Consider the following 57671-nt stretch of genomic DNA (forward strand, 5'->3'; position numbering starts at 1 on the left):
CGTCCTGGCGGCTACACTCGCATTATTAAGCTCAGCGAAAACCGTTTGGGTGACAATGCTGAGTTGTGCATCATCGAGTTGGTTGATTACAACGAGACGTTGCTGGAAGCTAAAAATGCTGGCGAAGCCAAGACGACAACTCGTCGCTCACGCGGCCGCAAGAAGTCGGCTACGGCCGGTGAAGGCGGTTCTTCGGCTGAAGTAGTATCTGAGCCTACAGCCGCTGCTCCGGTAGTAGCTACTGCTGCTCCTGAAGACACGCCTACGACGACCGTGAAGGAAGACGAGACGCGTGATGAAGCGAAAGCCAAAGACGAAGAAGCTGCTTCATAGTCTTAAGATAACTAAGTGAAAAAGGGCGTACCATTTGGTATGCCCTTTTTTCGTTTGGGGGTTCTGGGGGGCAAATATTAGCTTATGACGTATAGGCCGCTTTCCTCTACGGCTAATTCCTTACCTTGCCAGCACCTTTTAGCAGTTCCAAACTCTAACTTAGCTTTAAGCAAAGCGGCTTTTCGCTTCATTTTCAACCTTTATTATTTCATCATGAGCATTATCTCCGCCATTCACGCCCGGCAGATTTTTGATTCACGCGGCAATCCTACAGTTGAAGTAGATGTGACGACAGACAACGGGGTAGTAGGTCGTGCGGCCGTTCCGTCAGGGGCTTCCACTGGTAAGCATGAGGCTGTGGAGCTACGCGACGATGATAAGTCGATGTACATGGGCAAGGGAGTGCTCAAAGCCGTGGAGAACGTCAATAGCACGATAGCTGAAGAGCTGATTGGCTTCTCGGTGTATGAGCAAGGCTTGCTCGACCGGATTATGCTGGAACTGGATGGTACGCCCAATAAGGCTAATCTCGGTGCTAACGCTATCCTGGGTGTGTCGCTGGCAATTGCTCGCGCGGCGGCTCAGGAAGCAGGCATGCCGCTTTACCGCTACGTGGGCGGGGTAGGCGCCTCAACGCTGCCAGTGCCCATGATGAACATCTTGAATGGCGGCTCCCACGCCGATAACTCTATCGACTTCCAGGAGTTCATGATTATGCCCGTAGGAGCCGAGTCATTCTCGGAAGGCTTGCGCTGGGGCACTGAGATATTTCACCACTTGAAAAATGTGTTGAAGAAGCAGGGCCTGAGCACCAACGTGGGTGACGAAGGTGGCTTTGCTCCGAACATAAAGTCCAACGAGGACGCTATCAAGGTGGTGTTGCAAGCTATTGAAACGGCTGGATACCGTCCAGGCGAGGACGTGATGATTGCCATGGACGCAGCCAGCTCAGAGTTCTACGAGAATGGTATGTACCATTTTAAGAAAAGCTCCGGCGATAAGCTGACTTCATCCGAGATGGCCAACTACTGGGCTGACTGGGTTAACAAGTATCCTATCCTGAGCATCGAAGATGGTATGGATGAGGATGACTGGGCCGGTTGGAAGCAGCACACGGAAAGTCTGGGGGGCAAAATTCAGCTCGTAGGCGACGACTTGTTTGTTACTAATGTAGACCGTTTGCAGCGCGGTATTGATGAAAACATTGCCAATGCGATTCTGATTAAGGTAAACCAGATTGGTACGCTTACGGAGACAATTGCTGCCATTAACCTTGGCCGTCGCAATGGGTATAAGAGCGTAATGTCGCACCGCTCGGGTGAAACTGAAGACAATACTATTGCTGACTTGGCAGTAGCTCTGAACACGGGCCAGATCAAAACGGGCTCCGCGTCGCGCTCCGACCGGATGGCCAAGTACAATCAGTTGCTTCGTATCGAGGAGGAATTAGGTGAAATAGCCTACTATCCTGGCCGCAAAATGTAGTTATTCAGATTGCGCTAATTCTTTCCTGATTAGCTAATACCAGCAAAACGGCACCATAGCTCCATAGGCTGTGGTGCCGTTTTTAGTATATTTGAGCCTATGAGCTTTTCCGTTTTTCTTGCTTCCGCAGCGCGCGTTGTACGCAGCTTTTACTTTCTGACTGGGGTAAGCTTCTTAGTGTGGATGTTCGTTTTCGACGCCAACGACCTGCTTAAGCAGTATGATATGTATAAAAAATGGCGTGAGCTGCAAACGGAGAAGGAGTACTACCTGACCAACATTGAGACGGTGAAGAAGGAGCGAGCGGAACTGCTCAGCAGTCCAGAGCTATTGGAGAAGTTTGCTCGTGAGCGGTATATTATGAAGCGTCCCGGTGAGGATGTGTTCATATTAGTACCGCAGGAAGAGGAATAATGCAGACGCCGATTATGGACAACTGCCACCCGCAAATGCGTCCTTGGCGCCTAGGGGGCAAATTAGTAGTATTAGCGCTACTGCTGCTACTGAGCCTGCCGGCAGCCGCTCAATCCTCTCAAATTCAGGTAGCCAGAGAGTTTCTGATTGCAGTGCTGCGCGGCGACAACTCCGCGGCATATAAGCTTCTGGCACCTGAAGTGAGTAATACTGTCTCAAAGAAGCAGTTTCGGGCAGCGGTGCGGCCCTTGTATGAGCAGGGGCGAGAGCTAGGTCGCCCAATCGCATTGTATAAGCTGGGCTTACGGCTAGGCGAAGAGGCACAACCTCGCTACTTCTATGCTTTCTCGTTCAAAAGCGACACGCTGCAGCCCACGCCGCGCGTCATGCTCGACGTTACATTTCGGGATACTACGGCCATGCGTATTCTGAGCTTTGGTATGATTCCGGCCCCGCAGAGCAAGCGCAAGTAGGGCTACTCGATTTTCTTGCCCGTCATGGCCTGCTTAATGGAGATGTTCATTACGCGCTCGGCAAAAGGGCTGGTGAGGCCTTCCAGCTCATCTACGGCTTTTAGAATTGTGTCCTTATCCTGGGTAGTAAGGGCGTCTTTCAGATTCTGAACCGAGGCGGCGGTCAGCGTGATTTCGTCTTCGGTTAAGTACTGAGAGTTCTTATCGACAAAGCGTTCCACCTGATAAATCATCTGCTCGGCTACGGTGCGCGCTTCGATTACCATGCGCGCAGTCACATCCTCACGTGCGTGGGTGAGGGAGTCCATGAGCATCTTTTCTACCTGCTCATCGGTGAGGCCGTACTGAGGCTTTATTTCGACAGCCTGATGGGTATTTGAGCGAAGCTCCAGAGCCTCTACTTTCAGAATGCCGTCGGCATTCAGAATAAAGTTAACGTCGACTTTGGGCAAACCCGCGGGCATAGCCGGGATGCCGCGAAGATCAAACTCGGCCAGCTTACGATTTTCCTTTACTAAGTCGCGCTCACCCTGGTACACAGAAATTTTCAGATTCACTTGCCCATCGACGCTGGTCGTGTACTGGCGCCCAGCTTTGGTCGGAATCTTGGAGTTTCGGGGGATGATGGGGTCCATGAGCCCGCCCAAGGTTTCGATACCCAGCGTGAGTGGTGTCACATCGAGCAGCAGAACATCCCGACGATTGCCACCCAATATGTCGGCCTGAATAGCAGCTCCCAGGGCTACCACTTCGTCGGGGTTGAGTGAGCTGTTGGCCGGTTGCTGGAAGAATTCGGACACCGTATCATATACCAAGGGCACCCGCGTCGAGCCTCCTACCAACAGTACCGCGTCGAGGGCGCTGGGGGGCAATTTTGCGTCCGTTAGGGCCTGCTGGCAGGCGTTGATGGTACGAGCCACCAAGGGACGTATCAGCTCATTAAACTCCGCTTTGGTAAGATGCACCTGACCCACACCCGGTAGATCGGCCGTGAATTCGTCGTGTTGGCTTAAGTGCTTTTTGGCTTGTTCGGCGGTTAGCCGGAGCTGTTGCTGAAGCTGCCCATCGGTGGCAGTAGCGAGCTGATCAGATAAGTTGTGCTGCTGAATCCAATGCTCACTTACCAGGCGGTCGAAGTCGTCGCCGCCAAGGTACGTGTCGCCGTTGGTGCTGAGTACCTCGAATATTCCCTGCTGAATGCGCAGAATGCTGATGTCGAAGGTGCCGCCGCCGAGGTCGTACACGGCGACGGTTTTCTCCTCATCGGGCGATAAGCCAATGCCGTAGGCCAGCGCAGCGGCGGTGGGTTCATTCACGATGCGTAGCACTTCCAAACCAGCTAAGCGGCCGGCGTCGCGGGTGGCCTGGCGCTGCGAGTCGTTGAAGTAAGCCGGGACCGTGATTACAGCCTTATTAACGGGCGTTTTGAGCGCGTGCTCCGCGCGGGCCCGCAGCTCTTTCAGAATCTCAGCGGAGAGCTCGATAGGGGAATAAAAATGCCCCCCAACGCGGATTTTGACTAAGCCTTCCGAGTTATCATCAATGATTTTATAGCCCAGCTGTCCGGCGTGCTCCCCCAGGTCGCGGTACGATTTGCCCAGCAGACGCTTTACGGAGTAAATCGTGTTCTGCGGATCGGTGAGGAGATATTGCTTGGCGTCGGTGCCAACGATGGGATCATCATCGGCAGGGAAGTGAACTACGCTGGGCACAATGGTGCCGCGGCCCTGATCGTTGATGGCCACCGGCTGCCGGCCTTCGGGGTGAATGTAGGCCACTAAGCTGTTCGTGGTGCCCAGATCAATGCCAACGATGATTTCTTCCTGCTGAATACTCCCGGTAGAGAGGTTTATTGCGACTTTAGCCATGAATGCGAAGGACAACGCGCCGAAGCGGTAGATGAGCAAAGCGAATTTGCAGCTAGCAACTAACTAGAACCGCTTTGGAGCAACAAAAGTAGATAAGAAATGTGGGCAGCCTTTGTTTACGCCTTCAGCGAAGAAGTGATAGTAAGATTGAGAAGGAAATAAAATCCTTTCATGAAAACGGCCGCGCAACCCCAAACGGCTGAAATATGCGCTCTACATCGTCCAGACATTGTTTTTTACGGTAAGCCGCTTAACTTGTATAGAGTTACAGAGTGAGGCTGACCCATGAAAAGAGCTGGCTCGACGGTGGCATCCGAAGGTCGGAAAAACGTCTGATGATCGGCTAGTCAGGTAGGGATGAAAGGCCTTAAGGGAATCAAAAAGGCCTTCGGGATGTTAAAACAACTCCTAATACTCTTAAATAAATAGCTATATCTTAAGGCTTTGCGTATAATAGCCTTTGTGTGAAGAAGGTAAGCTCTGCTTAGCTAAGTTACTCATCCTAAAGAACCAAGCAGATGGAAAAGACCAGTGTAGTACATCGTCAGCGTTTGAAGCGCCGTGCCCGTCGGGTAGTAAGGCGCATGCTGCCCTTTATGGCTTCGCTGTTTATGGCCACCCCGCTGGCCACGCCCATCAAAAGCACTATGGCTAATGCGAAGGGCGTAGAGGTTAAAATGCCGACGGAAAAGGAAATGGAAGCTGCCTTTTTCGATCAGCGCATGCACGATCTTTACCGCGACCTGAACGTGGAGCAGCAGGGCTTACGCTTTGAAGTGTTTGAGAAAGCCATGACCGGCTACCTCAATCTTCGGAATGAAGACAAGCTCGGTGATAAGCAGCTTCTAACGGTTGTTGACTTCGAAATGCCTTCTACCGAGAAGCGGTTGTGGGTACTGGATCTTGATAAGAAAGAAGTAAAGTTTAACACGCTTGTGGCTCATGGTCGCAACTCGGGCGAAAACCTGACCAGCACTTTCTCCAATGAGAACGAGTCGAACATGAGCAGCCTGGGCTTTTATGTAACTCAGGACGAGTATATCGGCAAGCATGGCCGCTCACTCAAGCTGGAGGGCGTAGATGAAGGCTACAACAACAATGCTCTGGCCCGCTCCGTCGTAATGCACGGCGCCGATTACGTGAGTGAGGAGTTTGTTCGTCAGTATGGTCGTTTGGGCCGCAGCCTTGGTTGCCCAGCTTTGCCCATGGACCAATACGCTCAGATTATTGATGAGGTAGGCGGCAAAACCTGCTTGTTCCTCAATGGTCCGGATGAGAACTACTCTTCTAAATACCTAAACCACGATGTGGCCTTATCCGCTCTGGTTAGTGCCAACCAAATGATATAAGGCTAGTCGCTCGATAAAAAAGCCCCCAGAATTAGTTCTGGGGGGCTTTTTTGTGCTGCATGTTGCGTCAGAGACTAGAGATGCACGCCAAACTTGCGGCCAACCGTTTCCAGATCCTGCACTACAGTTTCGAGTAAAGGAATGCCCCCCAGCAGGCGTTCCGCAGCCATTTCGCGCTCCGGGTCGCCGGGAATAAGGACTTGCTGTCCGTCCACGGCACGGGCCTGGCGGAAAGTGGAAATCCAGTTATCCATATGCGCTTTGAATTCCGTAGCCGGGCGGAAAGCATCGACGCGCATGGCTCCAAAAAAATGGCCGATGCCCTGGCCCACCGGGTCGGCGGGCGGCTGGAGAAAGGCAACAAAAGGCGGCACCCACGGTCCATAGTTAGCGCCCGACAGCACCGCCGAGAAAATATCGACCACACTGCCTAAGCAGTAGCCTTTGTGCGACCCGGTTTCGCCGCCCAGCGGCAATAAAGCGCCGCCGTCTTTCAGCTCATTCGGGTTAGTAGAAGATTGCCCCTGCGCATCCTGAATCCAGCCGGTAGGCGCAGGCTGCTGCTTACGCTGCAAAATCTCAAGCTTACCATTAGCGGCCGTCGTGGTGGCAAAGTCAGCCACAAAATCGGGCTGCTCGCCGGCCGGGATGGCCACGGCAATGGGATTGGTGCCCAAAAGCCGATCGAGCGAGTGAGTAGGCGCTACCAAAGGGCTGGCATTGGTCATGGCAATCCCAATCATATCGTGGGCCAGCGATTTCATGGCATGGTAGCCCGCAATACCAAAGTGGTTGGAGTTTTTCACCGAAACCCAGCCTGTGCCCGCAATACGCGCTTTTTCCAAAGCCACCTGCATCGCCTTGGGTGCCACCACCAAGCCTAGGCCACCATCGCCATCTACTACAGCCGTGCTGGGCGTTTCATACACTACACCCACCCGCGGTGTCGGATTGATACGACCTGCTTCCCAAAGACGCACGTAGCCAATAAGCCGCGCCACGCCATGCGAGTCGATACCGCGTAGGTCGGCTGCCAGCAGCGCTTCCGTGGCCGTAGTAGCGTCGGCTTCGGGGCAGCCAATACTGCGAAAGACGGCCTCGGTAAACGTGAACAGGTGATTATAGGAAAAGATCATAGCAGGAAAATAGCAGCAAGCTCTGCCGTGTAGTCAGGAATTAAACAGGAAACTGCGAAGCTGTAGGCGCAGAATAGGGGAGAGGGCGGCTGGGGGGCAAATTTCGCCTATCAACCCAAATAGAGTGCTGGCGCTGAATTGCTTGGACTTAGGCGCTCAGAATCTCTGCCAGTAAACCTTCCTTCAGGGCATAAGTTGAGGCCCTTATGTTGGAATCGGTGAGTTGGTAGGTTGTCAGGATGAAATCAACCAGCACGCAGGCCACCACAATCATATCGGCGCGCATGGGCGTCATGCCGGGCATAACCAGGCGCTGGGCATGGGTGGTGGTGAGCAGCAGGTCGTAGCTTTGATAGAAGCTCTGAAGCGTAATTTCGGTAACGGGCGGCGGCATTTCGGGGCGAAACTCGTTGCGCTGAGCTGCCTGCAAATCCCCCAGCGTATCAAATGTGCCGGAAGCGCCCACCAAGCCAACCGGGCGGAACTGATGCACGGCCGCTGTCAGCGGCGCGAGCTGCTCGGCCAGATAAGCCTGCTCAGCGCGTACATCATCGGCCGTGAGCGGATCGTGCTTGAAAAACAAGTCAAGCAGCCGCTGCGCCCCGATTTCAAAGCTTTGTTTCCAGAAAATGGTGTCCTCGTTGGCAATAATGAACTCGACGCTCCCGCCGCCAATATCTACCAGCAGGTGCGGCGTGTGGCCGAGCGCCACGGCTTGCCGCATGCCTTTGCAGATCAGCTCCGCTTCCCGGTCACCCGGAATAATATCGACTTTTATGCCTGTCTGCTCGAAAATATCCTCGGTCAGCTCCACGCCGTTGCGGGCGCTGCGCACGGCGCTGGTAGCAGTAGCATGTACATCCGTAACCTGATGCAGCTCTATTTCCTCCTGAAAAGCCGTCAGCGTGTGCAACGCCCGCGCATACGCCTCCGGCGCGATTTCGCCGCTGCTGATACCGCCTTCGCCCAGTTTTACGCCCACTTTGGTACGCAGCAGTATGGTGGCCTCGGCATCGGAGCCCGTGGGGGGCATTTCTACGATGAGCAGGTGAAACGTGTTGGTGCCCATGTCAATCAGGGCCAGACGCGGCGTTTTGGTCATTGTCATGGGGTATGAATTCAGTGAAAGGCCCACCTTCCGCAAAGTGTGAGCTTAGGAGCTAAACCGGCAAAATGTGCCGAGCGGCAGCTTGCGCTGGCCTTGGTCGTGCAGATAAATCTCGCCGATTTCGCGGGTACCTCGAATAGCCGGAAAAATATCGGCCACCAGATTATCCAGAATAAGCGCCGAGAAGCCCAGCGAGTACAAGTTGATCAGAAAAAAATGATCCTGCGGGTCTAGCAGCTCTTTGCAGAGCTTAAGTAGCTCGTTCAGCTCATCTTCCAGTTGCCACTTCTCTCCATTCGGGCCACGGCCGTAGGCGGGCGGATCGAGGATGAGGCCCTGGTATTTGCTGCCGCGCTTTACTTCGCGCCGTACATACTTCATGGCATCTTCCACCAGCCAGCGCACGCCATCGAGCTGACTGGCTTCCATGTTGTCGCGGGCCCAGAAGTTTACTTGCTTCACCGAGTCGAGGTGAGTGACATCGGCGCCGGCGGCCCGGGCAGCCAGGGTGGCCGCGCCGGTATAGGCAAAAAGGTTAAGTACCCGTGGCTGCGCGGCCTTGCGCTGTTTGGTTTGCTCAAAAATGAAGCGCCAGTTAGGGTCCTGCTCCGGAAACAGGCCCACGTGCTTAAAGGCCGACAAGCCCAGGCGAAAGCGCAAATGCAGGTCGCCTTGGTCATAATTAATGACCCATTGCTCGGGCATACCGGGCTTCAGCTGCCACTGCCCGCGCTCCTGGCTGCCTTTTTCGCGGCGAAACGTGGCGTGGGCGCGTTCCCATTCGCTGGGGGGCAAATGCTGGTCCCAGATGGCCTGGGGCTCGGGTCGGGCCAGCACGTAGCGCCCGAAGCGTTCGAGCTTTTCGAAGTTGCCCGCGTCGAGCAGTTCATAATCGGGCCAGGTGCCGGTAGTGAGGAAGGAATACATAAGGCGTCGTGAAGCTGCCGCTGGGCAGGCAGCCAAAGGTAAGGCAGTCGCGTAAGCTTTGTGTTGATCGTGTTATTTTAGGAGCTGCGGCTACAGTATAGCGTTTACTCTGAACCTCTATTACGTTGCCTACTATGACTACTTCGCAAGCTAACGTGAATGAAACCGCGCGCATTGTTGACCAGCTTCAACGTGCCTTCGATGGATATGCCTGGTCGGGCCCGTCGTTGCTGACTACTCTGCAGGGCTTGAATGCTACGCAAGCAGCAACTCGGCTACTGCCTCAGGCGCACTGTATTTGGGAAATCGTATTGCACCTAACAGCCTGGATAGAAACGGTGCAGCAGCGCACACAGCAAGATAAACTGATAGAACTATCAGCGGCTGCCGATTGGCCTCCCATTCCATCCAGCGCTGATGAGGCCACGTGGCAACAAGCGCTAACTGGTTTGCGCCAAGCTCATACCCACTTGATCAACACGGTAACTCAATTAACCGATACCGACCTTGAGCGGCAGCTAGGCGGGTCCCGCGACCATGAGCAGGGTGGTGGAGTGAGCTACTATGTAACACTCCACTATGTAACACTCCACGGGCTCGTACAGCATAATTTGTATCATGCTGGTCAGATTGCCTTATTACGAAAGGGACTTGTTCCGTAATACCAGTTGATAACCCAGAAGTAGAGTTTACCACCCATAAATGCGACCTTTGCCCTATGACACTTCGTTTCTTTAAATACCAGGGCACCGGCAACGACTTTGTGATGGTGGATGACCGTGAGCGGCAGTTTGATGAGAGCAATCATCAGCTGGTGCGGCGCCTCTGTGACCGGCGGCTTGGAATTGGAGCCGATGGCCTGATTCTGCTGCGTCTGCACCCCGACTACGATTTCGAGATGGTGTATTTCAATGCTGACGGGTATCTGGGTTCGATGTGTGGCAATGGCGGGCGCTGTACAGTAGCTTTCGCCCACCACTTAGGAGTTATTGAAAATGAAACCCGCTTCATTGCCGCAGACGGTGCGCACGAAGCACACATAGAAACTGATGGTACCGTAAACCTGCGCATGCAGGATGTGCTGGGCCAGCAGGAGATAAGTGAAGACGGCGTCTTTCTGAATACGGGCTCGCCCCATATTGTGCGGTTTCTGGATCCAAGCCGTTTGGCCGAGCTAAATGTGGTGAGTGAGGGCCGGGCCATTCGCTACAACGAGCGGTTTCGGGAACGCGGCACGAACGTAAACTTTGCAGAAATGCCCCCCACACCCGATTTGCCTTGGCAGGTGCGTACCTACGAGCGGGGCGTGGAAGACGAAACCCTTTCCTGTGGAACCGGCGTGACAGCCGTTGCGCTGGCTGCGTCCCGGCGCGGAGCCGTGAGCCCCGTGAACTTGCGTACCCCCGGCGGCGACCTACGGGTAGCATTCGAAGCGCTGCCTGATGGCTCCTTCACCAATATTTACCTCAGCGGTCCGGCCCTACGCGTATTTGAGGGCAGCATAGATGTATAGTCGCCAGATATTTTGCCCCAGTCGATTGGTAACGGCTGCTGAGCTTATCGATTTTAGGTCAATGGCATCTACCCCGATTTTTCTGCGCGCCCTTGAGGATTCCGATCTGGAGTTTCTGTACGCATTGGAGAATGACCGCGATATATGGGGGGTGTCAGATACCATGGCGCCCGTGTCGCGCTATGCGTTGCGTGATTACTTAGCTCATGCCGCCGCCGATTTCTACGAAGTGCGCCAGCTACGGCTAGTTATCTGCGCTCAGACGGATGGGCGAGCCGTGGGCATCCTCGATATATTCGACTTTCAGCCGTTACACCTGCGGGCTGGGCTGGGCATTACGGTGCTGAGCACTGAAAGGCGGCGTGGTTTTGCTTTGGCCGCACTAGCCGCAGGTTTAGATTACGCTCGTCTCACCTTGCGCCTGCATCAACTATATTGTACAGTAGCGGCTACCAACCAAGCCAGTTTGCGTCTGTTCCAGAAAGCTGGTTTTCGGCGGGTTGGCGTTCGGAAGGATTGGCTACGGACTGCTGGTGGGTGGGATGATGCTGTTGAGCTTCAAAAGGTATTATAATAACTACTGTATAAGGCAATTAGTAGCGGGTTAAGTACTTACAGATTTTATAACCAAGTAGGATAAGAACTAGTGTTGAGGTTGTTTTTTGCTAATTAAAATAGCATTAAAGTAGAGGTATCCTTTTTAGCAAATAGCCGTATAGATCAAGTGTTGTAGCACCGGAGAATTATACTGTTGAGTTAGCGCTTCCGGTTTACCACGATACTTTCTAGCCATTTGTCTATGCCGATTCCTACCTCGGCGGGAACGCCTACGCGCGCTTCAGCCTCAGTGTCAACCCAAACTCCTGCTTCTTCCCAAACGATTACCCATACTCCTTCCTCTTACACCTTACCAGATCTGGTTTGCTTTGCGCACCTGCATTGGGATTTTGTATGGCAGCGTCCTCAGCATTTACTGTCGCGTTTTGCGCAGTACGGCCGGGTTTTCTATGTAGAAGAGCCATTTGTGCACGGCGATGACGCGTCTCTTGAAGCACACTTCGAAATAAAAGAGCGTCAGAATGGAGTGAAAGTGCTGGTAGCTCACCTGCCAGCCGGCCTTAGTGAGGAAGCTACTGATCAGGCTCAAGCGAAGCTGCTGACGCAGTATTTTGCTGAAAATAGCATCGATCAGTTCGTGTCGTGGTATTATACCCCGATGGCGTTGAGTAAGTCACGTCATTTGCAGGCGGCCCTCACCGTGTACGACTGCATGGACGAGTTGGCAAACTTCAAATTTGCCCCCCGCGGCTTCGTGAGTTGGAGCAGGAGCTTTTTGAGCGCGCCAGCCTAGTATTCACCGGAGGTCAAAGCCTGTACGAGGCCAAAAGCCTGCAGCACGCTGATGCGCACGCCTTCCCGAGCAGCATTGATAAAGCCCATTTTGGCCAAGCCCGTGAAGCCGGCGTTGACCCTGCAGATCAGGCCATAATTGCACATCCTCGTGTCGGGTTCTTTGGCGTAGTCGATGAGCGCCTGGATATTGAGTTGCTAGGCCAACTTGCTGAGGCGCATCCGGAGTGGCAGTTTGTCATTATCGGGCCGGTGGTGAAGATTGAGCAGGCCGCGCTGCCGCGTACTTCCAACATCCATTATCTGGGGGGCAAAGACTATAAGGAACTCCCTATGTATTTGCGGGGTTGGGATGTAGCTACGTTGCTTTTCGCTGATAATGAGAGCACAAAATTTATTTCGCCTACCAAAACGCCCGAATACCTAGCTGCGGGCAAACCGGTTGTCAGCACGCCTATTCGGGATGTAGTGCGGCCTTACGGAGAGTTGAACCTGGTACAGATCGCGGCGGCTGCCGACGAATTTGGACAAGCAATCGGGCGAGCATTAAAGCAAAAAGACGATGCCGAGTGGCTCGCTCGCACGGATGAGTATCTGGCAACCATTTCTTGGGACCGTACCTGGCAGGATATGGTAAACCTGATGCAGCAGCGCCTCGCCGACAAGAAATAATTAGGACAAAACCGAATAAACGGTGGTCCTCGTAACTGATTAAACTTTAAATAGCCTCACCGCCCCTTATTCCTCACCAAAACACAAACTTAGCTATGTTCGATTATCTGATCGTTGGGGCCGGCTTCGCTGGCAGCGTACTAGCCGAACGGCTCGCTACCCGCTCTAACAAAAAAGTTTTGATTATTGATAAGCGCAACCACATTGCTGGTAACGCCTACGATCATTACAATGAGGACGGGGTGCTGGTGCACAAATATGGCCCCCACATCTTCCACACCAACTCCAAAGACGTATTCGAATACCTCTCCAATTTCACCGATTGGCGTCCGTATGAGCACCGCGTATTAGCCTCCGTCGATGGGCAGATGGTGCCCATGCCTATTAACCTGGACACCATTAATAAGCTGTATGGCCTTAGCCTGAATAGCTTTGAAGTAGAGCAGTTTCTGGAGTCGTTAGCCGAAACCATTCCGGTTATCAAAACGTCGGAAGACGTGGTAGTAAGCAAGGTTGGCCGCGAGCTGTATGAGAAGTTCTTCAAGAACTACACGCGCAAGCAGTGGGGCATGGACCCTTCGGAGCTGGATAAGTCGGTGACCTCGCGCGTGCCTACCCGCACCAACCGCGACGACCGCTACTTCACCGATACCTACCAGGCGATGCCTCTGCACGGCTACACCCGGATGTTTGATAAGATGCTTGATCACCCGAACATCAAGGTGATGCTCAACACGGATTATCACGAAATTATCGACTTTGTGCCCTTCAAAGAAATCATCTTTACGGGTCCGGTTGATGAGTATTTCGACTTCAAGTTTGGTAAGCTGCCTTATCGCTCCTTGGAGTTCAAGCACGAGACGCTGAACATAGAGAAGTTCTTGGCTGCGCCGGTAGTTAATTATCCTAACGAGCACCTGTACACGCGCATTACCGAGTTCAAGGCTCTCACCGGCCAGCAGCACCCCAAGACCAGCGTAGTGTATGAGTACCCGAAAGCTGAGGGAGACCCTTACTACCCAATTCCGCGCCTCGAAAACGCCGAATTATACAATAAGTACAAGAAGCTGGCCGACGAAACCCCCAATGTTCACTTTGTAGGTCGCTTGGCTACTTATAAGTACTACAACATGGACCAGGTGGTAGCGCAGGCGCTCACCTTGTATAAAAAGCTGACCGAGAAAACGGAAGAAGCTCAAAAAGTGAAAAAACCAGCCATTTCTGGCTCAACTTCGTTAGTAGAAAAACTGGTTTCCCGCGCTCCGGCGAAGGAGTAGCGTTTTTAGTACAAACGGCTGTCAGACGTCTGTCACCCTGCGTGGGCAACGAGTGGTTTATAAGTCAAAAAAGCCCCCGGCTCCTGACTTTTAACCTCCTCGCTCCGTGCAGGGTGACAGAGCTGTTTTCGGATGGTGCCAACTCAACAATTGTGTTGCAGGTGTAGGCAGCCATAAACCGATAGAAGGATGGAAAAAGTAGACATGTGGGGGGCGTTGAGTGCACCATACGACGAATTGGCGACGGATATTCCGACCAGCTTGTGAGTAGTGGTCACCGCACCCGAATGGAAGACTTGGACCAATTCGCTGAGTTAGGAATTAGTAAGCTGCGCTATCCCATACTCTGGGAGCAGGTAGCCCCGGAAAGTCTGGATAATCCGGACTGGACCTGGACCGACGAGCGCATGGCTCGTCTGCGTGAGCTGGGCATCGACCCTATCGTTACCTTACTACACCACGGCAGCGGCCCGCGCTACACGGCCCTGCACGAGGATAGCTTTGCGCCTGGCTTGGCGCGCTTTGCTCGTATGGTGGCCGAGCGCTATCCGTGGATAAAGCACTATACGCCCGTAAACGAGCCCCTGACCACGGCCCGCTTCAGTGGCCTCTACGGCATCTGGTATCCGCATGCTTTCGATGATCACACCTTCGTCCGGATTCAGCTGAATCATATTAGGGGCGTGAGAGATGCGATGAAAGCTATTCGGGAGGTAAATCCGGAGGCTCAACTCGTACAGACCGAGGATCTGGGCAAAACGCATTGCACCCCGGGCCTGGCCTGGCAAGCCGAATTCGAGAACAACCGGCGCTGGCTCACGTTCGACCTGCTCTGCGGCTACATTGATCGGCACCATCCCTTCTGGGGCTACCTGCGTGAGAATGGCGCGTCGGAGGCCGAACTGCTGGAACTTGCCAACGACCCGTTTCCGCCCGATATCTTGGGCATCAACTACTACATCACCAGTGAGCGGTTCCTGGACGAGAACCATCATCACTTTGACGAGCACCACTTGCGCCGCCGCCACGGCCGCACCGATTATGTAGATGTAGAAGCCGTACGGGTGCGCTTGGTAGAGTTGGCCGGCCCTCACGACCTTTTGCTGGAGGCCTGGGAGCGGTATCATTTACCCATTGCCATCACGGAGGTTCACCTCGACTGTACCCGCGAAGAGCAGATGCGCTGGCTGCAATATGCCTGGGACGCGGCCAATCAGCTGAAGGAAGAAGGCATCGACATGCGCGCCATCACCGTATGGTCCTTATTGGGCGCCTACGATTGGAACTCGCTGCTCACCCAGGAGGGCGCATTTTACGAAAGCGGCGTTTTTGATTTGCGGGGGGCACACCTCGCCCCACGGCGCTGTTCAAAATGGTGAAGGGCCTTGCTACGGAAGGCCACTATGATCATCCGCTACTACAATCTAAAGGCTGGTGGGAGCGCGAGGAGCGCTTTATCTATCACCATCATTGCCCTGTCGCTAAAGCATCTTGACCTATGAAAGTACTTGATATGAACGATCTGACCGCAGACTTGCAGAAGCCGGCGGTTCAACCCTTACTTATTACGGGCGCCCACGGAACGCTGGGCCGAGCTTTTCAGCGCGTTTGCGCCATTCGGGGCATCGAAACGGTGTCCTTGGGTCGTGAAGAGATGGATATCACCGATCCGATTTCGGTGGAAAAAGCAATAGCTCAGCACAACCCGTGGGCGGTCGTAAATACGGCAGGCTACGTGCGCGTTGATGAAGCTGAAGCCGACTTTGAGCGGTGCTACCGCGAAAACACGACTGGACCAGCCATTGTAGCCGCCGCCTGTGCCTACCGCGAAATCCCCTTCCTAACGTTTTCCTCTGACCTCGTATTCGACGGTAATAAGTCGGCTGCCTATGTAGAAACGGATACTCCAAGCCCACTAAATGTGTATGGCAACAGCAAGCGCCTCGCCGAGCGTGATGTGCTGGCTTGCATGCCAAATGCATTGGTGGTGCGTACCAGTGCCTTTTTTAGCCCCTGGGATGAGTACAACTTCGTATACTTTGCCTTGCGGGCGGGGCATCACAAGCAAGCTTTCGAGGCTGCCGATGATGTCTTGATTTCACCTACTTATGTTCCGGATCTGGTAAATGAGTCGCTAAACCTGCTCATTGACGAGGAGAAAGGCGTGTGGCACTTAGCTAATCAGGGTTCCTATACCTGGGCCGATCTGGCGCGTCTGGCCGCCGACATGGCTAATCTGGATACCTCCTTTGTGGTGCCCCGCTCTATGCAGGCGTTTGGCCTGGCTGCGGCGCGACCGATGTATAGCGTTCTGAGCAGCGAGCAGGGCAATATGATGTCCTCAGTGGAAGAGCGGCTGGGGCGGTGCGTATCCGAAATGATGCATAATATCAGTAACTTATCTGAGGAGCCTATTGCCGTAGCGTCCTGATATTTTTAGCAATTGAGAAGTCTAAAATATTTCAATTAAACAACTAATTCATAAATACTTAACTGTCTTATTGGGTTATTGGCAAAGTCAGATTACGCCAAATTCTGGTTCAGTAGCTGATCTGCTAGCTGGTTAGCTTGCCAATGTTTTAAACCCATATATGATGATAAAGTCTTTACGCAATTTGTGTATTGCGGCAACTCTGAGTAGCCTGTTCGGTGCCTGCCAGAAATATGAAGGCCCTACGCTGGCAGAGGGTCTGGTGGTAGAAATGCGAACAGAGAAACCAGTGCCATATGCCTGGATAGAAGTGTATGCCCAAGCAGGTAGTGGCCTGCATTCGGGTTATAGCTCTTTCGCAGAACCACATCAAGCAGATGCTAATGGCCGCTTCAGTTTCAGCTTTGATGCGGACAAGGAAACTACATACATTTTGAAAGCATACTCCGATAAGGGGCATCGTTCGCACTGGGGTAGAGAACCGTATATAGAAAATGGGCATAATAATAAAGGGTTGCAGATTCCAGTAGCGGCTCCAGCTTGGGTTAAGATTCGAGTAGCACAGCAGCCTGATCGCCTACCTGATGCTATTACAGTGTCTGGCCCTTGGTTCGATCAAGGGTATATTTCGACTCTTGATCTGCGTAAAACTGATTATGGTAAGGTGAGCTATCACACGATTGACTCCAGTATGCCAAATGATAATATGTGGGTACATTGGGAAGTAAACTTTGGTGGACAGCTTACTCCTTACCGGCAGACTTTCTCTGTCCAGCCCTTTGATACAGCTGAAGTGGTTGTTCGCTATTAATGTGATACTACCAGGCTGAGATGTTGAAAAAGCCCCCCAGAACCTGACAACTTTTCTATCCCGAAAACCCCGCACACTCTTTGAGGTGACGGGGTTTCGCCGTTTTGGAGGCTGGGGGGCATTTTGGCCGGTACTTTCCCAAAAACGCCGTAAATTTGGAGTGCGCCTTGGCGTTTTAAGCTAAATAATATCAGCATGTTTGATTTCCTAGGGAAAACCGTCGCCAAGATTTTCGGCTCCAAATCGGAGCGGGACTTGAAGGAGATTATCCCATACGTGGCGCTTATCAACGCCGAATCTGCCAAACTGGCATCGCTCTCCGACGACCAGCTGCGCGAGCAGACCCAGGAAGTCCGCGCCCGTATCGATGCTCATCTAAAGGCTACCGACGACCAGATAGCCAGCCTGCATCAGCGCATCACTGACCAGCCTAACCTCGATATTACGCAGAAAGAGCAGCTCTTCGAGCAGATCGACGCGCTCGAAAAGCAGCGTAACAAGGAGCTGGAAGTGGTACTGCTGCAAGTGCTGCCCGCCTCTTTTGCCATCGTGAAAGAAACGGCGCGCCGCTACAAAGAAAACGGCCAGTTAGCGGTTACTGCCACCGACTACGACCGTGAGTACGCCTCGCGCAAAGGCAACGTCACCATTCAGGGCGACCAGGCCGTGTGGGCCAACAAGTGGATTGCCGGTGGCGCCGAAATCACCTGGGACATGGTGCATTACGATGTACAGCTGATTGGCGGCGTGGTGCTGCACCAAGGCAAGATTTCCGAGATGGCCACTGGTGAGGGTAAAACACTTGTTTCGACTCTACCAGCTTTCCTCAATGCCCTGGCTAAGCGCGGTGTTCACCTGGTAACGGTGAACGACTACCTGGCCAAGCGTGACTCGGAGTGGAATGCGCCGCTCTTCGAGTTCCACGGCATCACCGTCGACTGCATCGACAAGCACCAGCCCAACACCGATGCGCGCCGCCGCGCTTACGCCGCCGACATTACTTACGGCACCAACAACGAGTTTGGCTTCGACTACCTGCGCGACAACATGGCGCGCGAAACCGAGGAGCTAGTGCAGCGCAAGCATCACTACGCCATGGTCGACGAAGTTGACTCCGTACTGATTGACGATGCCCGGACGCCGCTGATTATCTCCGGCCCCGTACCCCGCGGCGACGTGCACGAATTCTACCAGTTGAAGCCCCGCATTCAGATGCTGGTGGATGCTCAGAAAAAGATAGTGCAGGACTATTTGGTGCAGGCTCGTAAGCTCATCAAGGAAGGCAAAGACGGGGCGGAAGCTGGTGGTAAGGACGGTGAGGGTGGCCTGATGCTGTTCCGCGCTTACCGCGGTCTGCCCAAGAGCAAGCCGCTGATCAAGTTCTTGTCGGAGACGGGCATGCGCGCCGTGCTGCAGAAGACGGAGAACTTCTATCTGGCTGATAATTCGCGGCAGATGCCCAAAGCCGATGAGCCGCTGTACTTCACCATCGACGAGAAAAATAACCAGATTGAGCTAACCGAAAAAGGCATTGACCTGATTACGGCCCAAGGCGAAGATCCGCAGTTATTCATCATGCCCGATATCGGGATGGAAATCGCGGCCATCGAGAACAGCAAGACCATTGGCGACGAGGACAAGCTGCACCAGAAGGAAAAGCTGATGCAGGACTACCAGGAGAAGTCGGAGCGGGTGCACACCGTAAACCAGCTGCTAAAGGCCTACACGCTGTTTGAGCGCGACGACCAGTATATCCTGACCGACGACGGCAAGGTGAAAATCGTGGATGAGCAGACCGGCCGCGTGATGGAAGGCCGCCGCTACTCCGACGGCTTGCACCAAGCTATTGAAGCTAAGGAAAATGTGCGCGTAGAAGACGCTACGCAGACCTACGCTACGGTTACGCTTCAGAACTACTTCCGCATGTACCACAAGCTGGCTGGCATGACCGGCACGGCCGAAACGGAAGCGGGTGAATTCTGGCAGATCTACAAGCTCGACGTGGTTGTTATTCCGACCAACCGTCAGATTTCGCGCAAAGACGAGCACGACAAGGTGTACAAAACCGTGCGCGAGAAGTACAACGCCGTAGCCGAAGAAATCCAGACCTTGGTACAAGCTGGCCGCCCCGTGCTGGTAGGTACTACGTCGGTGGAAATTTCGGAGCTGGTAAGCCGCATGCTGAAGCTGCGCGGCATTCAGCACCAGGTGTTGAACGCCAAGCAAAACCAGCGCGAGGCTGAGATTGTAGCTGGAGCCGGTTTCCCCGGCACAGTGACTATTGCCACCAACATGGCAGGTCGTGGTACCGACATTAAGCTAAAAGAAACTTCGCGTGAATCGGGTGGTCTGGCCATCATTGGTACGGAACGCCACGAAAGCCGCCGCGTAGACAGGCAGCTGCGTGGTCGGGCCGGTCGTCAGGGCGATCCAGGTTCTTCGCAATTCTTCGTGTCGTTGGAAGACAACCTGATGCGCTTGTTCGGCTCGGACCGCATTGCCAAGCTCATGGACCGCATGGGTCTGGAGGAAGGCGAAGTGATTCAGCATTCCATGATTACGAGCAGCATTGAGCGCGCTCAGAAGAAAGTGGAAGAGAACAACTTCGGCACGCGGAAGCGCCTGCTGGAGTACGACGACGTGATGAACGCCCAGCGCGAAGTAGTGTACAAGCGCCGCCGCAACGCCCTGTTTGGGGAGCGTCTGGAACTGGATATCTGGAACATGATTTACGACGTCTGCGACGACATCGTGAACGTGCACAAGATCAGCAACGACTTCGAAGACTTCAAGCTGGCTGTTATTCGGGTGTTTGGCTATGATACCCACCTGACCGCTCAAGACCTGACCAGCCAGCAGGCGCCCGCTTTGGCGCAGAAGCTGTACGATGAGGCGCTAGGCTATTACCAGAGCAAGAATGACCACATCGCGGCCAATACTTTGCCGCTGGTCAATGATCTGATCAGTCAGAACGCACCCTTCGAGAATATCGCCATTCCGTTTACCGATGGCCGCAAGCAGATTACGGTAGTTACCAACCTGCGTCGCAATCAAGCTACCGGCGGCCACGAAACGATTCGGGGCATGGAGAAAATCGTGGTTCTCTCTACCATCGATACGGCCTGGACGCAGCATTTGCGTCAGATGGATGACCTGAAGCAAGTGGTGCAAAACGCGGTGTACGAGCAGAAAGACCCGCTGTTGGTGTACAAGTTTGAGTCGTTTGAGCTGTTCAAGCAGATGATTGGCAAAGTGAACGAGGAAACGGTTTCCTTCCTTTTCCGCGCCGACATCCCAATGCAGCAGGAAAACGGCCACACCCAGGAGCCCGAGTTCTTTGTGGAGGCCGATTTGCCCCCCGCACCGAAAGCTCCCAAGCTGAAAGCGCAGAAAGAGGTTTCGTCCGTTTCGCTGGGTGCCGGACCGGAAGACTTAGGCCCCGAGTCAGCGCCGGTGCTGGAAAAGCAACAACCCGTGCGTGCGCACAAAGTGGCTAACCGCAACGAAAAAGTAAGCGTGCAGTACATGGACGGCCGCATCGTACGCGACGTGAAGTACAAAACCGTAGAGGACGATTTGCTGAACAACCGCTGCGTATTGGTTGACTAACAGCAGCCCCGCGGTTTGCAATTGAAGTAAGTGGCAGGTGGCTTTTCAGGAAGCTGCCTGCCACTTGTTCTTTGGCAATGTTTCTGTGTAGGCCAGGCATCGGAAGCCCTGATCATTAGCTTGCTAGAGCAAACAATAGTGACTGTGCGAATCCGATTTAGCGCTACCTTACCTTTGCCTTCCTGTTGATTCGGTTTATGAGCCTTCCTATTACCCAGCTTGCCGCCTCCATTGATCATACTTTATTGCGCCCCGATGCCACGCCCGATGAAATAGCCCAGTTGTGCGCCGAGGCAGTGCAGTTCAAATTCGCAACGGTCTGTGTGCCGCCATGCTACGTGCGTTTTGCCGCCGAGCAGCTGCGGGGGCAATTCCGGTGTGTACTGTGGTCGGCTTTCCGCTGGGGTATCAAATCACTAAAGTCAAGTTTTTTGAGGCCCATCAGGCGCTAAATGATGGAGCTACGGAGATTGATATGGTTATCAATATCGGTGCCTTCAAGTCGGGGCGGGTAGAGGAAGTAGAGGACGAAATTGGCCAGTTGGTAGAGCTGTGTCACTTCAAAAACGCAATTTTGAAAGTGATTATCGAAACGGCTCTGCTTACGGAAGAAGAAATAATAACCGCCTGCCGGATCTGCGCGGCCGTGGGGGCCGATTTTGTGAAAACCTCGACTGGTTTTGCTGCCCGCGGGGCTTCCGTGGCCGATATTACATTGATGCGTGACCATTTGCCCCCAGAGTCCGCATAAAAGCTGCCGGGGGCATTCGGACTCGGGTGGCGGCGCTAGCTTTGCTGGCTGCTGGTGCCCACCGGATAGGCTCCTCCAATAGTCTGGTTCTGTTAAAAGAAGATGAAATTCCTGCTGCGTAACGTGTTTTTATTTTCCGCCTTACTTTCACTGGCGTCATGTGCGGCCTCAGGAGTAGGTAAGACCTCTACCCCTGATACTACCCGAAGGCGCGAGTCGGCTCCGGCCGAAGACCTGAGCCGCTACCGGCCCGTGTTTACGTCGCCGGCATCCACTACTCAGCCAGTTGGTCCGAAGCCCGCCGTGACGCCGACAAATCACGTGAACAGCCAGATTGACCAGCGACTCCGCGATCAGGCCGTCACGAACATGAACGTAAAATATGCTCAGGGCTACCGCATTCTGGCTTACGTAGGCTTGGAGCGCGACCAGGCCATGGCAATCCGCCGCGCCGTAATCAGTCGCTACCCTGAGGAAACGGACTACATAACATTCAAGCAGCCAACGTATCGTCTGCTTATTGGTGATTATCTAACGCGTCTGGAAGCCGAGCAAGCCATGCTGCGTATCAAGCCGCTGGCTCCGAAAGCCCAACTGCAGCCGGCACAAGTGGTGCTGAACAAAACCCGTTTTTAGTCTGCCGAGGCTACCCCTCAGTTTGTCCGCTAAGCGCTAGCACGCATCCATCGACAAAAGTCGAATTACCTGCTCCCAGAAACACTACATCTTTCCTATGAGCCAGAGCCTTATTTCCCGTATCCGAGAGCTAGCTGCCGCCACTGCTGCCGAAACTGTTGCTTTGCGCGAGCATCTGCACGCGCATCCGGAGCTTTCTTTTCAGGAAGTAAACACGGCCGCTTTTGTGACGGCAGCGCTGAAAAAGCTTGGCCTGGCTCCGCAGCCCTTGGCAAATACGGGTGTGGTAGCGCTTATCGAAGGCAAAAACCCTGGTAGCCGCACCGTAGCCCTGCGCGCCGACATGGATGCGCTGCCTATTCAGGAAACCAACGACGTGCCATACCGCTCCACCAATCCGGGCGTGATGCATGCCTGCGGCCACGATGTGCACACCTCTTCTTTGCTGGGAACTGCCCGTATTCTAACCCAGTTGCGCACTGAATTTGAGGGAACGGTGAAGCTGATTTTTCAGCCTGGCGAGGAAATACTGCCTGGTGGTGCATCGCTCATGATAAAGGAAGGCGTGCTGGAAAACCCAACTCCGGCCAGCGTATTTGGGCAGCACGTGTTTCCCATGCTGCCGGCGGGTATGGTTGGGCTGCGGCCCGGACGCTACATGGCCAGCACCGACGAGCTGTACATGACCGTGCGCGGCAAAGGTGGTCATGGCGCTATGCCTGAGCAAAATATTGATCCGGTACTAGTTACTGCCCATATTATTGTCGCGGCCCAACAGATTGTGAGCCGCCGCGCCAATCCTAAACTGCCCTCGGTGCTGTCATTCGGTAAAGTCATTGCCAATGGAGCTACCAACGTGATTCCCAATGAAGTGTACGTGGAAGGTACTTTCCGTACTCTGAATGAAGAATGGCGCAATGACGCTCACGTTCATCTGCGTAAGCTGGTGGAAGGGATTGCCGAATCGATGGGGGCCACCTGTGAACTGGAGATTCGCCGGGGCTATCCTTACCTCGAAAATGAACCCCAGCTGACCGCCCGCACCCGCGCCGCGGCTGAGGAGTATCTGGGCGCCGAAAACGTAGTTGAGCTGGACCAATGGATGGCAGCGGAGGATTTTGCCTACTTCTCCCAGCAAGCTGATGCCTGTTTCTACCGCCTCGGCACCAGCGCTCCCGACGGTCGTCACAGATCCTCCGTACATACGCCCACCTTCGACATCGACCCTAAGGCCCTCGAAACGGGTCCTGGCCTTATGGCCTGGCTTACCTTGCACGAGCTGGGTATCACTGCTCACTCTGTTGCTGCCGACACTTCGGTTACTATCAATGCGTAAAGGTTCCTTCGAAAAAATGCCCCCCAGCGCCTGGGGGGCATTTTTGGTTGTTCTATTGGCTGGGCTGCTGAGCGGATCCGTTGTACATGGTCAAAGCCGGCGGGTGGTAAATGGCCTGGGCTTGGCGCCTTCACTGCAAGCTGAATACGCCTTGTCCGGCGACGATTACGTGTTTACAGGAACCAACACGCCATTCTCCACGGGTGGCTTCGATGGCCTTGACCTAGATCGGGCGGGGCTTAATGCGGGTTATGAGCGTTTTTGGGACACCCGCTGGAGCGGGGGTGCAACGTTAGGACTAAGCGCCTACAGTGTTAACCGTAACGGGGGTGAAGTTTCACCCCTTGAAGTTGATATAGCCCCGGAGCTGTTTTTGCGGCATTGGAACACCCTAGGCAGCTTCAATTTTCGTCAGCGGTTGGGCGTCGAATACCTGATTGCGGGAGGTGAGGGCAATGAAAGCCGGGCCCGCACAAGGCTTCGCTTCGATCTTGATCGGCTGCTTCCGGTGGGCCGGGTGGTGTTGCGGCCGCGCCTTTCGTATGAGGCATTTGCCTACCTGCGCTTCCAGCGCGACGAAAACGAGCCCAAAGAGCGCACGATTGACTTCACGGCGCTGCGGGCCGAAGTCGGGTTGCGCCTATCTGACCACTTCGACTTTACGCCTTGGTTTGCTTACCAAAGCGCCTATAGCAATGTGCTCCAACAAACCGACATCGACGGCAACGTCGTGATTCCGGGCGGCCGCCGCAACTTTGTGACTCCTGTGCTGGGGCTGGATCTGCGCTACACTATTTTCAAGGGCAAGCAGGTATTTGACCGTCGTCAGCTACCAACACAGCATTAGTACTAACTGTGTATTTCTGGCTTTGGTAAAAGTGGTTTGGGGGGCTTTTTTTCAATGCAGGCCCAAGCTAAACCACAAGAAATTATATTTTAGGTGACATTAAGTCATCATGCTGCTTGAGCACAATAGTGTATATGAGTTACAGAAAGGCAGATTATGTTCCGGGTTATAGAGTGTTCTAATCCGCTAGCATAATAGAATAAGACTTTTTGGCAGAAGTAATTCGCTAAAATTGATTGGTACAGAATTTATAGAATGGGAGTGTCGCCGCTTCAAAACGGCCTTCATTCTGACTTCTAAAAACATCTGTTATCATGGCTACCATTCTGTATAACAACCGTCCTGCTACTCGTCCTGCCCGCGCTTTCAACACTGTATTAAGTGAACTTTTGCGCGACACGCTGCCAACCGCTACTGAGCCCGTTAAATCCTTCATCCCTCAGGCCGACATCCTTGAGTCGGAGGCTGGGTTTGAGTTGCACTTAGCCCTGCCCGGCGTAGCGAAAGAAGCTGTACAAATTGATTTTCAGGAGGGCAAACTCGTTGTCAGCGGTGAGCGCAAAGCGCCTGAAGCCGTTGAAGCTAAAGAGGGTGAACCGCAAAATGCCCCCCGGTTCCGCCGCGTCGAAACCAATTTCGGTAGCTTCACCCGCACCTTCCGCCTCCCCGACACAGTGGATGTAACGGCCATCGAAGCCGAAATGGCGGATGGTATCCTGCGTGTTCGTTTGCCTTTTGACGGTAAGAAAGTGACCAAGCACCACATTGAGGTGCGTTAAGAATATGATTTAAAAAAAGGCTCCGTATTTGGAGCCTTTTTTTAAATCTCTCCTGTTGTACATATAAGCAACCTCGCTACGTTAGGTTGCATCTTATAGTCGAAGCGAGGATCGTATTTGAACCTTGCCTTTTTTGCTTTAAATTCAACTTCTTCTCATATCCAATCCTCGTTTCTTACCCATGCAAGCAAAACAAATGATGCTCGGCCTGCTCGGTTCTGCCATTCTGGGCGGGGGCGTGGCCGTGGGCGGGTATAAGCTATTAGAGCCTACCAACTCCAACGCACCGCAGGTAGTAGCCGCCGATCCGAATGTGCGCTATACCAGTGAGTTGCGCAACAGTGACTATGTAGTGCCGGAAGGTCTGAACTTTGTGGCGGCCGCCTCATCGGTGACGCCGGCCGTGGTGCACGTCATGACGGAGTACGCTCCCAAAATGCGCAGCAACGCCGGTTCTCAGCGCATGGACCCGCTATTGCGTCAGTTCTTTGGTGAGGATTTCGATCAATACCACCAGTCGCCGCAAGCGGGTCCTCAGATGGGCTCGGGCTCGGGTGTTATTATCGCGGCCAATGGCTATATCGTCACCAATAACCACGTGATTGATAAGGCCGATAAGATTGAAGTGGTACTAGACGATAAGCGCAAGTACAAGGCTGAGCTGGTGGGCACCGACCCGACCACCGACCTTGCTCTCCTGAAAGTGCAGGCCGACAATCTGCCCTTCGTGCGCTACGGCAACTCCGACAATGTGAAAGTAGGAGAGTGGGTGCTGGCTATCGGTAACCCTTTCAACCTGAACTCGACCGTTACGGCTGGTATTATTTCCGCTAAAGGCCGCAACATTGGTATTCTGCAGCGTGAAGACCGCATGGGCCTGGAGTCGTTCCTGCAGACTGACGCGGTTGTAAACCGTGGTAACTCGGGTGGCGCCTTAGTCAATTTGAATGGCGATTTGGTCGGTATTAACTCGGCCATTGCTTCTCAAAGCGGCAATTTTGAAGGCTACTCTTTCGCCGTGCCCAGCAGCATTGTGAGCAAAGTAGTAGATGATCTGCTGAAGTATAAAGTAGTGCAGCGGGCCTTGCTCGGCGTCCAGATTCGGGAAGTAGATGCCCGGTTGGCTTCCGAGAAAAAGCTGAAGAACCTGAACGGCGTGTACGTGGAGGAGCTGAGCGAAAACAGCGCTGCTGAGGCTGCCGGCCTGGAAAAAGGTGACGTGATTACCGAAATCAACGGCGCCAAGGTGAACACTTCATCGCAGCTGCAGGAGCAGGTAGCCCGCTACCGCCCCGGCGACAAGATTAAAGTAGCTTTCCTGCGTGGTGGCAACGAGCGTACCGCTACTACTACGCTTCGCAACGCCACCGGCACCACGGATGTGGTGCGGGCCGAGGTAGCCAAGGCTGTGAAGTACGAAGGCGCGACGCTGGAGCCTGTTAGCAGCCAGGAGTTGAGCAAGCTCGGCATTGAAGGCGGCGCTAAGATCAAAGGCATCCGCGACAGCAACTTCCGCCAGACGGGTATTGCCGATGGCTTCATCATCACGCGCATCGACAAGAATAAGGTTGCCAAGCCCCAGGATGTGCAGCGCTATTTAGAGATTGCCAAAAACGGTGATGGTGCCTTGGTTGAAGGGATTTACCCTGATGGCCGCAAAGCATACTACCCCATTGGTCAGGCTGAATAAGCGAGTTGGATAGAACCCAAAAAAGCCCCCAGAAAACTGGGGGCTTTTTTGTTAGTTTTGTTTCTCTTACTACCCACCCCTTCCCAGCGTCTATTTCCCTTTTCATTATGAAACAAGCACTCGAAGAAGCCACCGCCACGGGCACTGATGTACAAGAGCATGATCCGCACGGTATCAAGTCAGTATTGCGTGAATTGGGCGTTGAAGCCCGCAATCCAGCCTTTAGCACCGGCCTGAAATGGGGTGGCGCCACTAATACCAAGACCCGCGCCATTCACTCGCCCGCCGATGGGCAATTGATTGGCGAAGTAAGCTTTGCCACCGCCGCCGACTACGAACAAGTAGTGCAGACGGCTCAGGAAGCATTCCAAACCTGGCGGCTGGTGCCTGCGCCCAAGCGCGGCGAAATCGTGCGCCAGATCGGCAACAAGCTGCGCGACTACAAGGAGCCGCTCGGCAAGCTGGTGAGCTACGAGATGGGCAAAATACTACAGGAAGGCTTGGGCGAAGTGCAGGAAATGATTGATATCTGCGACTTTGCCGTGGGTCTTTCGCGCCAGCTGCACGGCTTCACCATGCACTCCGAGCGCCCCGCCCACCGCATGTACGACCAGTATCATCCGCTGGGCGTGGTCGGCATTATTTCGGCCTTCAATTTCCCGGTGGCCGTCTGGAGCTGGAACGCCATGCTGGCCGCCGTCTGTGGCGACGTGAGCATCTGGAAGCCTTCCGAGAAAACGCCGCTGGTCGCGGTGGCCGTGCAGCACATTATCCGGGATGTACTGAAGGAAAACGAGTTGCCGGAGGGTATTTTCAACCTCATCATTGGCGACGCCGAGATTGGCCAGTTGATGGCCGCCGATGGCCGCGTGCCGCTGGTGTCGGCTACCGGCTCCACCCGGATGGGCAAGAAAGTGGGCGAAGTAGTGGGCGCACGCCTGGGCCGCGCGCTGCTGGAGCTGGGGGGCAATAATGCCATTATCCTCACCGAACACGCCGATCTGGACATTGCCATGCGGGCCGTCGTGTTTGGGGCCGTGGGCACAGCCGGCCAGCGCTGCACCACGACGCGCCGCCTCATCATTCACGATTCTATTTTTGAAGACGTAAAGCAGCGTCTGCTCACCATCTACCCCAAGCTGCCCATCGGTAATCCGCTGACGGAAGGCACGTTGGTAGGTCCGCTGATCGATGAAGCTGCCGTGCGCGGATTCAGCGAAGCGCTGGCAGCCGTGCAGCAGGAGGGAGGCAAATTGCTGATTGGGGGGCAAATTCTGACCGGCGACCAGTATCCGGGGGGCAATTATGTGCAGCCCGCTTTGGTCGAAGCCGAAAATTATTACCACACGGTGCAGGAAGAAACGTTCGCGCCCATCCTGTATCTGATCAAATACAGCGGTGATGTGGAAGCTGCCATTGCCCTGCAAAATGGCGTGCGCCAAGGCTTATCGTCGTCCATCTTTACCCTGAATATGCGCGAAGCCGAAGCATTCCTGTCGCAGGCGGGCTCCGACTGTGGCATTGCCAACGTGAACATCGGTACTTCCGGCGCCGAGATCGGGGGCGCATTCGGCGGCGAAAAGGAAACCGGCGGCGGCCGCGAATCCGGCTCCGACGCCTGGAAAATCTATATGCGCCGCCAGACGAATACCATCAACTACTCGCGGGAGCTACCGCTGGCCCAGGGAATTAAGTTTGATATATAAAGTAGCTTAGTCAAACTCGTCTTTCTGTCGAGCACCCTGCCTGAGTTCACTGCAAAGAAGACCCGCGTAGTTTCTACACGGGTCTTCTTTATACATGCCGGGGAAAGATCATTTGCCCTAACTTGGATTATCCGGATTCCAATTGTTTGTCGGGTATATAATGGCGGAAGCGAGCCCGAGTAATAAGCTTGAAACCGCCAGCCAGTTCACTCAAACTAGTGTCGCCTTCTTTTGGCGTTCACTGCCCAACGCTGTACCACCTCAGAAAACCAAAAGCTGCATCCTATGTCTATCACTTCTCACGCAGACTTAGCCGGCCTTCAGCGCATCAGCGAAGCCGTTGGCATTACCCTCAAACAGATGCGCGAGTATGCTGAGCCGGGCATGACGACCAAAGAGCTGGACGAATACGGCGGACGTATGCTGGCCGCCATGGGGGCCAAATCGGCCCCCCGGCTTACCTATGGCTTTCCGGGCTGGACGTGCATCAGCGTGAATAACGAAGTGGCGCACGGAATTCCTTCGGCCCGTAAGGTGCTGCAAGAAGGCGACCTAGTGAATATCGACGTATCGGCGGAGTTGGGCGGCTACTGGGCCGATAATGGTGGCTCCTTCGTGCTCGGGGCGGATATTCACCAGCACCAGCCTCTGGTTGATGCCTCCCGTCAAATCCTGCGTACCGCCCTCAGCGGCATTCGCGGCGGTGTCCGCATTGCTGATATTGGGGGGCTGATTGAAGCAGAAGCGCGAAAATTAGGGTATCGGGTGATCAAGAACTTGGTGGGGCATGGAATTGGACGCAGCCTGCACGAAGAACCGACGGAAATCCCTTGCTACTACGACCGCTACAACCGCAAGCGCTTTAAAATGAACTCGGTGGTAGCAGTAGAAACGTTTATTTCTACTCGCGCCACGTTCGCCCATCCGCTCAGCGACGGCTGGACGCTGACTACCAAAGACGGCAGCTTCGTAGCCCAGCACGAGCATACCATTGTGATTACGGATGACGAGCCTCTCATTCTTACGGCGGCGAACCGGATCTGGGAATAGTTGTAACCTGTTGCGGAACGCGCCTTGGCTCCTAACTTGACCCTGCCCCGCAACCTGGGTTATTTAGTCTGAGACCCCGTGCAACCCGCCTTATCGTTTATTGTCTTTCTCTTGCTTATCCATCAGAACGAGCAGTTTAGCGAAGAAATTCGGATATTCACGGGCTGTTATTTCTGACCTTGCACAACCCAAATATCGCACATGGAGGCTTTTGCGTATACTGATATCAACGCCCCGTTGGTGGAGCGTTGCCGCTTGGGCGACCGCCGTGCCCAGGCTGAAATCTATAAGCGCTACGCGAAGGCAATGTTCAATGCCTCCCTGCGCATTACCGGCGACTTTGCCGAGGCCGAAGACGTGTTGCAGGAGTCGTTCCTGAGCGCGTTTCGTGAGCTGCATAGCTACAAGGGCGACTCGTCGTTCGGTAGTTGGCTGAAGCGCATCGTCATCAACAAAAGCATTAACTGCCTGCGCAATCGGCGCTTGCAGCTGGTGCCGCTGGCCGAGCAGCACGATTCGGTGGGCTCCGATCAGGACGACGACACCGACTTTACGGAAGTAAGTTGGCGAGCTGACCGATTGCGCCGCTGCATCCAGGAACTACCTGATGGCTACCGCGTAGTACTCTCACTGTACCTGCTCGAAGGCTACGATCACGCCGAAATAGCAGGCATTCTGAATATAACCGAATCAACCTCCAAATCACAGTATAGTAGGGCCCGAAAAAAATTGCTGGAACTAGGGCGCCAGCACGGATTGTAAAGCACCTAGTAAGTGTTGGATACACCGGCCGGACTAACGCTCCACCCACATAGCCGCGGGTCATGGTCGAAGGGAAGAAACGTGCGAATAACCACCTGTATGAACGAGAATAAGAAATCACTTGAAGCTTTCGTAGAGCAGCACCGCGCCGACTTCGACGCGTTCGAGCCACGCCCCGATCTGTGGGACAGCATCGAAGAGGAGCTGACGACGCAATCTGTGGCGTTCGACGAAACGGAAGAGGAAGTGCCCCTGCGCATTATAAAACTGGCCCCGAGCCAGTAGTACCAGCCAAAAAAGCCCCTTGGAATGGCCGCTTTGGCATTGCCGCCGCTATTGCCGTTACGGTACTAGCCGGTGGGGGGCTTTTCTGGCAAAACTCCGCCTCACCAACTGCCTCTGTCTGGACAAGCATTAGTCCTGCGCCTTACCTTACCACGGCTCCTACGGAAGAAGAAACCAACGACTCCTTTTATTACGGAACCAACCCTGTAGCCACGGCGGCCGCCAATGCGCCTACCCAGCGCCTGAACACGGCTGTGAAGCAGATGGAAGCCTACTTTGCCTCCCAGATCAAAGAACGGGCCGGCGAGTTACGCCAGCTGGAAGAAGAAAGCTCCAACGCCCCCGCCGCCGATTGGCAACGCGAGCTGGCTGTACTCGACTCGACATATGCCCAACTCAAAACCGAGCTATACCGCAACCCCGAGCCAGACATGGTGCTCGACGCCATGAATCGCAACCTGCAAATCAGGGTTGATATCTTAAACCAGCAGCTGCGGACCCGCGAAAGAATGCTGGAGTACCACACTGATGAGCCAGAAGTGGCCAAAAACAATCGCAAGCGATGAAAACGGTCCTGATGGGTTTTAACTACTGTCTGTTGTCGCTGGCGGCGAGCCTCACGCTGATTCAGCCTGGAAAAGCCGAGCAGCTTTCTCCTCTGGAGCCAGTGACTGTTGTCATTGATAACTACCACCAGGGGGCTGGTACCACTCAGCCGGGTATGCCGCAGCAGGGTGGCGCCCCGCCTTCCACGGCGCCGGTACAGCAAGGCAGCCAGGGCCAGCAAGAAATGAGTGCGGTGCCAGCCGTGGAAAAGAGCCGCAAGCTGAGCCGCACCTTCGCGGCGCGCGCCGACAAGCCATACTCCTTGCAAACCCGCTACGGCCGCGTACAGATCAATACCTGGAACCGGGCCGAAATTCGCACCGACGTTGATATCATTACCCGCGCCGACTCAGACGAAAAAGCGCAGGAGCTGATGAATATGATTCAGGTGAGAATGCTGGAAAACGACCCGAATACGGGTGGAATAGCCGTTCAGTCGAAGTTTGGAGCTATGCCTAACGGTTGCGCCAGCCGGCAACGGCTCTACGAAGTGAACTACACCGTTTGGCTGCCCAAAAACACGAATTTACGCGTGTACAATACCTTCGGCGACATCAGCATCAACAACGATCTGACAGGCACCACGGAGCTGGCAGTAGAATATGGCAGTCTGCGCACAAGCCGCCTGGATGGTCCACAAAACCTATTGCGCGTAGGTAACGGTCAGAGCACCATTGCTTTCGCCAGCAAAGCCAGCATCGATGCTTCTTACTCCAAACTCCGCCTGGACGCGGGGGAAGTGGTAGACTTGCGCAACAACTACTCCGATATCGACATCGGTACCGTGCGCGATCTGACGGTACACAGCAAGTACGGCGACGTGGCTCTGGGTACCGTTCGGAATCTGCGCGGCTCGTCGGGCTTCTCTAAGTTCAGCATTGATCAATTAAATGACCAACTGGATATGAAGGTGCAGTACTGCCCCGCTTTTGAAGTCCGCAACACCGGCAAAAATTTCCGTCAGATCAATCTGGATGGCGGCTACAGCACTTTTCTGCTGAACTTCTCGGAAGGTGCCGGGTTTGACTTTGATGTGAATACCCTGCACGGCAAGCTTCTGGTTGATAAAGAGTTAGTGCGTGTTCGGTCGGAAGAAAGCAGCTCAACTGCCAGCGATACGCAGGGTAAGTTTGGGGGAGCCAGCGCCAAAAATTCTGGCAACGTAAACATCAAAGTGCGCTACGGCAACGTAAGCTTTAATAAATAGGGCGCTGCAACGCCCTCATCACTATCGTTCTGGTGGTGAGTGCAGAAGGGTAGTGAGGAGAGGAGAAAAGTCAGCTAGAGCTGGCTCTTCTCCTCTTTATTTTTTGCTGTACCCTACGCTGGGGGGCAAAAATTATTCACTGTTAGTCAGCGGCTACCTTTGCGCTGCCAACCTGTCTGTATGCGCCTTATACTCACTACGCTTCTGCTCGGACTAACTGTCTCAGAGACTTTTGCCCAAACCAAAGCTGCTATGTCTTCGCCTGTTGCGCCCGCCGTGTCTGCCCTGTCGTCGCCCATGCGTACGTATGCGCTACGCTTAGCACCCGGCCAGGATTTGCGGCAGCAGCTTCAGGCTTTCGCCCAAGCCTATCAGATAAAAGCTGCTACTATAATTACGGGGGTTGGCAGCCTGACTACCGTTCGGCTGCGCCTCGCCAATCAGCCTGGATCAACTGAGTATAAGGGGCATTTCGAGGTAGTGTCGCTGGTGGGTACGCTCTCTGTAAATGGCAGCCACCTACATCTGGCCGTTGCTGACTCCGCGGGTCAAACCATTGGGGGGCATTTAGTAGATGGCAACCTGGTTTATACCACCATGGAACTGGTAATAGGTGTGCTGGAAGAGCTAGACTTTCGGCGCGAAACAGATCCTGTTTCTACCTATCAGGAGTTGGTGGTTTATCCGGCTGAAGTCCGTAAGAAAATGACAATTGATAAGCCGAAAAAGTAAGCGCCATATTGTTTAATGTACTTGATATAAATTTTGCATAGTTAGTGCCCAGTTCTTTCAGGAAATCACTGAAATACGTACTATTGTAGGAATGTTCCGTGAACTGCCGTGGTTGCGGACAGGCTGGCGCATTACTATACTATCAGGTTTAATTTGATGCGCATTTCTACTTATAGCGCCCTGCTATTTCTATGGGCAGGTGCTACTACGGCAGCTTGGAGCCAGCAAACCCCGCCAAAATCGCTAGCCAATTCTCAACAGGTTTTACAAGAAGGATCTGCACTGCACAGCAAGGGAGAATATGCGGCAGCTATTGCTCGCTACTTAACGGTTAGTTCGGCTGACACGAACTACTTGAAGGTTCAAAGTGAACTGGCTTCATCTTATTTACAAAGCAAGCAGTACCCAGAAGCGGCCGCTATTAGCAGTAGGTTGGTTGCCTTGCAGGTGCATGATGCGCAGCCCTATGATATTTTAGCCACAGCGCAGGAATCTCAGGGCAATGCAAAAGCCGCACTTGCCACCTATACGGAAGCACTCCGACGGTTCCCATACAACCAGATACTATGGTATAATCAGGGGGTAAGTCAGGGCCTGGTTAATGACTACCCCGCCGCGTTAGCGAGCTGGCAACGCAGCCTTGAGCTGAGCCCGCTGCATGGCAGTACTCATTACCAGTTGGCCCAACTGGCTATACGGCAAGGCCAGCCTGCTCGCGCCTTGATAAGCCTGCTTACATTCCTATCTATCAATCCAGACAGCCGAGATATACTCATACTGGCCGAGCAAATATCTTCTAATGCTCTGGAATTAGATGCGAAGGAAAAACTGACGCCTTTTGTCCCTAATGAGGCATTCCGGGAACTCGACTTACTAATAAACTCTAAGGCTGCCCTGCGCAAAGACTACAACTCGAAGGTGAAGTTTAACGCTAACGTAGTAAAGCAAGCGCAGCTGCTAGTTGAGAAATTTCCGGTGGCCGGCCCCAATGAAACCGATCTGTGGCTGCGTGCCTACACGCCCTTAATACAAGTCTTGCGTCAGGACGAAAACCTGATTGCCTTCACGTATCTCATTTTGTCCTCGGCTGATGATAAAAAGGCAGCGGGGTGGGTGAAAAGCAACAAAGGCAAAATTGATAAAATGGTAGAGGCTGCCGGGCCTGCTATCAATCAATTTCGAGCCTATCAAACTTCCTCAACAGTACAGGGCAAACCCACGCGCATTAAGGCATGGTTTACCGGTGAGGGTAAATTAGAAGGATTGGGCGATGGAGAGGGCACGGGCGAAAAAGCCATTTTGCGGGGCCCTTGGCAAATGATTGATGAGGAAGGTGCTATTACGGAGGAAGGAAGCTTTTCAAACGCGGGCAATCGGGTAGGCACATGGCGCAGCTACCATATCAATGGTCGTTTGGAAAAAGAGCTGGCTTATGATGCGGAAGGCAAGCTTCACGGTCGCTACGTAGAGTATCATGATAACGGGGCGTTATCGGTAGAAGGGAACTACGAGCATGGGCAGCCGGCGGGCGTTGCCAAGCTTTACCATTACTGCGGTACCATCCGGGAGGTACGTCCCTACGCACAAGGCGACATCAACGGCGAGGCGCTTTTTTATTATACTGACGGAAAGCTGCAACGACGGACTAACTATAAGTCTGATAAGAAGGAGGGAATAGAAACCGGCTTTTATGCCGATGGTACCCCAGAGTACACCACCACCTACATGGCCGGCAAGCGCCAGGGGGCATTTACAGTATACTATGCTGATAAGGCACTAGAGCGCAAAGGCTCTTATGACCAGGATGAAATGCACGGCCCATACACAGAGTATCATGCTAATGGGCAGGTGGAGTCGACTGGTACGCTCAATCATGGCAAGCTTACTGGCCCACTAAAGCTGTATTATACAACGGGTAAGCTTAGCGTAGAGAAAAACTATGATGCAGCGACAGGCGAGCTACATGGCCCATACCGCGACTATGATTTTGATGGTAAGCTGTTAGAGGAACAACTCTACGACCAAGGGCGAGTGACCCGAGTATCGGCATATGATGCGGGGGGCAAAATGGTAAGCCAGACACCAGTAGCTAAAAAAGGGAAAACTACCATCAAAGGCCTGCGCATCGATGGTACCACGCTCTATACTGGTAGCTATTTAAATGGTCAGCCCGATGGCGAGTGGGTATTTCTGCACCGCAACGGCGCTACTCGGGAAGTACGCCGCTACGCCTCTGGTGTGCGGCAAGGCCTTTCGGAAGAGTACTACGCGACGGGTAAGCTGAAGCAGCGCTATAGCTATGTCAATGACGAGTTGGACGGATTCTGCGAGTTGTTTTACCCTGATGGCGTAGTACAGCGGGCGGGCTTCTACCAGCATGGACAGGAGCAGGGAGAGTGGCGTCAGTACTATGCCGATGGTACCTTGAGTGAACAGTACAACCTCCTGAATGGCACTGTGCACGGCCAAGCACGCAGCTTTACCCCAACTCGCCAGCTTACCCAAGAGCGGTGGCTCGAATACGGCCGTCTGCTTACGCTTACAGCCTTCGACTCGACGGGGAAAGTGGTAGATCGTTTTGACATCACGCACGCTAGCAAAAAGTTTTCCCTGCATTACCCCGGCGGCAAACCGCGTCTTGAGAGTGCATTAGCTTGCTATGAGTTTGATGGCCCTGCAACCTGGTTTTCGCCCTCTGGCAAAACCGAGCTAAGCTACAGCCAGCAGCAAGGTAATCGTCATGGCGCCTTCCGGTCGTACCACCCTACTACGGGAAAGATTGCGATGGAAGGAACCTACCGCAACGGTCAGCGTGAGGGCGAATGGAAGCAATACTATGATTCCGGGAAGCTCAGAAGCAAAGGCACCTATCGCAACGGGGAAGAAGAAGGTGAGTGGCAGTATCTATTCGAAAACGGTCAGCCAGATATGACGCGCACATTTGTGGGTGGCGAGCTGCAAGGGCCTGCCCGCCAGCATAATATGCAGGGAGAATTATTGGTTGAAAAGATGTTTGAGCGTGGCGAAGCAGTTAGCTTCCGTGGCTCAGGATCGGATGGAAAACCAACTGGCGCATACCAGGCATTGACAGGCATACTGACTACTCAATTTGCCAATGGTAAGCCAGCTACAGTGGAAAACTATAAAGGCGGCCGCTACGATGGCACCCGCACTTACTACTATAGCAACGGGCAGGTATTCCGGCGGGTACAAAACCAAAACGGTGGTGTATTGAGCGGTTTGCTGACAACGTATTACCCTGACGGTAAGCTACGGGAAGAAGAAAATTATGCCCATGACGAGCTGCATGGCCGCAGCCGCTACTATCGTCCCGACGGTACGCTGGAGCGGGAGGAAAGCTACCGTAGCGGTGAAAAATCTGGCCCCACTATCTATTATAATGCTCAGGGCAAGCCTGTAAAAACAGAAGTATACTGGAATACTTACGTGTATGATGTTCGCTAACTGGCCCGGCCTGCTTTGCCATAGCAAAACAGTGCTGTCATTGATCGTCACTGCGGCAATGACCTCATCAATGGCGCTTGCTCAGCAACCTGTGCAGCTAATGCAGCAGATGCAACAGCAGTATCCGGGGGAGAAAGCTGTTTACCTTGATTACCGTCAGGACCTGACGGTAGAAGTGAAAGGCGACTCGGTTCAGGTGCTCGCGCGTCATCACTATGATATGCTGCATCTGGCGCCGCAGTCAGTGGCCTATGCCCCGATCAGGTGTACAGCTCTTATTTCAATCGGTTGCAAAAGCTGGAGGCCCGTACGTTGCTGCCCGCCAATAATGACTACAAAACGGTTAAGGTAACGGACTTCAAGAATAAGTTTGAGATGCGTCCGGGGGTGTTTTTTGACGACGTACGCTCTACTAGCTTCAGTTATCCGGCAGTGGTACCCGGTGCGCGCACCGTGGCCGACTACACCACGCGCCATCCCGATGGGCGCTTTCTGGTACCCTTCAATTTTGCCTCCTACGTGCCCGTGCGTCATGCGGAGCTAACTATTACTGCCCCCGCACCGTGAAAATAAGCGCTAAGCTGTTTCAGGTGCCGACTGGCAAAGTCAGCTTTAGCAAGCAGGAAAAAGGCAGCACGGTGATCTACCGCTGGGTAGCTGACAACCTGCCAGCTGTTCCGCGCGATGAAAATGCACCGGAATCGGACTACTACGTGCCCCATGTAGTTTACTATCTGGAAGAAGCCGTGATTGGTGGTCAGCCACGTAAGTTGCTGGGGGGCATTTCTGAGCTTTACACGCTGTATTCTGGCTTTATTGCCAACCTCGACAAAAAGGAGGATCCAGCCCTGCACCGGGTGGTGGACTCATTGATGGTAGGAGCTAAAACCGAGCAGGAGCGGGTGCAGCGCGTGTATTATTGGGTACAAGATCATGTACGCTATATCGCCTTCGAAAACGGACTTCGTGGCTTTATCCCGAATGATGCCGGCCAAGTATATGCTAAGCGATACGGCGACTGCAAGGACATGGCTAACCTCACGCACCAAATGTTGCGCTTGGCTGGAGTGAAGTCATATCTAACGTGGATTGGTACCCGCGACCTGCCTTACCACTACGCCGAGCTGGCAACTCCAGGTGTGGATAACCATATGATAACGGCTTACGAGTCGAAGTCGGGCGAGTATGTATTTTTAGATGCGACCAGCAAATACACGCCTTTCGGGATGCCGTCGTGGATGATTCAGGGTAAAGACGCTCTGCTTTCGCTCGATGCCAAGAATTGCAAAGTTGTGAGCGTGCCGGTAATGCCGAAGGAGCGCAATGTGGTGGTCGACGTGTCGCAAGTAGCGTTGGATGGCACTACCGGCCTGCGGGGCAGTGGGCAACTCGCCCTCGATGGCTATCCTAAAGTGCGTCAATCCTATGCCCTTGATGGTCTCGACAAAACCCAGGAGTCGAAAACAATTAAAAATCTGCTGGAGCGGGGAAACAACAAGTTTTTTGTGGACACCTATTCGGTTCAGAACCTCGATGCGCGCGATAAGTCGCTCACCATCGACTACGAATACCGGTTGCAGGATTATGTGCAGCGCCTGGACGACGAGATCTATGTGAACCTGAATCTGGATCAGTCTTATGGTACAGACCGTATCGACGTAGCCAAGCGTCGCCTGTCGCGCTTTAGCGACTATAACCACACCACCCGCACCCGCACAGAGTTTGAAATCCCAGCGGGCTACGATATCGAACACTTGCCTGAGAATGTGCAAACGCAGGATGCGGTGCTTGGCTTCTCAATTCGCTATGAGCGGCAAGGCAACAAAATTGTGCAGGAAAAAGAGTTGTACATGGATTGCCTGCTACTAGAGCCCGCCCAATTCGCCCAGTGGAACACAGTAGTCGACAAGTTAGGGGCGGCTTACCGCGATGTGCTTATCCTGAAAAAGAAGAAAGCTTGATTCTCCTTGGGGGGCTTTTTTTGCCTGAACTCCACTGTATCAATACCTCGTTTTTATTTTCTACCTATCAATTACTACTAGTGAAAAAACGTATCAGCTCCGCTTGGCTGCTGGCCTTCGTATTCGTGCTGACTATTCCAGCCCTGTGTGCTCAAAAATTGCCCCCAACCTAACCTATGCCACTTATAGTTGGGACGCCAAGCGTAAGCGCCTGCCAGTGACAGAGGCCGAAGCTAAAATGCCGGCTGTAGTGATGCGCGATTTCAGCGCCCACGAGTTTACCTATGACGAAAGCGCTAAGAGCCTGCGTTTATTCTCCTTAGATCATCGCATTGTGCGCGTCAATACCTCCGATGGGATTGAGCGCTTCAATAAGATTTACGTGCCCGTTCAGAATGGTGGTCAGATTCTGTTACTAAAGGCCCGCACTATAAGCCCCGAGGCGAGGTGGTAGAAGTGAGCGAGGCCAACATGAAAGAGCTGAAGGACGAAGATGGCGGCCGTGGCTATAAAATCTTTGCCGTGGAAGGCGTCGAGAAAGGCAGCGAGATTGAATACGTATACAGCTATGAGCACGCCGCCAATTTCTTTGGGCGTGCTTATATGCAAAGCGAAGTGGCTGCGCACAACGTCACGTTCGAGCTGATTTCGCCGGAGCAGTTCACCTTTGATATGCGCCTCTACCAGGGCGCCACCTCCAACACCGTGGCCGATACGGTACAGAATGGTAAACGCATAATGCGCATAGCCCTCGACAATGTGCCTGCTGCTCTTGAGGAAGGCTTCGCCAACATGCAGGCCGAGCGAATGCGTGTGGAATACAAGCTGGCCTATAACTCTGCCCGCGGACGAGTGCGCTTATTCACCTGGGCCGATGCAAGCCAGCATCTGCACACGCTTATATACGGCTTCACCAAAGACGAGCAAAAAGCCCTGGATAAGTTACTCAAACAAATGAATTTGCCGGCCCAGGCATCCTCTACGGAGAAGGCTGCTGCAGCTGAGCACTATATAAAAATCAATTTTCAACTTAACGAAGCCACCGACAAAGACCTGGTGCGGGTGGTGGCCACGCGCGCGGCCTCGCAAATGGGATTTGCACGCTTGTTTGCGGCTATACTGAGCAAGCTGAGCGTTGAGCACGAGCTGGTGGTTACTTCCAATCGTAACGAAGCCCCTTTCGACGAGGCTTTCGATACGTGGAATTATCTGGAGCACTACGCCTTCTACCTACCCGCTACCAAGCAATGGTTGGCGCCAGGCCGGGCCGACTATCGTATGCCACTTATCCCAGCCGAATGGACAGCTACCCGGGGCTTGTTTGTACGCACCGTGAAGCTAGGAAGCACAGAATCGGCAGTAGGCACTGTGCGCGAAATTCCTACCCTGACCGCTGATCAGAGCCAGGATGACTTAGCTATAGCTGTCCGGTTCGGGGCGGCAATGGATAAAGCCACTGTTGATATCAAACAGACAATGGGTGGTTACCAGGCACAGCAAATTCAGCCATTCTACTCACAAATTCCGGATGACAAGCGAACAGAAGCGATGCAGACGCTGGTAAAAGGCAATGTGCCTGATGCTACCTTCCAACGCTTGGTCGTTACGAATGGGGAGCCCGGATTAAACCCATTACTTAAACCGTTTATAGTAGACGCCACCGTAGAAACGGCTGCGCTACTCGACCGGGCCGGATCAAAATACCTGTTTAAAGTTGGTACCTTACTTGGGGTCCAATCCGAATTGTATCAAAATGAGACGCGTCAATATGACGTAGAAAACGCCTACAACCGCCGTTATCAGCGTACCATTACCTTCGAGCTGCCAGCCGGCTACCAAGTGCGCAATTTGCAGGACCTAAACATCGTTGCTAAAGCCGGCCCCGGCTCCACGCCTACTTACTTATTTGAGTCGAGCTACGAGCAAAAGGGACAAGCAGTAACGGTGACCATCAACGAGCATTACCGGGAAGTACGCTGGCCTAAAAAGGACTTTGAAGCGTTTCGTAACGTTGTAAATGCTGCTGCTAACTTTAATAAAGTTGTGTTGGTTCTGGAGAAGAAGGCTTCGTAATGAGATGATAGTAGCCTCTTGAAATTGATTTGGTGGATGAGTCGTCTTACTTTATGCTCTGTTAATCATTTCATATGCCGCCCACCACTCCTGACACTGCTTCAAGCCCCGCCGACACGCCCCATGCCGCCGCTTTTCGTCGTACCATCCAGAATCCGTTGAAGCTGCGCCTGTTTATGCTGCGTAGCTTACCCATGGCTTACCTGGCAGGCCTGCGCGTGCGCGATGTCACGCCGGAACAGGCTACCGTGACGGTGCCGTATAAATACCTGACGAAAAATCCCTTTCGCAGCATCTACTTTGCCTGCCTGAGCATGGCCGCCGAAATGGCCAGCGGTGTGCTCGCGCTGATGCATATCAGCAGTGGCCCGCCCGTATCGATGCTTGTAACGGGGCTGGAGGCAGAGTTTACGAAAAAAGCTGTAGGGCTCATCAGCTTCACCAGCTTCGATGGCGGCCGTATTGGTCAGGCTATTGCCGAGACTCGTGCTACTGGCGAGGGCCGAACCGTGGTATGCACCAGCACCGGCACCGATCAGGCCCGTGATATAGTGGCCATTTTTCGGATTACCTGGTCGTTTCGGGCTAAGCGCTAAAACACAAGCTGTATTTCGGTTGGGTAGTGTAAGGTTAGAATTCCGGCTCCCGGAGTTGCTGGGGGCTTTTTTGTTGGGAAAAACTGCTTATTTTTAAATCAAAGCGCCTGCGTTACAGTTTAGATTGGGCTTGTCACCAATGCCAGTGTGTTACTGAGCTCCGGCGCAATCTTCGTCTGCGAGGACCAGATAAAAAAGACTCCGTATCTTGCAAGCTCGTCAGTAGAGCTGCTTGCCACTTGGCAGATTCTGAGAGTTTTCGAATGATGTGTGGTGGCCCATGTTTTCTCCTATGAACCATATTGCTTACATGAGCCGGGCTGTTCGGCCTTTATCCGATCAGGAATTGCAGGAGCTGCTGGCGCAATGCCGCCGCGATAATGCGCGCAACAATGTCACTGGCATCCTGTTTTACAGCCACGGCAACATCGCTCAGCTGATTGAGGGCGACCCAGCTGTTACCAGGCCGCTCTTCGAAAAGATTGCTCAGGATGGGCGCCATTCAAACGTGGTTAAGCTCGCGGATAAGCCGATTGAGGCGCGTAGCTTTCCTGACTGGTCAATGGCCTTTCATCCAATTGATCCGGAAGGGTTTAGTGCCCTGACAGACTTCTTTCTGCCCCATCAGATGCCCGCTACACCTGATACGCTCAGTATTGCCGATGCCCTTCTGGTTGACTTGGTGCGCCAGGCCGTATTTGGCGCCAATACCACAGCGGCTGAGTCTGCTAGCGTAGGCAATTAACACCGCTCCTCAGTGCTAGGCAGGTAGATATTTCTTGTGAGCATGGGAGTTATAGCCAGTCAGGGTAGAAAGCAAACGCTTCAACCGAGTTGAGGCTTGCGTTTCTTCCGTTTGCTGCTGTGTTAGCGCCGCATTTTATTTTGTTGCTGTCTTGATTTATCTACATGCGTGACCAGGAGCTTCAGCGTATTCTACGGCATATGCCGGCGGGTATTGCTACCCTTTTGGGCCCGGAGTTGCGGTATGGCTTTGTAAATGAAGCAATGCAGGCCTTATTAGGCGGAAACACTCCTGAGGGCCAGCCTTTGACCGATGTATCTCTACCCGCCGACCTGCGCGAAGTCATGCAGAAGGTGTACGATTCGGGAAGTCCTTTCGTCGCTAAAGCATACGGATTGCCTCTTCTTGGAAGCAACGGCGAGGAGCCTACTCCGCGCTACTTCGATATTGCCCTCGAACCGCTACAGGATGATGAGGACCAGGTGCATGGGCTGCTGCTGTTTGCCGTCGATGTGACGGGACAGGAGGAGGCGCGGCAACGTGCTCACGAGCTGGCTCTCGAAACGCGCCGCCTGGATGCGCGCTTGCGCGTATTGACCGAAACTGCCCCCCAGATTACCTTTACCGTGGATGCGGCCGGCAACTACGAGTATGTAAGCCCGCAGTGGTACTACTTCACTGGGCAGCCGCCCACCGCCGATCTGGATGCTATTTGGCCGCTGCTTGTTCACCCTGAGGATAGATTGCGGGTGTTGTATCAGATGGAGGCCGCGCGGAAGGCTGGCATTGGGTGGAGCCACGAATACCGGCTACGGCGCCATGATGGGCAATACCGCTGGCTGCTTAGTCGGGCCGTACCCGAGCTGCACGCCCCTGACCAAGCCGCTTACTGGCACGGGGCCGTTACGGAAGTGCACGATCAGCGCGAGCTAGCCGATGCCCTACGTCGGGGCGAAGCGGAGCTACGTTTTCTGGCCGATAGTATTCCCCAGCTTATCTGGACGGCCACCGCCGAGGGATTTATCGACTATTATAATCAGCATACTGCCGAATATACCGGCTCATCAGCCGATGAGCTAGGGCCTACGGGCTGGGTGTCCTTGATTCATCCTTCTGAGCAAAGTAGTGCCGCACGCCGCTGGGTACAATGTGTAGCCTCCGGCGAAAGCTTTGACGGCCTTTTTCAGATGCGCCGCCACGATGGACAGTACCGCTGGCACATCATCCGGGCCCGGCAGCTGACCGATGCCCGGGGGCTGCGCTGGTTTGGCGCGTGCACGGATGTAGACGATCAGCACCGTCTGCGCGAAGTGCTACAACACCAATATGACGAGCTGGCGCGCACCAACCGCGACTTGGATACTTTCGTGTACACCGCCTCCCACGATCTGAAACAGCCTTTGTTTAACCTCAGGGGGCTTTTTGATGAGCTGCGCCGCACGGCGACCTTCGATGACGAAGAGCACGAAGTGCTACTGCGAATGGTCGATGGGGCTTTGGGTCAGCTGGACGTTACGCTCCACGATTTGGCCGCCACGGTGCAGGAGCAACGGCAGTTAACAGCCCCTACGGAGGCAATCGACTTGCGTAGTGTAGCCGAGGAAGTACTGTTGGGTTTGCGCGTACTCGTAGAGGATGCGGAAGCAACTGTAAATCTCGACTTTAAGGCGGCTCCTACCTTGATATACGGCCGCGCCAACTTGCGCAGCGTACTGCACAATCTGCTGAGCAACGCCCTCAAGTATGCCTGCCCCGAGCGCCCGCCGTGCATAACCATAGCGAGCGGCATGACTGAAGCGGGTAAGCCCTGGCTGAAAGTGCAGGACAATGGCCTGGGTATGGAAGTGAACAAAGATGCTAACCCAATATTTCAGCTTTTTGACCGCCAGCATCCTCACATTGGCGGAACGGGCGTGGGGCTGTATCTGATACAGCGCATTGTTACGAGCCGTGGGGGGCATTTAGAGGTGGCAAGTACCGTAGGCGAAGGCACAACTTTTACAGTCTATTGGTTTGGATAGCTGCCAAGCCAGTAGGCTAATCAGGCAATAGGAAAGTAGGTAGGCTGCAATTTGCCCCCCAGTGCTCTACTCTTCCTCCGCCAGGCTTTCCTTCGTAATCACATCTACCATTCCGTCTTCGCTTACCACAATAGCCATGCACGGATATGGGCTGCTCTCCACGTAACGAATGGCGGAGTTGTAGCGGGCGCCGCGCGTGCTGGTGCCCCTGCCTGAAGCCTTGCCATCGAGAATCACCCCGATAGAATAGCAGTAAGACTCCGGATCCACGAGCACGGCGCCATCGATAGACGTAACCAGACGGGTGATGAGCGGCGTGAGCGGAACGGGCTCGATGAGCGTGCATTGCAGCTTGAGGCGGTCAGCTTCGGCCAGCGCCTCGGTCGTGACGACGACGAGCGTTCCGTGCTTTTGCCGGCTGGCTTCCAGCACCACGTCCCAGAGGCGCTCCACTTTTTCGGGGGCGGTCAGATCAAAGGTGCGGCGCAGATCTTTGCGGAACTGGCTGCGGTTGAGACGCGCGCGCGGCAGACTGGGGTTGCCGTAGGTGGTACGCATCAGTACTTTGCCGTCGTGCTGAAATTCCCAGGCATAATGCGTTACGAAGTTGATAACGAACAAATCTTCCCGGCTTGGGTCATAATGACCGATGGGCCGGCCGAGGGCGTACACATTCTCGCCGTCTGCGAGCAGGCTTACGTCGGAAGTCGTCATTTCCAGCAGCTTGCGCACGGCCCGGTAGTCGGTGAGCGGGGTAGGGCAGGTGAGGGCAAACACTTCCTCCAGGTTAGGGTGGCGGCGTTTGGCCAGATACATCTTGCCCACGCCCTCCGCGCCCTCGTAGCGTAGGGAAGAAATGGTGTTGTAGGTGGCAAACAGCTTAGCCGTGGCCGGGCTGATGCCCAACGCTTGGGCAGGCGTATCCATGAGCAGCTTACCAGCGGCGCGCAGTAGCTCGTCGGTTTCGCGGTGGCGCAGCAGCATGCCTGAGCCGGGTTCGGGCTCCGTCAACGACTTCACGCACTCCTCATGAAAGCGCAGCACGGCCGCCAGGCCCAGCGACGACGCCAGCAAGCGGCCATCGGTGTAATAGCGGTTGGGCGTGAGGGCCGGGTGAGTGCGCAGAACTTTGCGGCTGAGGCGCAATACCGTCAGCACGTAGAAATCACCAATCTGAATGGGTATGCCCGCGAAGGATTGACGCTTTTTATCTGCTGAATCTACCTTGTCGAGAACTTCCTGCACCGCCAGCCGCAGACCAATGCTATGCTGCTTGCGCCGGATCATTTCCTCGCTCATCACCTGCTCACGGTCAAAATAAGCCCCCAGGGCTCCCGGAGCTGGAACTCCTGGCCCCGAGCCAGCACCCGGCCGAAGTGGGCGAAATCAAGGCCACAGTCGGCGGGCTCCAGGCAAACGGCGGCTAGTACATCTTCATTTTGTTGGTCGGGCTCAGCTACCGGAATGCCCATCAGGAGGACATCAGGCGCTAAATCATCATCCAGCGTATCAAAAATGCCATTAGCAATAGCCTGAGCCGCCTGCTGAAAACGGGATTGGTACGCCCATATTACCTGCGAGCCAGGTGCAGGCAAAGGCATGGTGGGTGCTACAGGAGGAGCCGAAACGAGGGGAAGCGGAGAAAGCATAGTGTAGGCGGCAAGAAAACGGAGCGGAATAAATAAATATAAGTCACTGATTTATAATAATATGAGTTATAGTTGAGTTGCCGGCGCAGAGCTTTTACAGCTGAAACACAACCGGCAACACCATCTTTTGCTTCATTGGCTGCCCTTTATAGCGGGCGGGCGTCCATTTGGGAGCCGCTTTGATCAGGCGCAACGCTTCCTCATCGAGGCCCGAGCCAAGGCGCTTAATAACCTTAGGCTCAACGAGCGAGCCATCCTTCTCTACGATAAACTCCATCATCACGCGGCCCTCTACTTTGCGCTGACGGGCCAGCGTCGGGTATTTCTGGTTTTCCTGAATCCAGGTAAAAAAAGCCTCGGTGCCACCTACGGGCCGGGCAGGCTCATCGGGTTTTACCATCGTAGCGCCCGATGGGGTGGTAGCTCCGGCAGGCGCGGCGGCAGCCGTAGCGCCCGACTCATCTGCTGGAATAGCAAAGGACACGGGTACCGTGACGCGCTGCCGAACTTTTGCCCCCCGGTGCTGCGCCGGCGTCCATTTTGGGCCGCCTTTGATGAGGCGAATAGCTTCCTGATCTAATTCCGGGTCGAGGGGCTGCGTAACGGCTACATTGGAAATAACGCCCGACTTTTCCACCACAAACGTAACGGGTGCCGTGCCCTGCACGCCGCGCTGTAAGGCTCCTGTGGGGTATTGCTGATTGTCGGCCAGATACTGCGCGTACGCTTCCACGCCGCCCACGGGCACAGCGGGCTGACCGACGGTGTCATAAATCTCGTCGGCGTTGGGCTTGGGGGCTTTCAGCTTTTGCTGGGCCTGAACACTGGAAAAGCCTGCGGCACTCATCAGCAGTAACAAGCTCAGACAGCGGAGGGGACGCAATAGGGGCATAAAGCAAAGGTTAAAAGTGGATAACATAGCCGTGTCACAACAACCACACCAGCGGCCCACTGGGTTCAGATGACGCCCGATGTGGCGTAAGCAGGCTCCTCTGATGGTCTGGTACCTGACAAAAAGTAGTATCGTTTACTAAGGCCTTAGGCATAGAATAACTTGAGTCGCCTCTAAAGCACTAGACGGATAACTCCGGAAAATGCCTTAGGCTTTGGTACTTTTAGGCTCAACTGTCGCTTGCCTGTGCCCCAACCTGCTGCCTTTCGCCCGCTTTCCGTCGCGCCCGCCGACGTATTCACTGACAATCTTGCTGCCCACGCCAAGCAGGAGCAGTACTACGGGCGGCGCCACCAGGCCGTGGCCTGGGTCCGGGTAGTCGTGTTTGGGGCGGGTGCGCTGGGGGGCTATTATTTGTTCAGTAATGGCAATAACCTGGCTGGGCTGGCGTACGTGCTGGCGCTGTACGTGGTGTTTGTGCTCGTCATGCGCTGGCACAGCCGCCTGGGGTACCACTACAATCACTATCGGCTGCTGGGCGTAATCAATCAGGAGGAGTTGGCACGGCTAGGGGGCAAATTGACTCAGTTCGATGCTGGCGCACGCTACCTGGATGCCAGCCATGCCTACGCCGCCGACCTCGATGTGTTTGGTCCGCACTCCTTGTTCCAGCTGCTCAGCCGTGCCACCTCCCGCCTGGGCCAGGATCGGCTGGCTGACTGGCTGCGGCAAGCTGCCACACCAGCCGTCGTGCGCGCCCGTCAGGCTGCCGTGGCCGAGTTGACCCCCGATGTTATCTGGCAGCAGGAGTGGCAGGCCCGCGCCCGGCACTTTCCGCGTCAGAACGACGATCCGCGCCGCTTCGCTGACTGGCTACAGCAGCCCGATTTCTTCGCCGATAAAGCCTGGCTGAAAGTGGCTTTGTTCATTCTGCCGCCGCTGGCGCTTACCAGCGCGGGGCTGTGGCTGTCGGGCTATTCGTTTGGAATCGTTGTGCCGTTTCTGCTTGTGCTGGGGGCATTAATCACTATTACCGCGTGGCCCGCGACGACTACTTCGAGCACAGCGACAGCATGTATGATGTGCTGCGCGCTTACCGCGACCAGCTAGCCTTGCTCGAAACCCAGACATTTACATCGCCCCAACTGCTAGGATTGCAGGCTGTAGTGAACGCGCCAGGCACTGTGCCCGCCTCGCAGCTTATTGGTCAGCTAGCAAGCATTGTGGCCTATTTCTCAATGCGCCAAAGTACGCTGGCGGCCTTTTTTGCCAATAATCTGCTGTTCTGGGATTTCTTCTGGATGTGGCGCCTCGAAGCTTGGAAGCGCAAGCTAGGGGGCAAATTAGCGACTATGCTCGATGTTGTGGCCGAGGTAGAAGCCTTGGTAAGTCTGGCGGCGTATCAGTTTGCCAACCCTATGTACACGGTGCCCGAGCTCAGCAGCGAAGCGCTGGAGTTTACGGCCGAAGGCCTGGGGCATCCGCTTATCTTCAGCACCGAGCGCATCACCAACGATTTTAGCACGATAGGAGCGGGGTGCACGGGTGTTGTTACGGGTTCCAATATGTCGGGTAAAACTACTTTTTTGCGCACTGTGGGCGTGAATATGGTGTTGGCCCTGGCCGGCGGGGCCGTTTGTGCCAGCCGCTTGCGCCTGAGTCCGGCCCAAGTGTATACGGCCATGCGCACCCAGGATAATCTGGCCGAAAGCACTTCCTCATTCTATGCTGAATTGAAGCGTCTGCGCCTCTTGCTGGAGCTGACGGCCGCGGGTACGCCCGTTTTTTACCTGCTCGACGAAATCCTGAAAGGCACCAACTCCCGCGACCGGCACCGTGGGGCCCGCGCGCTTATTCACCAGCTCCACCAGCGCCCCGCCAGCGGCCTCATCAGCACCCACGATCTGGAGCTGGGCGCTCTGGCCGATGAATTGCCCGGCGCCGTAACCAATTATAGCTTCAACAGCACCATCGAAGGCGACGAAATTCGGTTTGACTATCACCTCACGCCGGGCTTATGCCGTAGCTTCAACGCCAGCAAGCTGATGCAGCTCATGGGCATCGCCATTGATGTTTCGGCCGATTAATTCAGACAAATGCTACCATCAGCTATTGCGTACTGCCTGATTGTTGAGCTTTTGCGTATAGAGCAAATGGGTCCCTGCGCATCTGCGGGGTCTCGCCATTTGTAGCTTTTTATTTTGCTGAAGCGTGTACGTTCGTAATAATATTCGCTGGCGCGTCGTCTGGAAGTTCTCCTGGCGTAGCGTATGCATCTTTCTGCTGCACGCCTTTTTGGTATGCGTAGTGTATGGCCCCCTGAATATTAAGTCAATAGCTATTCCGTGGCAGCCAGTGGCCACGCTGGGTATTGCCGTTTCTTTTTACATCGGCTTTAAGAATAACGGTTCCTACGACCGTTTCTGGGAAGGCCGGCAGCTGTGGGGTGGTATCGTTAACTACAGCCGCCTGTGGGCGGTGCAGGCGCTGGAGTTTGTGACTTCCCGCGTAGATGCGCCCGACGTAGATGCCCCCGAAGCTACTGCCGAGGAGCTAACGGGTCGGCACCAGCACCTCTTGTACCGCCAGATAGCCTGGTGCAATTCCGTTCGACTGCAATTGCGCCGCCAGGTAGCCGACTATTGGGATGCCGATGTAGCTCCTTTTCTAAGCAAAGAAGAGAGTGATAATATTCGGGATTTGCAGAATCCGGCGGCGCATATTATCCGGCTTCAGGCCGCCGAGCTGCGCATTCTGCGCGAGGAGCGGGGCCTGCTCAACGACTTTCAGCACATGCGCCTTATGCAGACGCTGGAGGAGCTGTATAACCTGCAGGGTGGCTGCGAGCGAATCAAAAATACGCCCTTTCCGCGCCAGTATGCCTACTACAGCTTTGTGTTCGTGTGGCTGTTTTCCTTGATGTTGCCCTTTGGTCTGATTAGTGAGTTTGCTCGCATGGGCCCCGATCATATCTGGCTTACTATTCCGTTTTCGGTGCTCATAGCCTGGGTGTTCAACACAATTGAAGTAGTGGGTCATACCAGCGAAAACCCCTTTGAGAATCAAATGAACGATGTGCCCATGACAAGCATCTGCCGCACCATCGAGATTGACCTGCGCGAAATGCTGGGCGAAACCAAAGTGCCGAAAAAGCTGGAGCCCATAGACGACATTCTGTACTAGAAGTCTGTTGAGCGCTCTCCCGCCGGTCATGCAGAGCACAGCGAAGCATCTCGCGTGCTGACGTTGCCAAGCTAAACAACTAAACACGCGAGATGCTTCGCTCCGCTCTGCATGACCGCCTTTGAGAAGTAAAAACTAAAGCTGAAAACGCCTACACCGGTGAAATTCTGGCGCTAATCGTAGCTTGCGGCATGCCTGATTTTCGTCTGCGTGTTTTTCAAGCGGTGGCGCGTCACCTGAGCTTTACCAAGGCCGCGCAGGAGCTGTTTATCACCCAGCCCGCCGTCACAAAGCATATCCGTGAGCTGGAAACGAGCTACGGTCAGCGCCTTTTTGAGCGGCGCGGCAACCGCGTGAGCCTGACCATCGCCGGTACGCTGCTGCTCACCCACGCCGATGAAGTGGAATTATTGCACGAGCGCCTGCAAAACCAGCTCCACGCTCTGCACGATGAAGCAGCCGGCCGACTGCGTCTGGGCGCCAGTACCACGCTGGCTCAGTATGTGCTGCCACCCATTTTGCCCGGTTTTCAGGCCCAATACCCGCGCGTGGAGCTGACCTTGCTCAACGGCAACTCCGAGCAGATTGCCGAAGCGCTGCTCAGGGGGCAAATTGACTTGGGCTTTGTAGAAGGTCAGGTTAAAAACCGCGACCTCCATTATGAGCTTCTCCTCGATGATGAGCTGGTAGCCGTACGTTGCGCCGATCCTGGAAAAAAGCCCCCGAGAACATGACCCTGGCCGACGCGCTTCGGCATCCGCTGGTGTTGCGGGAGCGGGGCTCCGGTACGCTGGAAGTGCTGGAATATGCATTGCGGGCGCACAAAATCAAGCTGTCGGATCTCAACGTTGCGCTTTATCTGGATAACACGGAAGGCATTAAATCTTATCTGGAGGCGGCACCCCATTGTCTGGGTTTTGTGTCGCGGCGCGCCTTGATGAAGGAAGAAGCGGCTGGCTGGCTGGAGATTGTGCCCGTGCAGGAGTTGCGGCTCTCGCGGCGCTTCGAGGTGGTGTGGGTTCAGGGGCAGCCCTTATCTGCTCAGGCCCAGCGCTTCCTGACGTATACGCATCGCCATAGCAAGACTGGCTTATAACTAAAAGTTATTATAGATAATCATTTTTGATTATCCGGTGCGCTTGAAAAGCGTTGTTCTGGAATAGAGCTTGTAGCGCTTTACTCCATGAAAATTGCCCGGCCTTTTGCTTCTCATTCCGCCCGTATTGACTCAGCACACCATCATGCAGCGTCGTTTTTAAAGCATCCCTTCATGGTGTTAGGCTACCCCCTGACACCGCAGCAGGTTCTCTTCTGGGTCGGGCTGATCTTCTGCCTCACCCCCTGGTCCTCGCCACCAGTGGCCTTGGGTCTGGGCTTGTCGGTAACTCTGCTGATCGGCAATCCATTTGCTACGCAAACTCACAAATACACGAGTAAGCTGCTGCAATACTCGGTAGTAGGCTTAGGTTTTGGCATCGATGCCAGCACCGCTGCTCAGGCTGGGCGCCAAGGGTTTGCATTTACCGTAGCCACTATTTTGGGTACGCTGGTGCTGGGCTACGGCATGGGCCGCTGGCTGGGCATTGAGCGCAAAACGGCCCACCTGATTTCGTGTGGTACCGCTATCTGCGGTGGCAGCGCCATCGCGGCAGTTGGCCCGGTAATACAAGCCGAAAAGTCGCAGTTTTCGGTGGCCTTGGGTACCGTGTTCGTGCTCAATTCAGTGGCGCTACTGGTTTTTCCGGCCTTGGGTCATGCCTTGCAAATGACTCAATATCAGTTTGGATTGTGGTGCGCCATTGCCATTCATGATACCAGCTCCGTGGTGGGTGCTGCCAGTCACTACGGCGACCAGGCGCTGCAAGTGGCCACCACCGTGAAGCTTTCCCGCGCCCTTTGGATAATACCGGTGGCGCTTGGCACGGCCTTTTTGTTTAAAACGCCAGGTACCAAGGTTAAGCTGCCTTACTTCATTCTGGGCTTTATTGGAGCCATGCTGCTCACCACCTACGTGCCGGCGTTACGCGGAGCAGGTGCCATAGCAGCCCAGATAGCGAAAGTAGGCCTAACACTCACCTTATTCCTGATTGGAGCCGGACTGTCGATGGAGGTGGTGCGCAAAGTGGGCATACGACCTTTTGGGTTGGGCGTGCTGCTATGGCTTGTTATTTCGGCTACTTCGCTGTGGGTTATTCTGCACACCGTGGCCTAGTTTCATTTTTTAGCTAATAAAAAAGCCCCCAACACAATGCTGGGGGCTTTTTTTATGATTTGTAGGTGGTCGATTACTCTTTTGTAGGCTTCTTGCGGCCCGAGCCACTTTTCTTACCACCACCATCTTGCTTATTGACGGTGGCCCAAGCCCGGCGCTCCGCTTCATCTTCCGACAAGCCTTGCTTTTCGTAGGTTTCCTCGATGTGTTCGGCCTTACGCTTCTGCTTGTCGGTGTAAGCCGATTTATCTCCTTGTGGCATGATAAAAATGATTGACGGGGAAAAGAAGGGGGCGGCACAGCCGTATACGCTACTTGCAGACAGAGTGGTTTCACGGTAACACAAGTCGTTGTTGAGCGCGGGCTGCCTATCTTCGCCTATTCGTCAGAAAAAGCCCTTAGCCATGCGCCACGTAGCCGATATTCCGCACCCAGATGCCAAAATCACACTTTTTTCCTGGAACGGTAAATACCTGATTAAGCTGGAAAAAGGCCCTTTGGAGCAAACGTACAAGGTCAGCGAAATGGACCTGACCGGCGGCGATGCCGAAGTCCGCACCTTGCTCGACGACGAGTTTCTGCAAGCTGCCGTGCAGCGCTTTGAGCACATGCGCCAGGACCTACACGCCACCTTCGAGCGCCACGATATTTAAGCCCGCATCCTATGAAAAAAATATACATGCTATTGCTTCTGGGGGGCTTTTTGGGGCTGCTTTCTAAGCCCGCCGCCGCGCAGCTTTACGATGTGCGCGACGGCACTGTCAGTTTTGAGCGCAAAGAGCGGGAAGCCCTGAAAGTGCAGGTTGATGGCACCGCGCAATGGCTGCGCGACTATTGGCAAGCCTGGCTGAAAGACACCTACAGCATCCGGCTAAAGGGTGATGGCACCTTTGGCGTGGGCAAAAAGGACTTGCTGGTAGCCAAGCAAACACCCGTTTCCAGCGTATCAGGCAAGCTGATTGACCTTTATTCCAGCGTCGTTGCCCCGCCGATACCGTAGCCGAGCTAGCCGTGTGGGCCACACTGGGGGGCAATTCATTTATGTCAGCCACCCAAACGCCGTCGGAGTATGCGGCCATGCGCACCATGGTTCAAAGCTTTGCGGCGGCGGCCCGCATCAAAGCCTACAGAGACCAAATAACGGAGGCAGAGAAGCAAGTGAAGGAAGTAGAAAAGGAGCGGGAGAAGCTGGAAAAAAACATCCAGAACCTGCAAGCGAATACCACCAGTAATCTGGCCCGCATCGAAACGCTCCAAAAGCAAAACGTAGAAAATACGCTCAAAGCCCGTCAGGATTCGGTTAAACTGATAACCAACGCTCAGCAACTGGAGCTGCGTAAACTTCGCTTAGAACGTCGACGTGATCGTCTGACCACACTTGAACGTAAGTAGGTAGCAAATGCGTTTTGCCGTTGCTTTTGCTTCGGTTTATTTGCCGCCTTTGCCCTATGGAAAACGAGCCTTCTGCCCTTGCTACCTTACGCCAACTGAAAGAATGGCTGGATGCAGGCGCCATCACGCCCGCTGAATTTGAGGTACTCAAACGCAAGCTGCTCTTTAGCGATACAAGCGAGTCAACTGCTGCCCCCGCGACGCCACCGTCTGCACCGCCAACTCCGCCCCAGCGCCGGCTGAATCTGTTGCTACATCTGCTACGGTAGTCACATCTTCTGCGCCCCTGCCGCCACCGCCACCGTCTTGGGACTTTAAGCATGATCCGACGGTCACGATTGGCTCAGTAGAGGATCAGGTAAGGCCTCCTGAAATGGCTGTGCCACCGTCGGTCGTAGAGCCTGCACCGCGCCCAGCAGCCTCGATTCCGCCTGTGTTCACACCGCCAGTGGTGCCGCCTGTGCCACCCGTAGTGCCTCCGCGCGAGCAAAGTCAAGCGTCACCCAAAAGGCCAGCTCCGCCAATTGATACTTTTACGCGCCCCGTTGAGATGGTGAAAGTGGGTTCATCGTCTTACCGTGATGCTGATTCTCTCACGCCCACCGAGCCACAGGTTTCAGATAGCCGACGCTCTCGTCCGGCTATTCCGCCGCCGTCTGGTCGAAGCCCGCTCGCTACTGCTCTTATCATCGGAGGCATTCTGGCCTTGCTCGCCCTGATAGCTTACCTCGTGATGGATGATCGGGAGTCCGAACGCCTCACCAGCCTCTCGCGCTCCGGCGCCGATACCGTTAGTGTTGCGCCGGAAGTTGGCCCCCAGGTCGAGCAGCTGGAGCTTCCGTCCGTAACTGATGCCGATGCTGAATCAGATACCGCACGGGTAACTCCTGCCTTACCCGCCACGCCCCCCGCAGCTACCACCGATTCTGCTCGCAGCGCTCCGGCGCCCGCCGCTCAGGAACCCATAGTACCGGCTCCCACACCTTCAGCGTCAGAAGCGACGGCACCTGCTACCACTTCGGCTCCGTCTACTGCCCCAGAGGAAGGTCAAGCTGCCTCAGACCAGACACCAGTTACTTCACCAGCGTCAAGCGCGAAAGTGGGTGAGGTAGAAGCAAAGGTTCGTAGCGCGCTTAGCTCGTACTATGAAGATCTGAAAGCGCCGCCTTTCAATGCGGCACAGCATTTTGCGCCTGCCGTCGAGCGGTTTTATACTTTGCAGAATACCACGCCGGCCGCCATTAGCGCCGAGTTAGATAGGTCACACTTCCCGGAGTTTTTGGAAGGTGAAACCCAAGGCATACCCGGCAGCCTAACTATCAGCGAGCCCGTGCGTGATGGTTCGCGGGTTGTCACCTATCTGGAAAAAAGCCGGGCATTTCGCAAATCCCGACAGCAGTACCAGAATACGACTGCTCAGGTGCGCATTCGCTTTAATCGCGATTTCAAAATCGTTTATCTGCGCCAGGAGCGACTACTGGAAAACACGTTTTCGGAGTAAATTTGTGCTTGTTAACTAAGCACTTGCGGCCTGCACCCTTGTGCAGGCCTTTTCTTTGCCAGTAATGCTGCTTCCTTCCTTACTACGCCGCTTCCCCCGGCCGGCCTGGCTGTTGCTGCTGGGCGTACTTTCCTCTTGCTTGGGCGTTATCAAGCCAGTTCGGAGCTTCACAGCCTATACACCCGCCCTCGCACCCGATTATACGCAGGAAGCCAGTTGGGCTGCGCTTCCCACGCGCCGTGATTCCGCAGATGCCGTACCCAAGAACTCCGGTATGCGCGACCAGCAGGCTACAGCGGCCGCCGATGTATTTTTCATTCACCTTACCACGCTCATCCGCCCGCACGGCTGGAATGGCTCTACAGCAGATGCGGCGTTAAACACCTTCACCGATCAGTTTAGTATCCGTCGTCAGGCCTCGGTGTTTAATGCAGCCGGTCGGATATATGCGCCCCGCTACCGCCAAGCTGCTCTCTATAGCTTCTTCGATAGTGATAGTAGTGCCAATGCCAGAGCTGCCTTGGATCTGGCGTACCAGGATGTAAAAACTGCTTTCCAGTATTACCTGGACCATTATAATCAAGGCCGCCCCATCATTCTGGCGGGCCATAGCCAAGGCGCCTTTCATGCCCAGCGCCTCCTGTATGACTTCTTCGACCAAGACCCAAGGCGTCGAAGCCAATTGGTAGCCGCGTATTTAGTAGGCTTCAAAGTAAATCCTGCCGCATACCAAAATCTGCGTCCCTGCGAAGATTCCACCCAAACCAACTGCTTTATCAGCTGGAACACCGGCGAGTGGGGCTACAGCTACGAGCCCTACCGCGACGCCTTGGCCATCAATCCGCTCACCTGGACCCGCGATACCACCGCTGCTCCCGCATCTTTGAACCGAGGCAGCGTGCCGCAATCCTTCAATCGCATCGACAAGGCTGTGGCTGATGCCAAAGTGCACGACGGCGTACTCTGGGTGCATCCACCTACTACCTCTGGCTACCCCCGCTTCCTCATTCCCGGCCGCCCCGAGCTACGCCATTCTTTCCACATCGCCGATTATGGGCTGTACTACATGAATGTGCGGGAGAACGCTATAGCGCGGGTACGCGCGTGGCAGCAAGTCAACCAATAATCTAGCTCCAATGAAAAGGTATCTTACTTTACTGCTGGCAGCAATTGGTGCCTTCACCATTTTAAAGTTTTTCTACGATACTTATCGCCTGCAAAAAGATGCCACTGGGTACTTAGCTAGTTGTGAAAAAGTCAAAGTAGGAATGACTTTAGAGGAGGCAAAGAAGATAATGGGGGACTATAACTACTATGAGCGCGCTAATCGAAGTGAGATCTGGACATTTTATAACAACGAAAAAACGAAGCAGTACTTCTTGACTTATCCTGCTCCATTTGCAGCGTCAGAAGGAACTTGGATTCACTTTGATCCAGAAACTCAATTAGTAATTGGGGTTACTTGTGGAGAAAAATAAAAGCCCCCAGCAATTAGCTGGGGGGCTTTTTTAGTATAGAAGCTAAAAAAGCTTAGCCACCAATAACTACACGCTTGAAGTCAGTTACTGTCATGCCTTTCTGCTTCTTGTCGAGCAGTTGGGCGATGGTTAGTGAGTTGTCTTTCACGAATTCCTGATTAAGCAAAGTGTTGTCCTTGTAGAACTTGTTCAGCTTGCCTTGGGCAATCTTCTCCAGCATCGCTTCGGGCTTGCCTTCAGCACGCGCCTGCTCTTTGCCAATCTCGATTTCACGCTCCACGGTAGCAGAGTCAACACCTTCTTTGTCTACTGCTACGGGCTTCATCGCTACGATCTGCATCGCTACGTCGCGGCCAACTTCAGTTACATCGGCACCGGCTACATTCTTCAGGCCAACGAGTACGCCTTTCTTGTTATCGGAGTGGATGTAAGAAGCTACTTTCTCAGCAGTCAGCGTGGCGTAGGTTACGTCCAGCTTCTCACCGATTTTGCCCATCAGGTCTGTGATGTGATCTTGCAGAGTCAGGCCGTCAGCTTCTTTGGTTGCCAACAGATCTTCCTTCGTGCCAGCGTTAGTGCGCACGGCAGCGTCCAGAATCTGCTGGGTCAACTCACGGAAGTTAGCCACTTTAGCTACTGATTCCGTTTCGCAAGCCAAAGCAACCAGCTTACCAGCGGTGCCATCTTCGCTTACTTGTACTAGAACTAGGCCTTCAGAGGTAGCATTGTCAGCACGCTTGTCAGCGATTTTCTGGCCTTGCTTGCGCAGAATGTCACGTGCGGCTTCGAAATCGCCATTAGCCTCGGTCAGAGCCTTCTTGCAATCCATCATGCCCGCGCCAGTCATAGCGCGCAGCTTGTTCACGTCTTGGGCGGTAATTGCTGCCATTTCTTAAAAAGTTAGTAGCTAGCTAAAAGCTAGAAATTAGAATGTTATGTAGGGGTGTTCATACAAGAAGCTAGGAGCTAAGAGGAAGTAAACAGAATCCGGAAGCTGGTTCAACCCACCGGATTCTATCTTCTATCTCTTAACTCCTAGCTTCTTCTAAACGCTTATTCGTCGGCGGCTTGCTTTTCCTTGATGCCTTCCTCTTCGGACTGCTTCTTGTCAGCTTCTTCCTTATCAACTTTGCGCTCCGACAGGCCTTCTTCAATAGCCTTGCTCATAGCACCTACGATGAGGGAGATAGACTTTGAAGCGTCGTCGTTAGCAGGAATTGGGAAGTCAACCAGCTCGGGGTTAGAGTTAGTATCGCACATAGCGAATACTGGTATACCTAGCTTCTTGGCTTCTTTTACAGCAATGTGCTCACGCTTTACGTCGATTACGAACAGAGCAGCGGGCAGACGGCTTAGGTCG

General features: G+C 54.2%; 59 protein-coding genes (2 of these 59 running past the window's edge). 48 read left to right on the forward strand and 11 right to left on the reverse strand.

Annotation, left to right across the window (positions count from 1 at the left end):
* The 4 genes from rplQ to H9L05_RS10440 form a co-directional block, all read left to right on the forward strand.
* Positions 1-333 carry the 3' portion of a 50S ribosomal protein L17 gene (rplQ, locus tag H9L05_RS10425; RefSeq protein ID WP_187734074.1) on the forward strand. Its footprint begins 267 nt before the window's first position, so the window shows 333 of its 600 coding nt (coding positions 268-600); its start codon lies beyond the left edge, outside the window; its stop codon occupies positions 331-333.
* A gap of 213 nt (positions 334-546) precedes the next feature.
* On the forward strand, positions 547-1818 hold the full coding sequence (gene eno, locus H9L05_RS10430) for a phosphopyruvate hydratase (RefSeq protein WP_187734075.1): 1272 nt from the start codon (positions 547-549) through the stop codon (positions 1816-1818).
* 99 nt (positions 1819-1917) lie between these two features.
* Entirely contained in the window at positions 1918-2232 is a 315-nt protein-coding gene (locus H9L05_RS10435; protein ID WP_187734076.1) for an FtsB family cell division protein, read from the forward strand.
* Positions 2233-2267: 35 nt separating this feature from the next.
* On the forward strand, positions 2268-2705 hold the full coding sequence (locus H9L05_RS10440) for a hypothetical protein (RefSeq protein WP_187734077.1): 438 nt from the start codon (positions 2268-2270) through the stop codon (positions 2703-2705).
* 2 nt (positions 2706-2707) lie between these two features.
* On the opposite strand, the gene hscA is transcribed toward H9L05_RS10440, so the two are convergent.
* Positions 2708-4573 carry a Fe-S protein assembly chaperone HscA gene (gene hscA / locus H9L05_RS10445; RefSeq protein WP_187734078.1) on the reverse strand — a complete coding sequence of 622 codons (1866 nt, stop codon included), beginning with the start codon at positions 4571-4573 and terminating at the stop codon, positions 2708-2710.
* 518 nt (positions 4574-5091) lie between these two features.
* On the opposite strand from hscA, the gene H9L05_RS10450 reads away from it, so the two are divergent.
* Positions 5092-5922, forward strand: a complete 831-nt coding sequence (locus H9L05_RS10450) for a murein L,D-transpeptidase catalytic domain family protein (RefSeq protein WP_187734079.1) — start codon at positions 5092-5094, stop codon at positions 5920-5922.
* Between the two features lie 74 nt (positions 5923-5996).
* Here H9L05_RS10450 and H9L05_RS10455 read toward each other — a convergent pair whose 3' ends face one another.
* From H9L05_RS10455 to H9L05_RS10465, 3 genes are all read right to left on the reverse strand, one after another.
* Complete coding sequence (locus tag H9L05_RS10455; protein ID WP_187734080.1) at positions 5997-7058, reverse strand: Ldh family oxidoreductase; 1062 nt, start codon at positions 7056-7058, stop codon at positions 5997-5999.
* Between the two features lie 148 nt (positions 7059-7206).
* Positions 7207-8160, reverse strand: coding sequence for a Ppx/GppA phosphatase family protein (locus H9L05_RS10460; protein WP_223284864.1), 954 nt, complete (start codon positions 8158-8160; stop codon positions 7207-7209).
* Positions 8161-8211: 51 nt separating this feature from the next.
* Positions 8212-9093, reverse strand: a complete 882-nt coding sequence (locus tag H9L05_RS10465) for a class I SAM-dependent methyltransferase (protein ID WP_187734082.1) — start codon at positions 9091-9093, stop codon at positions 8212-8214.
* Between the two features lie 134 nt (positions 9094-9227).
* On the opposite strand from H9L05_RS10465, the gene H9L05_RS10470 reads away from it, so the two are divergent.
* The 23 genes from H9L05_RS10470 (at position 9228) to H9L05_RS10570 (ending at position 36608) form a co-directional block, all read left to right on the forward strand.
* Positions 9228-9755 (forward strand): mycothiol transferase, encoded by a 528-nt coding sequence (locus H9L05_RS10470; RefSeq protein WP_187734083.1) that lies wholly within the window; start codon positions 9228-9230, stop codon positions 9753-9755.
* Between the two features lie 56 nt (positions 9756-9811).
* Entirely contained in the window at positions 9812-10606 is a 795-nt protein-coding gene (gene dapF / locus H9L05_RS10475) for a diaminopimelate epimerase (protein WP_187734084.1), read from the forward strand.
* Positions 10607-10667: 61 nt separating this feature from the next.
* On the forward strand, positions 10668-11180 hold the full coding sequence (locus tag H9L05_RS10480; protein WP_187734085.1) for a GNAT family N-acetyltransferase: 513 nt from the start codon (positions 10668-10670) through the stop codon (positions 11178-11180).
* Positions 11181-11405: 225 nt separating this feature from the next.
* Complete coding sequence (locus H9L05_RS26075; RefSeq protein WP_317175168.1) at positions 11406-11957, forward strand: glycosyltransferase family protein; 552 nt, start codon at positions 11406-11408, stop codon at positions 11955-11957.
* Positions 11924-12628: a glycosyltransferase gene (locus H9L05_RS26080; protein ID WP_317175169.1), complete on the forward strand. Its 705-nt coding sequence runs from the start codon at positions 11924-11926 to the stop codon at positions 12626-12628. Before H9L05_RS26075 ends, H9L05_RS26080 begins: the two co-directional genes overlap by 34 nt.
* 95 nt (positions 12629-12723) lie before the next feature.
* Positions 12724-13905, forward strand: coding sequence for a UDP-galactopyranose mutase (glf, locus tag H9L05_RS10490; RefSeq protein WP_187734086.1), 1182 nt, complete (start codon positions 12724-12726; stop codon positions 13903-13905).
* Positions 13906-14192: 287 nt separating this feature from the next.
* Positions 14193-15284, forward strand: a complete 1092-nt coding sequence (locus tag H9L05_RS23520) for a family 1 glycosylhydrolase (protein WP_262892663.1) — start codon at positions 14193-14195, stop codon at positions 15282-15284.
* Between the two features lie 119 nt (positions 15285-15403).
* On the forward strand, positions 15404-16336 hold the full coding sequence (locus H9L05_RS23525; protein WP_223284866.1) for an SDR family oxidoreductase: 933 nt from the start codon (positions 15404-15406) through the stop codon (positions 16334-16336).
* A 160-nt stretch (positions 16337-16496) separates the two neighbouring features.
* Entirely contained in the window at positions 16497-17147 is a 651-nt protein-coding gene (locus H9L05_RS10500; protein ID WP_187734087.1) for a hypothetical protein, read from the forward strand.
* A 195-nt stretch (positions 17148-17342) separates the two neighbouring features.
* Positions 17343-20756: a preprotein translocase subunit SecA gene (secA, locus tag H9L05_RS10505; RefSeq protein WP_187734088.1), complete on the forward strand. Its 3414-nt coding sequence runs from the start codon at positions 17343-17345 to the stop codon at positions 20754-20756.
* A gap of 331 nt (positions 20757-21087) precedes the next feature.
* On the forward strand, positions 21088-21507 hold the full coding sequence (deoC, locus tag H9L05_RS10510) for a deoxyribose-phosphate aldolase (RefSeq protein WP_262892664.1): 420 nt from the start codon (positions 21088-21090) through the stop codon (positions 21505-21507).
* A gap of 102 nt (positions 21508-21609) precedes the next feature.
* Positions 21610-22143 (forward strand): sporulation protein, encoded by a 534-nt coding sequence (locus H9L05_RS10515; RefSeq protein ID WP_187734089.1) that lies wholly within the window; start codon positions 21610-21612, stop codon positions 22141-22143.
* A gap of 97 nt (positions 22144-22240) precedes the next feature.
* Positions 22241-23479 (forward strand): M20 metallopeptidase family protein, encoded by a 1239-nt coding sequence (locus H9L05_RS10520; protein WP_187734090.1) that lies wholly within the window; start codon positions 22241-22243, stop codon positions 23477-23479.
* The gene (locus H9L05_RS10525; RefSeq protein WP_187734091.1) at positions 23472-24326 is read left to right on the forward strand and encodes a hypothetical protein; all 855 of its coding nucleotides are present in this window, start codon (positions 23472-23474) and stop codon (positions 24324-24326) included. The genes H9L05_RS10520 and H9L05_RS10525 overlap by 8 nt, the downstream gene beginning before the upstream one ends.
* A gap of 314 nt (positions 24327-24640) precedes the next feature.
* Positions 24641-25105, forward strand: a complete 465-nt coding sequence (locus tag H9L05_RS10530; RefSeq protein ID WP_187734092.1) for an Hsp20/alpha crystallin family protein — start codon at positions 24641-24643, stop codon at positions 25103-25105.
* Between the two features lie 181 nt (positions 25106-25286).
* Complete coding sequence (locus H9L05_RS10535) at positions 25287-26795, forward strand: Do family serine endopeptidase (RefSeq protein ID WP_223284868.1); 1509 nt, start codon at positions 25287-25289, stop codon at positions 26793-26795.
* Positions 26796-26902: 107 nt separating this feature from the next.
* Positions 26903-28501 carry an L-piperidine-6-carboxylate dehydrogenase gene (gene amaB / locus H9L05_RS10540; RefSeq protein WP_187734093.1) on the forward strand — a complete coding sequence of 533 codons (1599 nt, stop codon included), beginning with the start codon at positions 26903-26905 and terminating at the stop codon, positions 28499-28501.
* 285 nt (positions 28502-28786) lie between these two features.
* Positions 28787-29551, forward strand: coding sequence for a type I methionyl aminopeptidase (gene map, locus H9L05_RS10545; protein ID WP_187734094.1), 765 nt, complete (start codon positions 28787-28789; stop codon positions 29549-29551).
* A gap of 201 nt (positions 29552-29752) precedes the next feature.
* Entirely contained in the window at positions 29753-30313 is a 561-nt protein-coding gene (locus H9L05_RS10550) for an RNA polymerase sigma factor (protein ID WP_187734095.1), read from the forward strand.
* A gap of 182 nt (positions 30314-30495) precedes the next feature.
* Positions 30496-31164 carry a hypothetical protein gene (locus H9L05_RS10555; RefSeq protein WP_187734096.1) on the forward strand — a complete coding sequence of 223 codons (669 nt, stop codon included), beginning with the start codon at positions 30496-30498 and terminating at the stop codon, positions 31162-31164.
* Positions 31161-32411, forward strand: a complete 1251-nt coding sequence (locus tag H9L05_RS10560; protein WP_187734097.1) for a hypothetical protein — start codon at positions 31161-31163, stop codon at positions 32409-32411. The genes H9L05_RS10555 and H9L05_RS10560 overlap by 4 nt, the downstream gene beginning before the upstream one ends.
* A gap of 180 nt (positions 32412-32591) precedes the next feature.
* On the forward strand, positions 32592-33143 hold the full coding sequence (locus tag H9L05_RS10565) for a PPC domain-containing DNA-binding protein (RefSeq protein WP_223284869.1): 552 nt from the start codon (positions 32592-32594) through the stop codon (positions 33141-33143).
* A 354-nt stretch (positions 33144-33497) separates the two neighbouring features.
* Positions 33498-36608, forward strand: coding sequence for a toxin-antitoxin system YwqK family antitoxin (locus tag H9L05_RS10570; protein WP_187734098.1), 3111 nt, complete (start codon positions 33498-33500; stop codon positions 36606-36608).
* A 97-nt stretch (positions 36609-36705) separates the two neighbouring features.
* On the opposite strand, the gene H9L05_RS24960 is transcribed toward H9L05_RS10570, so the two are convergent.
* The gene (locus H9L05_RS24960) at positions 36706-36837 is read right to left on the reverse strand and encodes a hypothetical protein (protein ID WP_262892665.1); all 132 of its coding nucleotides are present in this window, start codon (positions 36835-36837) and stop codon (positions 36706-36708) included.
* 35 nt (positions 36838-36872) lie between these two features.
* Between H9L05_RS24960 and H9L05_RS10575 the strand changes: the two genes are divergently transcribed.
* The 7 genes from H9L05_RS10575 to H9L05_RS10605 all read left to right on the forward strand — a co-directional run bounded on the left by H9L05_RS10575 (position 36873) and on the right by H9L05_RS10605 (position 44004).
* Positions 36873-37175, forward strand: a complete 303-nt coding sequence (locus H9L05_RS10575; protein ID WP_187734099.1) for a DUF3857 domain-containing protein — start codon at positions 36873-36875, stop codon at positions 37173-37175.
* The gene (locus tag H9L05_RS10580) at positions 37172-38569 is read left to right on the forward strand and encodes a transglutaminase-like domain-containing protein (protein WP_187734100.1); all 1398 of its coding nucleotides are present in this window, start codon (positions 37172-37174) and stop codon (positions 38567-38569) included. Before H9L05_RS10575 ends, H9L05_RS10580 begins: the two co-directional genes overlap by 4 nt.
* 145 nt (positions 38570-38714) lie before the next feature.
* Complete coding sequence (locus H9L05_RS10585) at positions 38715-39023, forward strand: hypothetical protein (RefSeq protein ID WP_187734101.1); 309 nt, start codon at positions 38715-38717, stop codon at positions 39021-39023.
* Positions 39017-40642 (forward strand): DUF3857 domain-containing protein, encoded by a 1626-nt coding sequence (locus H9L05_RS10590; RefSeq protein WP_187734102.1) that lies wholly within the window; start codon positions 39017-39019, stop codon positions 40640-40642. The genes H9L05_RS10585 and H9L05_RS10590 overlap by 7 nt, the downstream gene beginning before the upstream one ends.
* 74 nt (positions 40643-40716) lie before the next feature.
* Positions 40717-41238, forward strand: a complete 522-nt coding sequence (locus tag H9L05_RS10595; protein ID WP_187734103.1) for a PaaI family thioesterase — start codon at positions 40717-40719, stop codon at positions 41236-41238.
* Between the two features lie 292 nt (positions 41239-41530).
* Positions 41531-41983, forward strand: a complete 453-nt coding sequence (locus H9L05_RS10600; protein WP_187734104.1) for a BLUF domain-containing protein — start codon at positions 41531-41533, stop codon at positions 41981-41983.
* Between the two features lie 164 nt (positions 41984-42147).
* The gene (locus H9L05_RS10605) at positions 42148-44004 is read left to right on the forward strand and encodes a PAS domain-containing sensor histidine kinase (RefSeq protein WP_187734105.1); all 1857 of its coding nucleotides are present in this window, start codon (positions 42148-42150) and stop codon (positions 44002-44004) included.
* A 66-nt stretch (positions 44005-44070) separates the two neighbouring features.
* Here H9L05_RS10605 and H9L05_RS10610 read toward each other — a convergent pair whose 3' ends face one another.
* From H9L05_RS10610 to H9L05_RS10620, 3 genes are all read right to left on the reverse strand, one after another.
* Positions 44071-45303: a DNA integrity scanning protein DisA nucleotide-binding domain protein gene (locus tag H9L05_RS10610; RefSeq protein WP_223284937.1), complete on the reverse strand. Its 1233-nt coding sequence runs from the start codon at positions 45301-45303 to the stop codon at positions 44071-44073.
* The gene (locus tag H9L05_RS10615) at positions 45303-45653 is read right to left on the reverse strand and encodes a hypothetical protein (protein WP_187734107.1); all 351 of its coding nucleotides are present in this window, start codon (positions 45651-45653) and stop codon (positions 45303-45305) included. The genes H9L05_RS10610 and H9L05_RS10615 overlap by 1 nt, the downstream gene beginning before the upstream one ends.
* Before the next feature lie 94 nt (positions 45654-45747).
* Entirely contained in the window at positions 45748-46545 is a 798-nt protein-coding gene (locus H9L05_RS10620) for an energy transducer TonB (protein WP_187734108.1), read from the reverse strand.
* A 246-nt stretch (positions 46546-46791) separates the two neighbouring features.
* Here H9L05_RS10620 and H9L05_RS23530 point away from each other — a divergent pair, with 246 nt between their 5' ends.
* The 6 genes from H9L05_RS23530 (at position 46792) to H9L05_RS10645 (ending at position 51940) form a co-directional block, all read left to right on the forward strand.
* Positions 46792-47655: a hypothetical protein gene (locus H9L05_RS23530; protein ID WP_223284870.1), complete on the forward strand. Its 864-nt coding sequence runs from the start codon at positions 46792-46794 to the stop codon at positions 47653-47655.
* The gene (locus H9L05_RS23535; RefSeq protein WP_223284871.1) at positions 47583-48632 is read left to right on the forward strand and encodes a MutS-related protein; all 1050 of its coding nucleotides are present in this window, start codon (positions 47583-47585) and stop codon (positions 48630-48632) included. The genes H9L05_RS23530 and H9L05_RS23535 overlap by 73 nt, the downstream gene beginning before the upstream one ends.
* A 124-nt stretch (positions 48633-48756) precedes the next feature.
* On the forward strand, positions 48757-49728 hold the full coding sequence (locus tag H9L05_RS10630) for a bestrophin family protein (RefSeq protein ID WP_187734109.1): 972 nt from the start codon (positions 48757-48759) through the stop codon (positions 49726-49728).
* Positions 49729-49919: 191 nt separating this feature from the next.
* A complete protein-coding gene (locus tag H9L05_RS24965; protein WP_187734110.1) occupies positions 49920-50462 on the forward strand; it encodes a LysR family transcriptional regulator in 543 nt (180 codons plus the stop codon).
* Positions 50459-50824, forward strand: a complete 366-nt coding sequence (locus tag H9L05_RS24970) for a LysR substrate-binding domain-containing protein (RefSeq protein ID WP_187734111.1) — start codon at positions 50459-50461, stop codon at positions 50822-50824. The genes H9L05_RS24965 and H9L05_RS24970 overlap by 4 nt, the downstream gene beginning before the upstream one ends.
* A 174-nt stretch (positions 50825-50998) precedes the next feature.
* The gene (locus tag H9L05_RS10645; protein WP_187734112.1) at positions 50999-51940 is read left to right on the forward strand and encodes a YeiH family protein; all 942 of its coding nucleotides are present in this window, start codon (positions 50999-51001) and stop codon (positions 51938-51940) included.
* Positions 51941-52013: 73 nt separating this feature from the next.
* Here H9L05_RS10645 and H9L05_RS10650 read toward each other — a convergent pair whose 3' ends face one another.
* Positions 52014-52202, reverse strand: a complete 189-nt coding sequence (locus H9L05_RS10650) for a hypothetical protein (protein WP_187734113.1) — start codon at positions 52200-52202, stop codon at positions 52014-52016.
* 142 nt (positions 52203-52344) lie between these two features.
* On the opposite strand from H9L05_RS10650, the gene H9L05_RS10655 reads away from it, so the two are divergent.
* The 7 genes from H9L05_RS10655 (at position 52345) to H9L05_RS10685 (ending at position 56311) form a co-directional block, all read left to right on the forward strand.
* Positions 52345-52593 (forward strand): hypothetical protein, encoded by a 249-nt coding sequence (locus tag H9L05_RS10655; protein ID WP_133271704.1) that lies wholly within the window; start codon positions 52345-52347, stop codon positions 52591-52593.
* Positions 52594-52604: 11 nt separating this feature from the next.
* Positions 52605-52940 carry a hypothetical protein gene (locus tag H9L05_RS10660; RefSeq protein ID WP_187734114.1) on the forward strand — a complete coding sequence of 112 codons (336 nt, stop codon included), beginning with the start codon at positions 52605-52607 and terminating at the stop codon, positions 52938-52940.
* A 41-nt stretch (positions 52941-52981) separates the two neighbouring features.
* On the forward strand, positions 52982-53332 hold the full coding sequence (locus H9L05_RS10665; RefSeq protein ID WP_187734115.1) for a hypothetical protein: 351 nt from the start codon (positions 52982-52984) through the stop codon (positions 53330-53332).
* 56 nt (positions 53333-53388) lie between these two features.
* Positions 53389-53601, forward strand: coding sequence for an SHOCT domain-containing protein (locus tag H9L05_RS10670; RefSeq protein WP_187734116.1), 213 nt, complete (start codon positions 53389-53391; stop codon positions 53599-53601).
* 164 nt (positions 53602-53765) lie between these two features.
* Positions 53766-54833, forward strand: a complete 1068-nt coding sequence (locus tag H9L05_RS10675; RefSeq protein WP_187734117.1) for a hypothetical protein — start codon at positions 53766-53768, stop codon at positions 54831-54833.
* 64 nt (positions 54834-54897) lie between these two features.
* The gene (locus H9L05_RS10680; RefSeq protein ID WP_187734118.1) at positions 54898-55959 is read left to right on the forward strand and encodes a DUF3089 domain-containing protein; all 1062 of its coding nucleotides are present in this window, start codon (positions 54898-54900) and stop codon (positions 55957-55959) included.
* A 10-nt stretch (positions 55960-55969) separates the two neighbouring features.
* The gene (locus H9L05_RS10685) at positions 55970-56311 is read left to right on the forward strand and encodes a hypothetical protein (protein ID WP_187734119.1); all 342 of its coding nucleotides are present in this window, start codon (positions 55970-55972) and stop codon (positions 56309-56311) included.
* Positions 56312-56363: 52 nt separating this feature from the next.
* On the opposite strand, the gene tsf is transcribed toward H9L05_RS10685, so the two are convergent.
* Entirely contained in the window at positions 56364-57200 is an 837-nt protein-coding gene (gene tsf, locus H9L05_RS10690) for a translation elongation factor Ts (RefSeq protein ID WP_187734120.1), read from the reverse strand.
* A gap of 164 nt (positions 57201-57364) precedes the next feature.
* Positions 57365-57671: the 3' portion of a 30S ribosomal protein S2 gene (rpsB, locus tag H9L05_RS10695; protein WP_187734121.1), read on the reverse strand. It continues 461 nt past the right edge of the window; 307 of the gene's 768 nt are visible here — the last part of the coding sequence; its start codon lies off the right edge, out of view; the stop codon is at positions 57365-57367.

The organism is Hymenobacter qilianensis, from assembly GCF_014489555.1.
GTDB lineage: Bacteria > Bacteroidota > Bacteroidia > Cytophagales > Hymenobacteraceae > Hymenobacter > Hymenobacter qilianensis.

Coding starts and splice junctions, on each gene's coding strand:
- H9L05_RS10515 (WP_187734089.1), top strand. CDS start 21,610: ATGAAATTCCTGCTGCGTAACGTGTTTTTATTTTCCGCCTTACTTTCA.
- H9L05_RS10460 (WP_223284864.1), bottom strand. CDS start 8,160: ATGACCAAAACGCCGCGTCTGGCCCTGATTGACATGGGCACCAACACG.
- H9L05_RS10680 (WP_187734118.1), top strand. CDS start 54,898: ATGCTGCTTCCTTCCTTACTACGCCGCTTCCCCCGGCCGGCCTGGCTG.
- H9L05_RS10535 (WP_223284868.1), top strand. CDS start 25,287: ATGCAAGCAAAACAAATGATGCTCGGCCTGCTCGGTTCTGCCATTCTG.
- H9L05_RS10450 (WP_187734079.1), top strand. CDS start 5,092: ATGGAAAAGACCAGTGTAGTACATCGTCAGCGTTTGAAGCGCCGTGCC.
- H9L05_RS10465 (WP_187734082.1), bottom strand. CDS start 9,093: ATGTATTCCTTCCTCACTACCGGCACCTGGCCCGATTATGAACTGCTC.
- hscA (WP_187734078.1), bottom strand. CDS start 4,573: ATGGCTAAAGTCGCAATAAACCTCTCTACCGGGAGTATTCAGCAGGAA.
- H9L05_RS24970 (WP_187734111.1), top strand. CDS start 50,459: ATGACCCTGGCCGACGCGCTTCGGCATCCGCTGGTGTTGCGGGAGCGG.
- H9L05_RS10685 (WP_187734119.1), top strand. CDS start 55,970: ATGAAAAGGTATCTTACTTTACTGCTGGCAGCAATTGGTGCCTTCACC.
- eno (WP_187734075.1), top strand. CDS start 547: ATGAGCATTATCTCCGCCATTCACGCCCGGCAGATTTTTGATTCACGC.
- H9L05_RS10670 (WP_187734116.1), top strand. CDS start 53,389: ATGGAAAACGAGCCTTCTGCCCTTGCTACCTTACGCCAACTGAAAGAA.
- H9L05_RS10660 (WP_187734114.1), top strand. CDS start 52,605: ATGAAAAAAATATACATGCTATTGCTTCTGGGGGGCTTTTTGGGGCTG.
- H9L05_RS10470 (WP_187734083.1), top strand. CDS start 9,228: ATGACTACTTCGCAAGCTAACGTGAATGAAACCGCGCGCATTGTTGAC.
- H9L05_RS10650 (WP_187734113.1), bottom strand. CDS start 52,202: ATGCCACAAGGAGATAAATCGGCTTACACCGACAAGCAGAAGCGTAAG.
- H9L05_RS10560 (WP_187734097.1), top strand. CDS start 31,161: ATGAAAACGGTCCTGATGGGTTTTAACTACTGTCTGTTGTCGCTGGCG.
- amaB (WP_187734093.1), top strand. CDS start 26,903: ATGAAACAAGCACTCGAAGAAGCCACCGCCACGGGCACTGATGTACAA.
- H9L05_RS10455 (WP_187734080.1), bottom strand. CDS start 7,058: ATGATCTTTTCCTATAATCACCTGTTCACGTTTACCGAGGCCGTCTTT.
- H9L05_RS10655 (WP_133271704.1), top strand. CDS start 52,345: ATGCGCCACGTAGCCGATATTCCGCACCCAGATGCCAAAATCACACTT.
- H9L05_RS10610 (WP_223284937.1), bottom strand. CDS start 45,303: ATGAGCGAGGAAATGATCCGGCGCAAGCAGCATAGCATTGGTCTGCGG.
- H9L05_RS10525 (WP_187734091.1), top strand. CDS start 23,472: ATGCGTAAAGGTTCCTTCGAAAAAATGCCCCCCAGCGCCTGGGGGGCA.
- H9L05_RS10645 (WP_187734112.1), top strand. CDS start 50,999: ATGGTGTTAGGCTACCCCCTGACACCGCAGCAGGTTCTCTTCTGGGTC.
- H9L05_RS10605 (WP_187734105.1), top strand. CDS start 42,148: ATGCGTGACCAGGAGCTTCAGCGTATTCTACGGCATATGCCGGCGGGT.
- H9L05_RS10435 (WP_187734076.1), top strand. CDS start 1,918: ATGAGCTTTTCCGTTTTTCTTGCTTCCGCAGCGCGCGTTGTACGCAGC.
- map (WP_187734094.1), top strand. CDS start 28,787: ATGTCTATCACTTCTCACGCAGACTTAGCCGGCCTTCAGCGCATCAGC.
- H9L05_RS24965 (WP_187734110.1), top strand. CDS start 49,920: ATGCCTGATTTTCGTCTGCGTGTTTTTCAAGCGGTGGCGCGTCACCTG.
- H9L05_RS10550 (WP_187734095.1), top strand. CDS start 29,753: ATGGAGGCTTTTGCGTATACTGATATCAACGCCCCGTTGGTGGAGCGT.
- H9L05_RS10520 (WP_187734090.1), top strand. CDS start 22,241: ATGAGCCAGAGCCTTATTTCCCGTATCCGAGAGCTAGCTGCCGCCACT.
- tsf (WP_187734120.1), bottom strand. CDS start 57,200: ATGGCAGCAATTACCGCCCAAGACGTGAACAAGCTGCGCGCTATGACT.
- deoC (WP_262892664.1), top strand. CDS start 21,088: ATGCTACGTGCGTTTTGCCGCCGAGCAGCTGCGGGGGCAATTCCGGTG.
- H9L05_RS10500 (WP_187734087.1), top strand. CDS start 16,497: ATGATGATAAAGTCTTTACGCAATTTGTGTATTGCGGCAACTCTGAGT.
- H9L05_RS10530 (WP_187734092.1), top strand. CDS start 24,641: ATGGCTACCATTCTGTATAACAACCGTCCTGCTACTCGTCCTGCCCGC.
- H9L05_RS10620 (WP_187734108.1), bottom strand. CDS start 46,545: ATGCCCCTATTGCGTCCCCTCCGCTGTCTGAGCTTGTTACTGCTGATG.
- dapF (WP_187734084.1), top strand. CDS start 9,812: ATGACACTTCGTTTCTTTAAATACCAGGGCACCGGCAACGACTTTGTG.
- secA (WP_187734088.1), top strand. CDS start 17,343: ATGTTTGATTTCCTAGGGAAAACCGTCGCCAAGATTTTCGGCTCCAAA.
- H9L05_RS10665 (WP_187734115.1), top strand. CDS start 52,982: ATGTCAGCCACCCAAACGCCGTCGGAGTATGCGGCCATGCGCACCATG.
- H9L05_RS10565 (WP_223284869.1), top strand. CDS start 32,592: ATGCGCCTTATACTCACTACGCTTCTGCTCGGACTAACTGTCTCAGAG.
- H9L05_RS26075 (WP_317175168.1), top strand. CDS start 11,406: ATGCCGATTCCTACCTCGGCGGGAACGCCTACGCGCGCTTCAGCCTCA.
- H9L05_RS23525 (WP_223284866.1), top strand. CDS start 15,404: ATGAAAGTACTTGATATGAACGATCTGACCGCAGACTTGCAGAAGCCG.
- H9L05_RS10440 (WP_187734077.1), top strand. CDS start 2,268: ATGCGTCCTTGGCGCCTAGGGGGCAAATTAGTAGTATTAGCGCTACTG.
- H9L05_RS10595 (WP_187734103.1), top strand. CDS start 40,717: ATGCCGCCCACCACTCCTGACACTGCTTCAAGCCCCGCCGACACGCCC.
- H9L05_RS10615 (WP_187734107.1), bottom strand. CDS start 45,653: ATGCTTTCTCCGCTTCCCCTCGTTTCGGCTCCTCCTGTAGCACCCACC.
- H9L05_RS24960 (WP_262892665.1), bottom strand. CDS start 36,837: ATGCAGCATATCATAGTGATGACGCGCGAGCACCTGAACCGAGTCGCC.
- H9L05_RS10600 (WP_187734104.1), top strand. CDS start 41,531: ATGAACCATATTGCTTACATGAGCCGGGCTGTTCGGCCTTTATCCGAT.
- glf (WP_187734086.1), top strand. CDS start 12,724: ATGTTCGATTATCTGATCGTTGGGGCCGGCTTCGCTGGCAGCGTACTA.
- H9L05_RS10480 (WP_187734085.1), top strand. CDS start 10,668: ATGGCATCTACCCCGATTTTTCTGCGCGCCCTTGAGGATTCCGATCTG.
- H9L05_RS23520 (WP_262892663.1), top strand. CDS start 14,193: ATGGAAGACTTGGACCAATTCGCTGAGTTAGGAATTAGTAAGCTGCGC.